This window comes from Candidatus Paceibacterota bacterium, from assembly GCA_035546035.1.
Lineage (GTDB): Bacteria > Patescibacteriota > Minisyncoccia > Phycocordibacterales > UBA6065 > UBA6065.
The window spans coordinates 1-56,327 of sequence record DASZXC010000014.1 but is presented as its reverse complement, the minus strand read 5'-3'; the positions used below and the strand labels follow the sequence as shown (position 1 = coordinate 56,327).

Genomic DNA, 56,327 nt, shown 5'->3' with positions numbered 1-56,327 from the left:
CGGTTATGTATTTTGTGACATTATCGTTGCCGAGCTTTTTGGCGACGAAGGCCATGCCGACGTTGAGCGATTCGTCGAGGATGCGCTGCATAGGGATGACGCCGCGCGCCCTGCCGTCGAAGTTCGAGACTTTTGCCCCGTTCACCAGGACGAAGCCGGTATCGTCATACGTCGTCTGCGGCGTTATGACGCCCGCATCGAGGCCGGCTGCCATGACGAGCGGCTTGACGATCGAGCCCATCTCATAGACGCCGTCTACGAGAGGGTTCTTGAAGACCGCTGGATTCTTTTCTTTGGCGAAATCGTTCGGATCGAAGGTCGGATTGACCGCCATGGCATATATCTCGCCTGTATAGGGATTCATGACGATGCCTCCGGTCAGGTCGGACTTCCACGTCGAGACGACGCCTGCGAGGCGTTTTTCCAGTTCCGCCTGGACGGTCGGCTCTATGGTCGTGACGATCGATCCTTCCCCTGCATCGTCCTGTATGAACGTATCGCGCACGTTCGAGAATATCTCCGCGAAGAAATTGACATGGCTATCGGACGTGCCGCGCGAAAGGATGTCATTATATGACTTTTCGAGGCCGTAGCGGCCCGAAAGCGTCATGCCGTCGTCGTTATAGCCGACGAATCCCAAGACGTTCGCCGCGCTCTTGCCTCCGGGATATACGCGCCACTGCTCCTTATAGTCTCCAAGGCCCGCGAGGCCGAGGCCCTCTATGCGCTCTGCCGTCTTTTCATCCACGCGATGGGCGATCTCGGCATATGGGCTGCCGCTCGCGGTCTTAGCGAGGAGCATGCTCTCGTCGAACGATATGATGCCGGAAAGGCCGTTCACGATGTCTTCGGGATGAAGGATCTTGCGCGGCTCGAGCGTGATGGCATAGCCGCTTCCCAGCGTCGCGGCGGAAAGAGGCGCGCCGGACTTCGGCGAGAAATAGATCGTGCCGCGGTCAAAGAGCGTCTGGCTCTTGGATGCGTACTGCTTTTCGGCCTGAGCCGCGTACGCGTCGTGCTTCATCACCTGGATGAAATACAGACGTCCCGCGATGACGAGCGCGGCGATGACGATCACTATCCCGATGAGCCGTATCCGGAACTGGTTCGGCAGTATGCTCATAAGGCGATTATACCTTTGCTTATCCCCCTAGCGATTAAACGAGAGCGAGCCGGCGTTAGCCTTGGATATATAGACCGGGTCGAATGAAGACGGTTTGAAACCCTGGGCGAGGGCATCGTCCATGGTGATCGCCGACTTTGCGGCGAGATAGGCCGATTCGAGCGAGCTGACCGAGGACGTGAGAGCGGTTATCTTCGTCTGGGTGGCTTTCGTGGCGACGATGTTGGCTATCGTCATGTTTATGAAGCACGCGTACGCGAGGACAAGGGCGACGATCACGCCCAAAAGAGCCCATGCGGTGAGGGGATGCTCCAATCGCTCTACTTTTTCCTGTACATACTGTGTCATTGTCTTCTGTTCTAATGCGTGTAATGTTTCCTGCTACTGCTTTATGAAAATCCTCAATTTGGCGCTTCGGGAGCGGGGATTTTTCGCCATCTCCGCGTCCGTCGGCGCGACGGGCTTTTTCGTCATCTGGCCGCCCTTGCCCTGCTTCGCCCATTCCTTCATCGCCGTCTTGACGATGCGGTCTTCGAGGCTGTGGAAGGATATGACGGCTATCCGGCCCTGCGGAGCCAGAATATCGAACGCCCTTTGAAGCCCTGCTTTGAGGCTCCCGAGCTCGTCATTCACGGCTATGCGGAGCGCCTGGAAGGTCCTCGTCGAAGGGTGTATCTTGCCCCTCTTATAGAGAGCGGGCACGGCGCCTTCTATGATGGCCGTGAGCTGATGCGTCGTCTCGATCGGTGACTTTTCGCGCGCCGCGACGATGGCCTTCGCGATGCGCCGAGCGTATCGCTCTTCGCCGTAAGCGTATATGACGTTGGCGACGTCTTCTTCCGCCCAGCCGTTCACGATATCCTGCGCGGTGAACGAATCCTTGCCCGGCCTCTTCTCCATGGTCATGAGGAGCGGCTCGTCATTCCTGAACGAGAATCCCCTGCCCGAGGAATCAAGGTGCGGCGACGACACGCCGAGATCGAGGACGATCTTGTCGGCATGGTCTTTGCCTGCCTCTCTGAGGAAGCGGTCCATGTCCTTGAAGTTGCCTTTGAAGAGCCTGAAACCGACGCCGGCCTTTTCGAGCCTCGCCGACGATTCGGCGAGAGCGTCTTCATCCCTATCTATGCCGATGACGAATACGCCATGGGACGCTTTCGACAGGGCGACGGCATGGCCCGCCCTTCCAAGCGTGCCGTCCACGACGACGTCGCCAGGCTTCACTTCCAGACCCTCTATCGTTTCTTTTAAAAGAACTGACTCGTGCATATTCGTATATGCCCGCTCCGCTTAGAACACGCCGACCGAGCCGAGCTTCTCGGCGAGGTCATTGCTCTTGCCTGCGACGCCCTTCTTGAGGGTCGCCCAGGTCTTCTCGTTCCAGATCTCGACGCGGCTGTGGACGCCGACGACGGAGACCTTGCCCTTGAGGTTCGCCCATTCTTGGAGATAGTCGGGAACGAGGATGCGGCCGATGGAGTCAATGTCGGCCTCGACCGCGCCGCCGAACATGAATCGGCTGAACGACCGGCTATCCGACTGGCCGAGGGACGCTTCCGCCAAGCGGCCCGATATCTTGTCCCATTCCTTGGGCGCGAATACGAAGAGACAATGGTCGAGACCGGGGGTCACCACCACCTTCTTCCCCATCTTCTCCCTGAACCTGACCGGGAGCGAGATGCGGTTCTTCTCGTCTATCGAGTGTGTATATTCGCCTATAAGCATTACTTCTTCCTCGGGACCTTCACCAATCTACGGAGCCGGAGGCCTTTGATGCGGAACTTGGTGATCACGAGCCCTTTCGCATCCTTCGATCCGACGACCGCATACGACGTTTGAATGATCTTCATCGTCTCGTGGGATTTTTATCGGAGGAGAATCGCCTTCTAAATCGATTTTCCACTTTTTCCCACTTGATAAATATTTTATAACACTTGCTCCCACAATGATACACGGTTATCCACATTCGCGCACGCCGTTTCGGCACGTTAAAAGCCGCTCTGTTAAGCGGCTTCGCGGGGAGTCCTCTTATTCCTTCTTTTTCGCTCTCTTCAGGGCCGATCTTATCTTTCCGATGACGCCGGCTTTCTTGGCGCCCGCCTTCCTTTCTCTCTTCTCTGCGCTCTCCGGATTTTCCGCCTTCGGCTTCACGAGCGGGAACGTCTGCGTCTCGCGAAGAGGTCTGTCGGCGAGGAATGCGAAGAGCCGCTCGCCGAATCCGAAGCCGCATACGGGCGGCATGGCATGCTCGAGCATCTCGACGAATTCATAGTCGGGCATCATCGCCTCTTCGTCGCCGCGGTCGATGAGCCGCTGCTGCTCGCCGAAGCGCGCGCCCTGGTCGATCGGGTCGTTGAGCTCGGAATATCCATTGCCGACCTCGCTTCCCGCGAGGAGCACCTGGAAGCGCTCGACGGTGCCCGGCTTCGCTCTCGATTCCTTGGCGAGAGCGGAGACGAGCTTGGGGTGATTGACGAGGAACGCGGGACCGGAGATCTTCTTGCGGCAATGCTTCCAGAGCGTGTCGGTGAGCCTCTCTCGCGTGGCGCCCTCGTACGGGACACCGAGCTCGCGGAGCTTCGCAGCCATCTCCTTCTCATCGGCCGTGAGGACGTCTATGCCGGTGACGCGCCTCACTTCGTCGGCATAGTCTATCTTCTTCCATTCGTCCGCGAGATCGAATTCCTGCCCGCGCGTGGCGAATCTCGTCGTGCCGAAGACGCTCTTCGCGATCGCCCGATAGAGGTCTTGGACGAGCCTCATGCCGTCTTCATAGTTCGCATATGCCCAATAGAACTCCATATTGGTGAATTCCTGAAGATGCTCCGGGCTCGATCCCTCGTTCCTGTATATGCGGCCGATCTCGAACGTCTTGTTGAAGCCGGCGGCCATGAGGCGCTTCTGCCAAAGCTCGCCGACGGATATTCGCATGAATACGTCTATACCGTAGTCGTTATGACGGGTCTTGAACGGGCGCGCTTCGGCGCCGCCAGTCGTGACTTCGATGGTCGGCGTCTCGACTTCGAGGAAGCCGTTGTCTTTGAGGAAATTCCTCGTAACGTCCCAGAATTTGGCCTTCTTTACGAAAAGGTCGCGGAGCTCCGGCCGCATAACCATATCGAGATAGCGCTTGCGAAGCCTCTCTTCTTCGTCCTCGAGGCCGTGCCATTTTTCAGGCAGAGGCAAAAGCGATTTGGACGCCATGGTCCACGATTTCGCCAGGACGCTCTGCTCTCCCCTCTGGGTCTTGAAGAGCGTGCCGGTGACACTTATGAAATCCCCGATATCGGCGGCTTCGCCGAAGAGCTTGAACAGGTCGGCGGAGAGCTCGTCTTTCTTGAATACGGCCTGAAGCCTATCTTTACCGTCGTCGAGGACGACGAACAGGATAGCGCCCTGGCCGCGGATGGCCATGATGCGACCGACGAGCGATAGAGCCCTTGCGCTCGCCTCGAACTCGGCGAAAGACGCCTTGGCGTCCTTGAGGCACATGTCGCGAGGAACCTTCGAAGGATACGGATCCATGCCCGCCTTCTTCAAAAGCTCGATCTTGCCGAGCCTCGCTTTCCTTATTTCATCTATAGATGCCATGCAAGACTATTCTACCGCGACGATCTTGTATGCGGAAACGCCTTTCGGGGTCTTGACCGAGACCGATTCGCCCTTTCGCTTGCCGATCAAGACGGAGCCGAGCGGCGACTGATTCGATATTTTGCCCGCGACGGTGTCTACCTCGTCGGAGCCGACGATGACGAATCTCTGCTTGCCGGAAGCGCCGGTTTTCTCGACAGTGACGACGGAACCCATGGAGACGCTGTCTCCGTGCATTTCATGCACGATCTCGGCGGTCTTGAGGGTGTTCTCGATATTGGCGATGCGGTCCTCGATCGTAGCCTGGAGCTCGCGTGCCTCCTGGTACTCGGCGTTCTCCGAAAGGTCGCCGAGGGAGCGGGCATATTCAAGGTTCGTAGCGACCTCCTTGCGCTTTACGGTCTTGAGGTCGACGAGCTCTTTCTCGAGCTCCTTGTACTTCTCTTTCGTAAGGTATTTGGTGCTGTCGGTCATGACGGCTTGTTATGCTTTATATAGCGCGGGCTAACTAATGGCGCGTATCATACCACATCATTCTATATACTGCGAGCCGGTCTGGTGCATCCAGTCGAGCAGGCCGCGCATGACGTATGTAGCGCCGTAGACGTTCGTCGTCGGACCGTGCTCCATCATGACGACAAAGGCGTACTTGGGATCCTTGTACGGGAAGAAGCCGGTGACCCACGAGTTGACGAATGCCTTGGATACGCCGAGCTGGGCGGTGCCCGTCTTGGCGGCGATTTCGAGATACGGGACATTGAGGCCGCTCGCCGTGCCGATGAGAGCGCCCTGTCGCATGCCTTCGCGGATGATCTCGAGATGATCCGGGTCTACGGGTATGGCTTTCCCTTCGACAGGCGTCGACGTAGCTTCCTTTATAAGGGTGGGATGGAGATATGTGCCGTTATTGGCGATCACCGTGAGCGCCTTGAGCATCTGTATCGGCGTCACCTGGAAGCCGTACTGGCCGATCGACGTGAAATACGTGTCGCCGATGCGCCACGGGTCGCCCGGAAATACCTTGTCTTTCCATGCGGGCGACGGGATCGTCCCCGCAGGCCCTTCGAAGAAGCCGGTCTCGTCATTGGAGCCGAGCCCGAACATCCTGAAGTATTTATTGAGCCTGTCTATGCCGAGTCCTGGCTGATTTTCGAAGCCGCCGCCGATCTCATAGAAGTAGACGTCCGACGAGACGGCGATGGCCTTCCTCATATCCACGAGGCCGTGCGCTTTCCAGTCCATGAACACGGATTTGATCGAAGGATAATAGGGATTCGGGATGCTTATCGAGCCGGTCGAAAGGATCTCTTTGTCCGGCGATACGACGTTCTCTTCGAGAGCGCCGATGGCGACGTACGGCTTGACGATAGATCCCGGCGCATAGAGGCCCGATATGATGCGGTCGAGGAACGGCTTCCGTTCATCGGTCAGATACCCGGCTATCGTCTTCGAATCAGAACCGTCGGACATGATCTGACTCGAATATTCAGGATAGCTCGTGAGGGCTATCACTTCGCCCGTATGCACGTCCATGATGACGCCCGCGCCGCCGGTGAAGCCCACTCTGTCGGCGAGCTCCTGTATGCCCCCGAACAGCTTTTCCTGAAGGACGGAATCGATCGAGAGCGTGATATTCTCGCCGTCTTTAGCCGGACGGACGACGGATTCGGACGCGACCTTTCCCACGGCGTCGGTCTGGACGATCTTGAGGCCGTGCTCGCCCTGGAGCTCGCCGTCGTATTCCTTCTCGACTCCGGCGATGCCTTGATAGTCCTTGCGATAATAGTTTCCCTGCTTGTCCTTGGTCGGATATTTTATATAGCCGAGGATATGGGAGAGGCCTGGCTGCTCTATGTACGAGCGGATGGCAAAATCGGTATTGGTGCCGTCGAAGGTATTCCAGGCGAGCTTTATGCCGTTCCTGTCGAATATCGCTCCGCGGGAGGAATACACGGTCGTCTCTTCGAGAGCGTTGTTCTCGCTCATCAGGCTATATTCGCCGCCGTCTTTGGCCTGAAGGACCCATGCCCGGCCGAGGAGCAGCGCGAGGAGCACGACGAACGCGACGGAGAGCGCCGCCATAGAGCCGCGCGGTACCGGGCGCTCGATGCGGCCCTCGAACTGGTGCACGTCGAAGCCAGGAAGGTTCTCGGAGTCGAGGAATATCTCGTCAGGGTCCAGCTCTCGCCTGACGAACGATTTCGGGCGGCGAAAATTCATTGCCGCTATATTACCATGCGAGCCTGTTTCGGACGATGGACGCGAACCCGAGAACCATGGCGGTATAGAGCGCGGCTATATGAGAGAACCCATGGAAACCGAACTCGGTCCCGTAAAAGGCGTCGGCAAGCATACCGAAGAGCACGGCTTCATAGAAATGATCGACGAGGAAGCACGCCGAGACGACGATCAAGGCGCCCGTCCACCATGGCAGATAGAAGAGCGATATGGCGAGAAGGACGTTAAAAGCGATGCGCGGCATTAGCGGAAGCTTTTATCTACTTCGACGAAGCGGAGCTCGCTGATATTGACCGGCGAGCGGAAAAGGATGGTCTGGACCGAGTCGGTGGAATCCACCATGATCCTGTCCACGATGCCGAATGTATGCGATTTGATCGAAGGGACAGAGATCGTAGAACGCTCGACCAGGGGCGTCTGGGCCGGAAGCGTGAATATGAAATTGCCGCCGCCGCGCCCGATCGCCTCGGCGGCGATGGTCGAAGTGCCCACGAGGATAGAGGTCTTCCTCCCCGGCATGGAATAAAGAGACACTTTGGATTCGCCGCCGTAGGCTTCGGCTATGTCGCCGATGAGGACGTCGCCTTCGGCATATACTTTGTCGCCCACCGTGACGCCGTCCTTGGTCCCGACGTCGAGGACGAGCGTATCGTAGGGAGAGACCGGCGGCCGGGTCAGGATGACAGCCAGGACATAGCTTCCCTTGCCCGTGCGGGCAAGGGCGTTCTTGAGACGCTCGTTCTCGCTCTGTATATCATCGAGCATAAGGACTGACCTATCGCGCGCGGCGATTTCTTCTGAGAGGCGCTTATTCTCTTCGACGAGGCTGTATTTCGATTGGACGATCTTGCCCATGGAGACGAAGAAGCCGACGCTCGAGCTCTCCGCTTTCCAGAAGAGCGAGCCTACGGGGAAAAAGACGCTCGGAAAGAACGCCGGAAAGAAATAGGTTATGGCAAAGACGAGAGCGAGCCCGCCGACGACGAGAGTCGCCGTCCTTCCCTGCCCAGGCCTTTTACTGCGCTTTAGGTAGGTCATCTTCGTTCGCGATCAATACGTCCTGATATTTCTCTATGTCCTCGAGAATGACTCCGGTGCCGCGCGCGACAGCCGTCAGAGGGTCGTCCGCGATGTGGACAGGGATCTTCACGAAGTCCTCGATCAATCTGTCGAGGCCGCGGATGAGCGCGCCGCCGCCGACCAGGTATATGCCGCGGTGCATGACGTCGGCGAGGATCTCCGGAGGAGTGGTTTCGAGCACTTCCTTCACCGAATCTACGAGATTGTCTATGGATTGAGAGATAGCGTCGCGGATGTCCGCGTCGGTGAGGACCACCTCGCGCGGCAGTCCGGTAACGAGGTCGCGGCCGCGGATAGGGGCCTCGTGAGGGCGATCTTCGGGAACCACGACGCCGATAGCTATTTTTATGTCCTCGGCGGTCTTCTCTCCGATAAGTATCTTGAACTCGTTCCTGATATACGAGATGATGTCGTTATTAAGCCTGTCTCCGGCGATCTTGAGCGATTTCGAGCGCACGACGCCGCCGAGAGATATCACGGCGATATCGGTCGTGCCGCCGCCGATGTCTATGACCATATTGCCTGCAGGGTCATGGATCGGGAGCCTGATGCCGATCGCCGCAGCCATAGGCTGTTCGACGATATGGACTTCGCGCGCGCCGGCGTTCTTCGTCGCGTCGCGGACGGCGCGCGCTTCCACGTTCGTTACGCCCGACGGGATGCCGACGATAACGCGCGGACCGAAGAACTTCTTGGTCTCCTTCTGCGCCTTGTTCATGAGATAGAGCATCATCTCCTCGGCGACCTCGAAATCGGAAATGACGCCGTCCACGAGCGGGCGCACCGCTACGATATGGGCCGGTGTCCTACCGAGCATGTCTTTCGCCTGCGCGCCGACGGCGACGACGCGGCCAGTCTTCTGGTTCACCGCCACGACCGAAGGCTCGTTGATGACGATACCCTGGCCTTTCACATAGACGAGCGTATTAGCCGTTCCAAGGTCTATGCCTATGTCGTGCGAAAGCGCCTTATAGAATCTGTCCATGAATGCGGGCATATGCATGTTCCGTTATTTCTGAAGTCTAGCCGTCAGCTCTTTTTCCGCAAGGCTTTCCGCCTTTCCCGTCGCGCGATGCTTCACTTCGTAGCCGCCGGCCGCGAGGGCCTTGTCGGATACGACGATGCGGTACGGCATGCCCATGAGGTCCGCGTCGGCGAATTTTTCGCCGGGTCGCGCGTCGCGGTCGTCATAGAGCACTTCTATTCCCTTGTCGGAGAGGGTTTTGTAGAGACGATCCGCTTCGGCGCGGGCCGCATTCTTACCGCCGACCGAATCCTTCGAATCCACGACGATGAGATGCGCCTTGAACGGAGCGACGGCTTCAGGCCATACGATGCCGTCCTTGTCGGAGAGCGTCTCGACGATAGTGCCCATGACGCGGCTCGGGCCGATGCCGTACGATCCCATGACGACAGCCTGCTTGCCGCCCTTATCGTCAACGTACGTCAGGTCGAATGCGTCCGAGAATCTCGTACCGAGGCTGAATATGTTCCCGACTTCGACGGCTTTCTTTTCGACGAGGTCGCCGCGCTTCACGCCGAGGTCTTTCAAGACGTCGTCGGTAAGCACTTCTTTGTTGATAGCGATCCTCTTTTTCTCGTCTACGTATATGGTATCCTCGCCCGCATCGGTGACCGTCTGGAATTCGTGGGAATATTTCGAGAACGATCCGCCCGACGCGAACGTGACATACGTCTTGTCGCCGAGGCCGAGGCGCTCGAACACCTTTACGTACGCTTTCTTCGCGCTTTCGTAGTACGCATCGTGCTCCTTCTGGTCGCGCGAGAACGAATAGAGGTCCTTCATCAAGAATTCGCGGCCGCGCATGATGCCCGATTTGGCGCGCTCTTCGTTCCTGAATTTGGTCTGGAACTGATATACGGCGCGAGGAAGGTCGCGATACGAATGGACGTAGTCTTTCATGAGCGCCGTGAGAGGCTCTTCATGGGTGAAGCCGAGGCCTGTCTCGGTTCCGTTCTTCAGTTTTGTCTTGAACCAATTGTCCACGACGTCGTCTGACCAACGGCCGGTCTTCTCCCAGGTCTTTTTGTCCTGAAGCGCGGTGAGCGAGACTTCCTGTCCGCCGATGGCGTTCATCTCCTCGCGAATGACCTGGACGATCTTTTCGAGAACGCGAAGGCCCAAAGGCATGAACGCGTAGACGCCGGCCATTTCCTTGTAGACATATCCGCCGCGGATGAGGAGTTCGGCATTCCTAGAGACTTCGTCTTTGGGGGCTTCTTTACGGGTTTTGGTGAAAAGGTGGCTCTGGCGCATACGATAGCGTTAATGCGCCCATAATAGCCTATTTTATAAGTTTTGTAACTTGACCTAGCCCCAGATCTTCATCACGTCTTTATACGTGATGAAGAGCATAAATACGATAAGGATGCCGAAGCCGATGGCGTTCACGGTATTGGCTATCTTCGGATGAATGGCTTTGCGGCGGACAGCCTCTATGGCGACGAATATGATCCTGCCGCCGTCGAGCGCCGGGAACGGCATGAGGTTGAGCGCCGCGAGATTGAGCGATATAAATGCGGTGAACGACATCAGGTATGCGAAGCCGAGCTTCGATGCGTCGCCGACGAGTCGCGCGATGCCGACCGGGCCAGAGAGCTGCGACACGTCCGCGCGGCCGAGCAATGCGTCATGGATCAGGTTGAAGAGCCCGACGAAAATATTGACGAAGAGCCTGCCGGTCAGTTTCGCTCCTTCCCAGAGAGCGATATGAAAAGGCAGGTTGGCCTTGCCGACGACATCCATAGATATGCCGATAGTATATACCCCGTCAGGAGATCTCTCCGGTGTGACGGTGACGAACTGCGGCTTGCCGAGGCGCTCGATCTGGAACGTCACGGGCCTTCCTCCCGATTGCCTGGTGACGGCTTGGATGGTCGCAGGGTCGCTGATGGTCGTCGTCGCTCCGCCCGCTCGATAAGCGAGGACGGCGTCGCCTTCCCTGAGCCCGTCGCGGACCGCAGGAGAGTCCGGCAACGTATCGAGGACGATGACGTGGCTATCGCTGATGTATTTCGCGTCGTGCTCTGAAATGCCCGTCGTCATCCCCGACATGTACGCGACAGAGAACAATATCCAGGCGAAAAGAATATTCATGACGATGCCCGCTGCAAGTATGACCGTCTGCACCCAGCGCGGCTTCGCGACGAAGCTCCGCGGATCGAGAGCGGCTGAAGCGGAGGGCTCGACGTCATAGTTTTCGCCGAAGATCTTGACGAAGCCGCCGAACGGGATGGCGTTTACGGAATAGAGCGTCTCGCCCTTTTTGAAGCCCCAGATGCGCGGCGGAAAGCCGAGGCCGAATTCGTCCACGCGCACGCCCGATCTTTTGGCGGCATAAAAATGCCCGAATTCATGCACGAGCACCAGCACGGCGAGGATTATGAAGAATGTGACTATGTACACGATTATTGAGGCTTAGCTCATGATCTCCTTCTCTTTCTTGTCCATGAGGTCGGAGAGCTTCTTCGAAGAGTCGTCTATGAATTTCTGGGCTTCGGCCTTGAAGCGGAACTTCTCGTCCTCGCCCATGCCGCCCTCTTTTTCCTTCTTGTCTATATCCGTCATGACCTCGTCGCGATGTTTCCTGATATTGATCCTGCCCTGCTCGAATTTCTCTTTGGCGGCTTTGACGATGTCCTTCCTGCGCTCGCTCGTCAATTCGGGAAACGATACGCGGATGCCTTTGTCGTCTACGGAGACCGAGACGCCGAGGCTGGCGACAACGATCGATTTCTCGATGGCTTTTACGAGGCCCTGGTCCCACGGAGTGATGCGGATAGTGCGGGGATCTTCATTCGAAAGGCTCGCGACGCCGGAGATCGCCATATCGGAGCCATAGGCTTCGACGCGGACAGAGTCGAGGATAGAAGGGTTTGCGCGGTTCGTCCTGATGGCGCCGAGCTCTTTTTGGAGCCAGGCTTCGGTATCAGCGAGACCTGCCTTAAGTTTGGAAAAGTTGTATTGCATATGACGAGATAATAGCACACTACGAAAGCTCGAGGAGCGCCGCGCGCTCGAGGATAAGCTTCAGCGACGACGACCGGTCTTTCAGATACGAGACGAGCGAGAGCAGCTCTTTCATGGGCGCCATATTTTTCTCGCGATGGAGCTCGGCGATGACGGCATGAAGGAACTCTTCGGCTTTTGCCCTGTCCTTTTCTTCGATTAGAGGCGCAACGAATGCCAGGCGCGATTTAGGGGACATAGGAATGAAGTTCTTCGCGTCCCTACGTGCATCGCTTTTCTTCGCCGATTCATGGACGACCACTATCATGCGCGAGCGGAGCGTCGGCAAGAGGATGCGCGCCGAAGACGATATGACGAAGAAATGGGTTCCGGGCGTCGGCTCCTCGAATACCTTGAGGAGCGAATTCTGCGCTTCGTTCGTCATAGAATCCGCGACGAGTATGAATATCTTGCGGTCGCCGCGGACAGGCTTCATCGCCTGCATCTCCCGGAGAGCTCGGCTCTCGCCTATGCCGAGCGATTCGTATTCGGCATAGTGGACGTCCGGATGGCCCTGCCGAACGATCCCCAGACCGTCCGATAAAAACGCCTCGACCGCGGCGAGGGCGGGCGCCTTATCCCCTTCTATGAAATAGGCGTGGTGGAGAGAGTCGCGGCTGAACATAAGTTCATCATAGCAAGAAAAAAGCCCCGCGTTGCCGCGGAGCTTTAAAGCCTCACATTCGCTCGGAGTCGAGCATCACTATGGTAAACCCGACCGACGATTTATTCCGGACCTTCGGCGGAAGGCAGCTGTTTTGATGCCGCCCAAGGCGGAGATTACCGGACCGGTTGTCGGCCCTTTTTGTGACATTTTGAAGCGCTATCCGAGGTGCAGCGAAACTGCGCTATACCCTACACCCCAGCAGGCGCTCCGTCAATGACGAGAAAGCGATAGGCTATCGCTTCGCGATGATGGTCCTCTTATAGACATCCAGATGGTCGAGGGCGATGCCCGTGCCCTTTGCGACGCAATAGAGAGCCTCTTCGGCGAGGATCGCCTTCACGCCCGTGCGGCGGAATACCAATTCGGGAAGGTTGCGGAGCATGGACGAACCGCCCGTCATGATGATGCCGTGGTCTATGATGTCCGCGGCGAGCTCCGGCGGCGTCTCCTGGAGCACGTCCTTGATGGCTTTTACCATGTCGCGGAGCTCGCGGCCGATCGCTTTGACGATCTCATTCGTTTTGATCTCGGTCGATCGCGGAAGGCCCGAAATGAAGTCGCGGCCCTTGATGATCATCGAAAGCTCTTCTTCGAGGGGCACGGCCGAGCCGATCTGGATCTTGATATCCTCCGCCGTCTTGTCGCCAATGGCGAGGTTGAACGTCTTCTTTATATAGTCGGCGATAGCCGCGTCTATGCGGTTGCCCGCGCATTTGACGGACGTCGAGGCGACGATGCCTCCAAGCGATATCACCGCCACATCGGTCGTGCCGCCGCCGATGTCGACGATCATATGGCCGCGCGCTTCCTGGATCGGAATGCCCGCGCCGATAGCGGCGAGAATCGGCTCTTTGACGACATAGGCGCTCTTTGCCCCTGCCCTGATAGCGGCTTCGACGACGGCGCGGCGTTCGGTAGACGTGATGCCCGCGGGGACGGAGACGAGCACTTCAGGCTTCCAGATGTTCCATTTGCCCAAGGCCTTGTCTATGAAGTAGCGGAGCATCGCTTCGGTCACGCGATAGTCGGCGATGACGCCGTCCTTCATCGGGCGGTACGCGATGATGGATTCAGGCGTACGGCCGATCATGGATTTCGCGTCGTTTCCGACGGCAAGAATCTTATTGTCTTGCTCCGAGACGGCGACGACCGAGGGCTCGTTGAGCACGATGCCCTTTCCGGGAAGGAATACGAGCGTATTCGCGGTGCCGAGATCGATGCCGAGCTTTTTAGCGAGAAGCGCCATATATGGCCCTTACTATACGCTTTCGAGCCATTCGGCGATACTTGACAGGACGCTTGTCATAATGCAATTTACAGACAAACCCTCGATCTTTAACCTTATGATAATACAATCCCACACGATACGGACGGTCTCGAAGGAGCGTCTTCTAAAGCTCATCAGTATGTTCTCGCAAGGCTTCCGCCAGACGGATATATCGGAGCGGACGCTTCCCATCGGTCCCGACGGATCGGAGGAGAGGTGCATAGCGCTCTCCACAACTGACTCGGAAGGCTTCATGGCCTTCAAACTGGTTCCCGGCAGCTACGACAGACCCTTCGGCTGCGAGCATTACATGCTCTATACCATCACGGAAATGGAAGAGTCGCCGGATCCCGTGCTTGCGTCGGCAGTGGTGCTCTACAAGCCCGACAAGCAGATGGAGAAAATGGATAGCCTCTTCACGTCATTCCTCCGCTTTACCCACAGCTCTGAAGGAAGGAGGATCGCAAATTAGCATATCCTCTTCCCTCTTCTGCAAGGCCGCGTCATCCTGACGCGGCCTTTTCTTATTCCCTTTTTATATCGACGCCGAGGGCTGTCAGACGCTCGGCGATATTTTCGTATCCCCTGTCGATCACGTATGCGTTGTCTACGATCGTTTCGCCCGAAGCGATGATGCCTGCGATGACGAAGGCCATGCCTGCTCGTAGGTCAGGGGCTTTTACCCGCTTTCCCGCGAGGGGCGTCGGGCCCTGTATAAGCACGCGGTGCGTATCCTGCGAAGCGATCTTGGCGCCCATTGCCACGAGGTCTTTCGTATACGCCAGGCGACCTTCGTATATGGTCTCGAAGAGGGCGCTCTCGCCTTCTGCCTGGGTCAGGAGCACGCCCATAGGAGCCTGAAGGTCCGTCGGAAGGCCCGGGAATTCATGCGTGCGCACATTGACGGCCGAGAGGCTCGCCCCCTTGACCGTTATCTCGCTCTCGCCGACGGAGACATCGACTCCCGCCGTTCGGAGGATCTCCGTGATTATCTCGACATGTCCGGGAATGCAGTCCCTTATCGTGATCGATCTTCCCGCAAGGGCGGCGAGGATCATAAAGCTACCCGTTTCGATCCTATCAGGCATCGTCTTATAGACGATGCCTTTCGACGTCAGATTTCTAACGCCGTCGATGATAATAGTCGAAGTGCCTGCCCCGGATATCTTTGCTCCGCATGCGTTCAAGAAATCGGCGAGAGACTTTACTTCCGGCTCAAGGGCGCAGTTCTTAAGCACCGTACGGCCCTTCGCGAGCGTCGCGGCCATCATCAGGGTCTCGGTACCGGTGTGGCTCTGCACCTTAAAGAAGAACTCCATGCCCTGAAGGCCGTCGGGAGCGAGAGCGACGTACATGTCGCCTTCGGTGCGGATCTCCGCGCCCATGCGGCGGAATCCGTCGAGAAAGAGATCGATCGGCCTGTTGCCCAGAGAGCAACCTCCCGGATTCGGGAATGATACGCGGCCCATGCGGGAGAGCATCGGACCCGTGAGCACGATGGAAGAGCGCATCGCAGTCGCGGGACCCATCGGGAGATCGGGGTCGAGCTTCGCGGGCAAGATGATCCTACGCTTCCCTGCCGACTTCTCTATCTTCATGCCGACGCCTTCGAGGAGCTCGGCCATGCGATTGACGTCTTCGATCTCCGGAACGTTCAAAAGTTCGACATGATCGTCGAAGAGTGCCGCCGAAGCCATGATCTTGAGCGCCGCATTCTTCGCGCCCGCTACGCGTATGTCACCCGAAAGGACCCTCTCGCCCCCCCGGCCAATGCCAAGGCCGCTTATCCTAAAGGAATTTTCTACCATGATCCCATTCTATTCTTAGAGAGGACGAAAAGCGAGAGCTGCGGCGATGGCGAGTATGCCGAGCGTGTTGAATATGTACGAGATGGCCGCGAATCTCGGTCGCGATATCTTCGAAAGCCCCATGAGCGTGAGGCCCAGCTCGTCCGGGAACGGCGACGCGATGACGAGGGCGCCGAGGAGCACCAGCGACCATCGCGCGAATCTGTATTTAAGGAGATGGCTCATCCGCCCCGACTTCGAATGAACGATGATGTCGGAGATATCATCGGCGACATGCTTTTTAAGGAAGCTGAAGATGACGAGGTCTCCTATGACCGCGCCCAAGCCCCCGACGAATGCTACGACATACGGCGAATGGATGGCCGTCAGCGAGCCCAGGACGACTATGGCAGGAACGGTCGTGAAGACCGACGTGAAGAAGAGTCCTCCGATGAACGCTTCGAGCACGTAATAGCCCCTACCGCTTTCGAGCGCCAGTCCGAGGAGCGGGCTTCGGGCCAAAAACACTGCAAGGATGATGCTCAGAGCCACGACAATGCCGTCTTTAATGAATTTCCGCCTACGAACCTCTTTCATATATAGTAAGTATATCCGATTCTCATACCCTGCTATACTTTCCCCGTGCGCATCATCAAAGCCATTCCCATAGCGCGCGGTATCGGCGCCGACATCCTTTCCTATTGGAGCCCTGCCGACGCGGCGCCCGGCACGATCATACGCGTTCCCCTCCGCAAGCGAACGGTGGGAGCGCTCGTCATGTCGTCCGAACCGGCCGCCGAATCTAAATCCGAGATAAAATCGGCTGATTTCGAGATCAAGAAGATATCGCGCGCCGACCCGCGCGCCGTGATGTCGCCTCAATTTTTCAAGGCAGTGGAGGAAACCGCGCGATACTACGCAGCTTCGGTCGGAAGCGCCCTCTTCGAATCGGTGCCGGCAGCGATCCTTTCCGATTACGAGAAGATACCCGAGGCAGGCGAATTCAAGAAGAGATCAAAGCCCCGCGAATCCTACGTTCTCCAGAAGAGCGAAGACGACCGCTACGGCCATTACAAGAGCCTCGTGCGCGAGCGCTTCGCCCACAAGGAATCCGTATTCATGATGCTCCCTTCGGTCGAGGATATAAAAAACGCCTGCTCGTATTTCGAAAAGGGCATCGAACGCTATACCTATACGTTCCATAGCGGTCTCTCCAAAGGCGAAACGCTCAAACGCTGGAAAGCCGCCGTCGAAGACGAACATCCTATCGTCATCGTTGCGACCGGAGCGTTCCTTTCTATCCCTCGCTCAGATATCGGGCTCATCATCGTCGAGCATGAAAGCTCGCGAAACTACAAAGCGCGATCGCGGCCGTTTCTCGACCACCGCTTCCTGGCCGAACGCTACGCGCGCGAGGCGGGCATGGATCTTATCTTCGGCGACTCGTTCCTCCGCGTCGAGACGCTCTGGCGCGAAGACGAGGGTGCGGGCATAGATCAGCTCGTGGACTATGCGCCTCTGGCGATGCGCTCTCTTTCGACGGCGCGAGATACGCTCGTGGACATGAAGAGATACAAGAATCCCGACCATGACGTGCGAGTCATATCGGATGAATTGCTCGATCTCATCAAAAAAGCGCGCGCGGAGAACAGCAGCATATTCATATTCGCCGGAAGAAAGGGCCTCGCCCCCCAGACCGTATGCTCCGATTGCGAGAACGTCCTAACATGCGGCCGCTGCAGCGCGCCGCTCGTCCTCCACGGAAGCGACGACCGGCGATTCTTCATGTGCAATAGGTGCGGCAAGAAAAGCGACGCCCACACCAAATGCCGGAACTGCGGCTCGTGGAGGCTCAAGACGCTCGGCATCGGCACGGAGCGCCTCGAAGAAGAGCTCTCCGCCGCCCTTCCTGATTCAAAGGTCATGCGCCTGGACAAAGCCTCGGCGCCGACCCCCAAGAAAGCCGCCGATATCGCCGAAAGATGGTATGCATCGCCCGGATCGATACTGATAGGCACGGAGCTCGCCCTCGGATACCTTGACCGCCCTATCGACTACTGCGCCGTGGGAACGCTCGACGCCCTATTCTCCATTCCCGACTTCCGCATCAATGAAAAGATATTCTCCATCATCCTGAAGCTGCGCGCGATAGCGAACAAGCACTTCCTCCTCCAGACCAGGAACCCCGAAGCGCCCGTGCTCTCGCAGGGAGCCAAGGGTAACATCATCGATTTCTATCGCGAAGAGATCGAATCGCGAAGGCAGTTCTCTTTTCCGCCCTTTTCGACCTTCATCAAAGTCTCACATTCGGGGAAAAAGGAAGACGTGCTCGAATCCATGGACAAACTAAAGGTCGCTCTCGCCGGATTCCAGGTAGACGTATTCCCTGCATTCATAGCTACGGTCAAAGAGGAATACGTGATGCATGCGCTCGTCAAATTGCCGCGCAAAGAGTGGCCTCAAAGCGAGCTTTTGGAGCGCCTCCGCGGCCTTCCGCCATCATACGCCGTGAACGTAGACCCCGAAAGCATCCTATAGTAGTGTGAATCCATGATAACCATCGTCCAGAAAGAAGATCCTATACTCCGAAAGACGGCCAGAGCCGTTCCGAAGGCGATGTTCGGCACGCCGGAGCTCAAAAAGATCATCGCCGACATGAAAGCGGCGATCGAAAGCCAGGACGATGCCGTCGCTATCGCCGCGCCGCAGATCGGCGCGTCTTTGCGCATATTCGTCGTGTCCGGACGCATTTTCGATATGCTCCGCGAAGAGGCCGTGACAGGAGAGGGGACGGCGCAGGCCACAAAGAAAGCAGACGACATGATCTTCATCAACCCGAAAGTCTTAAAGCTCTCGAAGGATCGGAAAGAGATGGAAGAGGGCTGCCTTTCCGTCAGGTATCTCTATGGCAAGGTCTCGCGGGCCAGAAAAGCCACGGTCCGGGCGATGAATGAAAGCGGCAAGGCATTCGAGATCGATGGGACGGGACTCTTGGCCCAGATATTCCAGCACGAGAACGACCACCTCGACGGCGTACTTTTCATAGACAGCGCGACCGACCTAGAAGACCTGCCTCCGGATGAGATAGAGCGAAAATAAATGGCAAGAAGCGCGAACATACAGCCGAGATTCGCTTTTTTCGGCACGCCAGACAGAGCCGTCATGGCCCTCAACGTCATGAAGCACGCGGGAATGACCCCGGCACTCATCATCACCCAGCCTGACCGGCCGCAAGGGCGAAGGCTCGCGCTCACACCACCTCCGGCAAAAATATGGGCCGAGGCAAACGGCATTCCCGTTCTCCAACCTGACGATCTATCAGACGCGGCGTTTAAAAAAGCTCTCGCTGACGGAAATTTCGATTTCTTCATCGTCGTCGCCTACGGCAAGATCATAAGACAGGAAATCCTCGAAATCCCGAGGTTTGGCTGCATCAATCTGCATGCGTCGCTCCTGCCCCGCCTTCGCGGAGCGAGCCCGATCGAGACAGCGATCCTCACCGACGAGCGGCCGGCAGGCGTTACGACTATCCTCATGGACAGATTCATGGATCACGGGCCGATTCTCATGCAGGCCGAGGTTCCGACGCCGCGATGGCCGTTGCCCGCAGACGAGCTCGCGAAGCTCCTCGTCGAAAAAGGCGGCGAGCTCCTCGTCAGATCGATAGAAGGATTGGCCTCAGGCACGCTGAAATCCGTTGAACAGGACCACGGGAGAGCCACTATCGCCAAAAAGATAACGAAGGAAGACGGCCTCATGGATCTTTCCGCCGATCCGTACAAGAATTTCCTCAAATGGAATGCGTATAAGACCTGGCCGAAGAGCTATATTTTCATCGGCCCTGAAAAGACCCGCGTCACTATCACCGATGCGGCCTTCGAGAACGGTTCGTTCGCCATAAAAAAAGTCATCCCCGAAGGAAGGAAGGAGATGACGTGGGAAGAGTTCTGGAGAGGAGCGAATAGCTAGATGCCGTTTATGTACGCGGCCGTTGCGTCCTCGCGCGCCTGCATCTCGCCGCGATTCTTCCACGCGACGGATACGAAATAGGACAAGCTTCCGAGAAAGAGGAGCGCCACGGCGGAAAACGTCACGAGCCGCTTGTTAAGCTGCGAGAGATTCATGCATATATTCTACTCTCTCCCTTTCTTCCAAGGCAAACCCTTGAGCATGTTCTTCACCGCAAGGCCCGATCGCTTTATAAAATCGGCCCTTTTGGCCTTTTTCGAGCGAAGCGATTCGACGAGCTCGTCTTTAGCCGCGGCGAGAGCGACATAGAGGTCTTCTTTCTCCGCCTCGGCCCGGATATCGCCGTGACGGGTATGGAAATTGACCTCTGCCCTGAAAACGTCGCCAGATCGGTGATGGCTAGTCGTCTTGCCGACCTCGATATCGGCGCGAGCGCTCGAATCATCGGCCTCGACATATTTTTCTAAAGACTGGACGACCTTATCGACCGCCGCCTCGATGGCAGGAGTGAGCCCGATCCCCATTCCTTTGAGCGTTCTTTGAATCATATCTTTTAATTATACGTCATCCTGACGAAAAATCGCGGCAGGAGGCAAAAGAAAGCCAGACAAGTAGTATCTGGCTTTCTTTTGCTCGCTTTCGCGAATCCTCTACATATCCCCTCCTTCCCTGCGATATGCCATATAGGCTGACACCGCATATCCTCCGAGTCCGGCCACCGCAAGGCCGAGAAGTATCGCCATGACTATACCCATAGTCCTGCCCGAATTCGCGGCGGCGGCGGTATTATCAGTTTGGCTGAGGGATGAGACCGCCTGTTGCGCGCTGTTGTACGCGATGGCGTCTGAAGCAGAGAGCGATGCGTCGTCCGGACCTGCATCAGGACTGGCGAGGTAGGTGTCGAGAGACGGGTCGTAGCCCCCGCCAGTGCCCGTGAATTCGGACACTGATGCGAGAGTGCCGTCGCTCTGTATGCCGGACGAGAGCGTCGAAGCGCTTCCTCCGGAAGACCTGCTATTGCCGCCCGATCGGGCCGCGACAACGCCGCCGGAAGATCCAGACGAGCTTCCGCCGCTCGAAGAAGGATTGACCCCTCCGATGACGGTACCGCCGATACTTCCGTCGCTATTCGTGCCGCCGGACTGGGTGCCGACGCCGAGAGAGAGCGTTCCGGTTATTTCAGTCGCGCCGGCTTGCCGTGCTCCGAGAATGGCGAGAACGAGCGCCAAGGCTGGCGGTAGGACCGCATTCGCGATATTGCGCAGTTTGATGTTCATAGGGCTCGTTAGTTAATCTCTGTAAGCTATTCCGTCTTGATGCCGTAGTTCGTGGTATACGAGCCGTTGACGGCATTCGATGGGACCTGCATCTCGACGTGGATGTCTACCTGCCTGCCCGGCGTATTGCTATCCGCATCACCCGTAAGGATGAGGGCGCCCGAATACGCGTCAGCCGCGGCGATGGCTACGGTCGAGGTAGACTGGGCCTGCAAAGACCAGAACCTTATGTTGTCAGCCGCTGCGATATGGTCCGTGCCGTTCGAGTGAACCCAATCGGCGAACTTCATCGAAAGGCTCGTCTCGTCCGAAGGGACCGTCACATGGAAGATCCACGCCCAGCCGCTCCCGTATCCGCCTCCCGCCGTCGCGGTATCCGACGCCTGTTCGACGGATGTGACCGCGAGATCGGCGTCGCCACCGCCGGTAACCGTGCCGCCCATCGATCCGCCCGTATTCGAGCCTCCGTTATCGCCGCCGCTCTGGGCGCTTGAATCGATAGCGAGGGTATTCGAATCGGTGAATGCGACGACCGTCGAGGTCGCGCCGGCCTGATTCTGGAACATGCAGCTTAATGGAATCTGGCCTGCGGCTCGATCGGCAGATGTCGAGCCTATGGTATAGACCACCTTGTAGAGGCCGCCGGTAAGATTCTGGAACGACGATGCCACATTCACGTCGTTGACATTGCATGCTCCGCCGAGCGTGAGATTAGCGTCGCTCGACGTTGCGCTGAAATAGATATCGGCCGATTGTCCGTCGCTAAGCGTACCCGAGCTTGGGATGATGCTGACCGCAGAGATCAGCTGAGCACTCGTAACAGGAGAAGTCGTGGTTCCGCTGTTACCGTCATTGTCTCCTCCATTGCCGCCGCCGCTTCCTCCGTTGTTGCCGCCATTATCGCCTCCAGCGCCGTTTATCATGACGGCAAGAGAGTTCTGATCAGTGAATCCAGAGACAGCCGTTGTAGAGCCGGCACCGTTCTGGAATAGACAGCTTACCGGGATCTGGCCCGCGGCTCGGTCCGTATCTGATGCGCCGACGGTATAGACCACCTTATAAAGGCCATCCGTAAGATTCTGGAACGACGATGCGACGTCGACATTGTTGACCGTACATGCGCCGTTCAAAGCGACCTTACTATCATGGCCTCCCGCGGTGAAGTACACGTCGGCAGACTGGCCTTCGGATATCGTCCCGGAGTCAGGTACCGCCGACACAGACGCTATAAACGAAGCCGGCGTCGTCGTTCCCGCGCCGCCGCTTCCCGTCACGATACCGTCATTATTGGTATCGACCTTGACGCTGTTCGAATCCGTGAATGTGACCGCTTGCGCCGTCGAGGACGAAGCGTTTGCGAACGAACAATTGACGGGGATCTGGCCGGAGGCGCGTTCGGTATCCGAAGGACCTACGGTATAGACCACCTTGTAGAGGCCGCCGGTGAGATTCTGGAACGAAGGCGATACATCGACGTCGTTCACCGTACACGCGCCGTTCAAGGAAGCGGTGGCATCATGATTCGATGCGGTGAAATACACGTCCGCGCTCTGGCCTGACGTGAGCGCGCCCGTCGAAGGCACGATGCTCACCTGTTCTATGATGAAGCCGTTGTCCGCATGAGCGATGGACGCCGAGAAGAGGCTTGCGAAGCCTCCTACGGAGAGAGCCATGATCGCCAATGCGGAAAAAGCCTTCTGGGCTGCCTTAGGCTTTCCAAGTGCGAAATGATTCATATGACTTGTAAATATTAAGTCGGTTAAGGTTCCGCAAACAAAAAAAGCTCTTGCGAGCCTTGCGTTGGTATGTCCCACCCTGCTGCGGAGGTAAGGAAGGACTCGATCTGTAAAAGGCAGTTTAAGAGGCCTTTCATCCGCTAATACGTCAGGCCTCGACGGGATTGATTCAACGGATTAATATGAGAGGCGATGAAGAAAACCACTTGGGCGGTCATCGGCCTTTCGGCCCTCTTTCTAGCCGCGGGGCTTTGGGCAGGATACGGATACGGCATGTCCGTTCCCCGCCCCATTCCGAGCCGCGTCATTCGCGAGAATTCCGCCGACTATAGATTCATAAATCCGATCCTCCTCATCGGCTTCGGCGACAAGAGCAGTTTCCCTCAATACAAGGCTCTGGAGAGCCAGATCAAGTCGTTCATAGACAAAAGCGTCGCGCAGAGAGACGCGACGGACGTCTCGGTCTACGTGAGAGACATGGTGGATGAATCCTGGATGGGCGTGAACGAGACTGAGAAATACACTCCGTCGAGCATGCTCAAGGTGTCGATCATGATGGCCTACCAGAAGATACAGGAAGTCGACCCGACCATCATGACAGAGAAGCAGCTCTACACGTTCAAAGACGATCCGGGACAGAATTTCAAGCCGACGCACCCGCTTGCGACCGGCCGGTACAGCAACGCCGATCTCATCAAGGCCATGATCGAGGATTCCGATAATACCGCCGAAGAGGTCTTAAGCTCATATATATTGAACAGCGAACGACATAATGCCTTCGCGCAGATATTCGTAGACCTCCGCATGCCCTTGCCGACGGCGACGTCGGGACCGGATTTCCTCTCGGCGCAGGAATATTCGAGACTCTTCCGCGCGCTCTACAACGGAGCGTACCTGCCGAACTCGTTCTCGGAATACGCCCTCGACATGCTTTCCCATACGACATTCGATGGCGGCCTCGTCGCAGGCGTCCCCGCCGGAACGACGGTCGCGCATAAGTTCGGCGAGCAGACGACGCTCGACGACCTCACAGGGGCCGTCATCGAGCGCCAGCTCCATGATTGCGGCATCGTCTACAAGCCGAACGATCCCTATGTCGTCTGCGTTATGACTCGCGGCACTGATTTTTCGAAATTAAAGGCAGTGATCAGCTTAATTTCAAGCATTGTCTACCAAAACATAGGAAAGCCTGCGCGATAAGGCAGCGCGCTGAAACCCTGGAATACGATCGGTTCGTAATATCGGTGGCCCTCATTCGTTGAGGATTACCAATAACAAGCTTACATTATGAACCACACCATGAATGTCCGCAGCGCGCGCATGTTCTGGGCTCCGCTCATCCTCGCGGCAATAGGAGTCGCCGTGCTTGCGGCGGCGGCGAACGCCCAGACATATACCGCGACGTCGGTGTCGGCTATGTCAGGAACGACGGCCGGCATGCCTTCTTTCGCCTCTTCTCCTGACCTCACGATAGGATCGACGGGCGCGTATGTATACGACCTTCAGAGCTTCCTTGCGGAGCAAGGCTATCTGAGCGTCTATCCGACAGGATACTTCGGCGCGATGACCCAGTCGGCGCTCGCCGCATATCAGAGCGCCCATGGGGTCCCAGCGACCGGCTACTTCGGCCCGTTGAGCAAGGCCTCGATCACGGCCTGGATCGCGACCAGAAGCTCGACCGTCGCGATGAATGTCGGCACGTCCATCAACCCGGTCTCGACGAACGGAACGTCGGTTAGCACCTCGATGCTCGCTCCGCTCTTCCCTACGGGATACTGGTACCAGGGTAACTGGTACGGAGTTATTCCGACGAGCACGAAAGACATCGCCGGCTACTGGAATAACGGAGTCTGGTATCCGATCAATAACGTTCCCGGCATGAGCACGTCGGTCGCGACGGCCAATTCGGGCACGGGATATTGGTACAATGGGATCTTCTATCCGACGAGTTCGTCTAACGTCGGAGGGAATGCTTCTATCGACCAAGCCCAAGGCATCAGCTCTTCGACCCAGGCCGATAGCAGCGCAGCGAATGCGAGCAGTAGCTTCGGCGTCTCGAAATCAAACTGGAACCCGTATCCGGGAACCGTCACCGGCACGAGCGTAAGCATGAGCTGCGGTTATGAGACATCGAGCTCGGGTACGACATTTATTTGCCGCTAGCCGCTTTCAGGAAACGCCTCGCAAAAACGCCGAAAGGCGTTTTTGCTATACTTCAGACATGGCGGAGCGCGATGCGATATACGAAAAAGCGGTGTTCGCGAACGGCTGCTTCTGGTGCACCGAAGCGGTTTTCTCTATGCTTAAGGGAGTCATATCGGTAAAGCCGGGATATACGGGAGGAACCAAGGTTGATCCAACGTACGACGAAGTCTCGACGGGCCGAACAGGCCATGCCGAAGCGATCGAAATAGAATATGATCCGTCGGCCGTATCATATGACGACCTTCTCGCCGTATTCTTCAACACCCATGATCCGACGACGCTGAACCGCCAAGGCGCGGACGTGGGAACCCAATATCGCTCGGCGATCTTTTACGCCGACGACAGACAAAGGCAGAAAGCGGCGGGTCTGATCAAAGAATTGAATGATGCGAGAGCATACGACAAGCCTGTCGTAACGGACATACGGCCTCTTGATACGTTCTATGAGGCCGAGGATTATCATCACGACTATTACAAGAATAATAAAAGCGCGCCGTACTGCCAGATCGTCATCGCACCGAAGCTTGAAAAGTTCCAGAAGCGATTCGAAAAGCTCTTAAAATAAAAAATATGGACGAAAAAGAATTGAAGCAGAGGCTCACTCGGGAGGAATATCACGTCCTCCGCGAAAAAGGCACCGAAGCGCCGTTCAGCGGGAAGCTTTTGCACGAGAAGCGATCGGGCACGTACACATGCAAGGTCTGCGGCACGCCGCTCTTCCCCTCGACGGCGAAATTCGAAAGCGGTACAGGATGGCCGTCATTCGATCAGGCATTGCCCGGCGCGGTAAAAGAGGTCCCCGACAATGAATACGGCATGAATCGCGTCGAAATCGTCTGCGCCACCTGCGGCTCGCACCTGGGCCATGTATTCGCCGACGGACCTACGGCCACCGGCAAACGCTACTGCATGAATTCGGTGTGCCTAGATATAAATCCCGATCAGAGCGCTCATTGAGCGGATGAAAACTCTATTATCCACTCTATGCCGTATCTATCTCTGAACATGCCGAAATAAGTGCTCCAAGCGCTCTCGCTCATCGGGACTTCGATTTGCCCTCCCGCCGAGAGATCCTTGAATATGGCATCCGCCCGTTCCTTGCTGTCCGTACTGACGGAAATCTTGCTTCGGTTCTCGTTCTCGTTCACCTTGCCCATAGATGCGGGCACGTCGTTAGCCATCAATAGGCTGCCTTTGCCGATAGGCAGCGCTATGAGCATGATCTTCTCCGCGTCGGCGTCCGATACCGGGGATTCCTGACTCGCGACGTCTTTTAAACGGATGACTTTCGTAAAGTCGCCTCCGAATACCGATCTATAGAACATGAACGCCTCTTCGGCATTGCCGTTGAAGTTGATCCAAGGATTTATCGTTGTCATAGGACAACTATACCATTAAAGGGTAACTTGCCTGGCTCCTCGGCCTGGACTCGAACCAGGGACCCTCCCGTTAACAGCGGGACGCTCTACCGACTGAGCTACCGAGGAATGCTCTGCATAATAGCAGATTTACGGCCTCCCGCAACGTGTTTATGAAGAAATCGCCCTCCTCGAACGTATAAACTATAATGGACATGCCATGGCCGATGAATTCATAACCGGGACGGAAAAAGGCTTGAGTGCCGCGCGGGAGGACGCGGCCCTTGTCCAGAGAGCGCTCGAATCGAGCGAAGAGTTCGGCCGCATCATCGAAAAGTATCAAGAGCCTTTGCGCCGCTATATCCGCCGCATCGCCCGCCCCACCCCGGACGAGCTCGACATGCTCCTTCAAGACATATTCATAAAGGCGTACGAGAACCTCAACGACTTCGACCAGGACCTCTCGTTCTCCTCGTGGGTATACCGAATCGCCCATAACGAATCGATAGATCACCTCCGCCGGAAGAAGCATGTCGGCGCATCTCTCGACGACCAGGCGTATGACGACGACACGATGACGCTCGCCGAGACGATGGCCGCCGACGACGACGTCCTCGCCGAAGTCGACCGCGACTACGTCAAGAAGAACATCACGTCGGTCCTCGACCGGCTCGAGCCGAAATATCGGTCGGTCCTCGTCCTTAAGTTCCTCGAAGACAAAGACTATAACGACATATCAGATATCCTGCGCAAGCCCCCCGGGACCGTGGCTACGCTTATCCACCGGGCCAAGAAGGAATTCAAGAGGCTCGCGGATGAAGGAGGAATGCACTTAGGAGGGCTATGAGAAAGACCATGACGCTACAAGAACAAATTTTGAAGAGAATAAAGGCGGACAAGGTCAGGCCAACGCCGAAGACGTACTTCCGCGTCCGCGACTATATCCTCTGGGTGCTTCTCGGCGTGTTCGCCGCGGCGCTCTCGCTCGGCTTCGGCATGATCATATTCATGGTCTTCGGCACCGACCGGACGATATTCGCCAAGCTCGGCCTCTCCTTCTCCGAGCGCCTCCTCTATTCGATCCCCGTCTTCTGGATCGCCGCAACGATCGCCGTCGCCGCGGCGGCGTATATCAATTTCAGGCGCACGAGGAAAGGCTATCGCGTGACGGCGCGGCAGTTCGCCCTTATCGCCGGGATCGTCGCCGTCGCGTTCGGATCGGTGCTCTATACCCTCAACGTGGCGAAATATGTGAACAAAGCAGCCGCAGAGAACATACCCATATATTCGACGGTGGTTCCTCTCAATACCGAGACGTGGTTCGATCCGGAGCACGGCCTTCTTTCAGGTTCGATCAAAGCGAAGGAATCGGATGACCAATTCACGCTCCGCGACCAGAATTTCGACCTCTGGGAAGTGACGGGAGACGGCGTCGCGCTTGTGCCGGCAGGATTCAAGTTTCAGACCGGCGACCGCGTCAAGATCATCGGCAAGAAGACAGGCGACCTCACGTTCCGGGCAGTCGAGATCAGGCCGTTCGAGACGGAGATACGGAAAGAGCAGGCCACGACCACGCGCTAGCCGGCCGATCAACGAACGGTGACGGTCACGCGCTAGCCGGCCGATCAACGAACGGTGACGGTCACGCGGATATCCTGGTTCAGGCGGTCGTAGAACGAGAGGGAGCCGCTCTGGCGGAAGACCAGGGCATAGCTCTCGCCCTTTCGTATCTCGCCCGATGCGAGGCGGGCTTCCCTCCTTTGCGATCGATCTTCCGCCATGTCGTGGCGGCTGTCGTCTTTGACGACGAAGACGACCTGCTCGCCCTGCCGCACTTCGATCGAAGAAGGCTCGGCCCTGTCGGCATAGAGAGCTATCTCCGCATTATGGCCGCCGGCAAGAAAAGCGGCTGCAGCGTTGAGCGCGTCAGATCCTATTCTATGCGAAAGCGCGTACGTTGCGAGAGAGACGAGAGCGAAAAGGATCCAAAGGAGGGCTAATTTGAATCCGCGGGAAGCGAAGGACGGCTGGCGAATGGAATGGCTCATAAATGCATACCGGGGAGCGCCCCTATATCGCGGCACGGTCGCCCGATTTAACCTCATTATAGATTTAAAGCATTATGGGGCCGCTGTGGATAAACAGCGGCGGCTTTTTCCAGTAGAGTAAGCGCATGGAAAACGAGAACCTCTCTATGAGCGCGAACCGGCTCGACGTCGAGATTCAAAGGCGGGGCCTGGCGCGCTCCCGGTCGGCCGCGAGCGACCTCATCAAGCGCGGAAAAGTGACCGTGAACGGCGCGGCCGCGGCCAAGGCGAGCATGGATATCTCGCCTGACGATGCGATAGCGGTCGCCGGAGACGCGGCATTCGTCAGTCGCGCGGGGGAAAAGCTCGCCCACGCGCTTTCGACATTCCGCATAGACGCGCGAGGACTGACCGCCATCGACGTCGGTTCGTCTACCGGGGGCTTCACCGATTGCCTTTTGAGAAACGGCGCTGAAAAGGTCATCGCCATAGACGTGGGGAAAGGACAGTTGGATCAGTCGCTCCGTTCCGACCCCCGCGTCGAAGCCCATGAAGAGACCGATATTCGCGATTTTTCGACGGATTCCCCCGCCGACATCGTCGTCGCGGACCTCTCGTTCATATCGGTCGGGCTCGCCCTGCCGAAAATATGCGAGCTCGTAAAGAAAGGAGGCCGAGCGATCATCCTCGTCAAGCCGCAATTCGAGGTCGGCAAAGAAATCGCCGACAAGTATAAAGGAGTGGTCACCGATGAGGCTGTCCGGAAAAGCGCCCTCGAGAAAGTCGTCGCCTCCGCAAAGGAAAGCGGCTTCTCGTTCATAGCCCAAACCGACTCTCCTATCGAGGGCGAGAAGGGTAATAAGGAATACCTCGTCCTCCTCAAGCGCTAACGTTGCCGAAGGAGGATTTGCGTGTTAGATTCTTTTTATCTTTGTTCTTTCACGTCAACAATAAACCCTAAAACCATAGGAGGTTAGTTTGCAATCTGAACAGATTACACATGCGCTGAAACACGTAACCCTTATCCTCCTTGCGGGCCGTCCCGGCGCCGGCAAGGAGTTTACGGGCGAACTGCTTACGCCGAGACTCGGCAAGACCGCCCTGGTCGTGACGAGCAAGGCCATCGACGACTTCATCAACGCGCCTCGGAACGGCGGCGACGAGGGAGAGAGCGCGATGGTCAAGACCGCCCGCTCGTTCAGGGAATCGGGCAACAACGTCCCGGATGAATACGTGATCCCCATCGTCCTTGCCCGGATCGCCGAGCTCGAGGCTGAAGGCTACACCCGTATCATCCTCGACGGCTTTCCTCGGAACGACGTCCAGAACGAGGAGATCGGCAAGGTAAGCAGCCGCTTCGTGATGTGCTATCTCGAGATCGAACGGCGAATCGCGATCGAGCGCATGCTCAAACGCGGCCGTCAGGGCGAAACCCTCGATATGTGCAATACGCGGCAGGACCTGTTCGAAAGGACTCTTCTTCCCGTGGTCCAGGCGTTCGCGGGAAGATATCCGAGCCGCTACCTCGAGATCAATTCCGGCATCCATGAGCCGGAAGCGCGGGTGGCGATCGCTCATCAGCGCATCCTCGAATTGGAAACGACGTTCGCGGACGCATGATCTGCAAGGCCCCTATCGACAAGATAGGGGCCTTTTCTATGCGGAATGGTATATTGACTCCGATACGACTTCATGAGATTATCTCGAACGGCAAGCTCTTTCCCAAAAGAGGCGTACCTAAACTCAAAACGCAGAAAACCGCAGTTACCTCAATATGCTCACACGTCCAGACAGGCAAGAACCGACCTCATCCTCCGTCTCCAGACCCGTCGCCAAGACCGCCGTTCTCATCGGCATAAGCCCCCTCTGCCAGGACCGCTCCCATGGGCGGAATCTGGCCGCAGATCTGACGGGACCCGAACAGCGGCCCATCGTCTATATCGGACCGGGCAGCCTTCCGACGACGGCCGGCGGCGACAGGCTGCACGCGGTAAAGGTCGCGATTCTGAAAAACAGAGCGCTCCCCTTCCTCGTGATCGATAGCGATGTCCTCTCGGCCGGGGAATTGGACAGCGTTCTCGCCTTTCTTTCGGACCGCTGCTTCCAGATCCAGTCTGTCGTCATCATGACGTCGGCCGGGATCAAGGAAGAGGCGCGAACGAACGAGGTGGCCCGATTCGAGATCGAGAACGTGACGATCCACGAGAAGCTCAAGGAGCGCGGCGATCCCGCCTTCGAGATCGACCTCGCGCAGGCTCGGCACGCGCCTTTCGTCCGCAGCCTCGTCGAAAGGTTCGCCCGCACCGGCGACATTCCGGCCATCTCGCAGCAGGCGGCAGAGCCCCTTCCGGCGGTCACGCGCCGGAAATCGTCCTCTCCGCCGGCGCTCCCCGCGATAGGAATGGTTCCCGCGGCATAGGACGCGCCCGCACAGGCAAGCTTTCAAAGCCCTTTTGACAAAAAAGGGCTTTTTTGTTTAAATAGAGCTCCATAAAGAGCTGCGGCTCATTTTTTATTTTCCCTAGAAACCCATGCAGATCAGGAACATAGCCATCATCGCCCACGTGGACCACGGCAAGACCACGCTCATGGACGGCATCATGAAGCAGTCCGGCGTCGCCAAGGAAGGCTTTTCCATGGACTCGAACGCTCTCGAGCAGGAGCGCGGCATCACCATCTATGCCAAGAACGCTTCGATAAATTATAAAGGCACCAAGATCAATATCATCGACACTCCCGGACACGCCGATTTCGGCTCCGAAGTCGAGCGCGTGCTCCGCTCCATCGATACCGTCCTCCTTCTCGTAGACGCCCAGGAAGGCCCTATGCCCCAGACCCGTTTCGTGCTCAAAAAGTCCCTCGAATTGGGAATGAGGCCGATCGTCCTCATAAACAAGATCGATAAACCTGCGGCGCGCCCAAAAGAAGTCCTCGACGAGATCCTGGAACTCTTCATCGAGCTCGAAGCGACCGACGCTCAGCTCGATTTCACCACGATCTATTCGATCGGCCGTCAGGGCATAGCCAAGCGGAACCTCACTGACGAATCGAAGGATCTCACTCCCCTTCTCGACGCAATCCTCGAGCTCGTCCCTCCGGCTCCTTCCAATACCGAAGCGCCCCTCCGTATGCAGCCATTCAACCTCGCATACGATTCCTATACCGGGCGACTCGGCCTTGGCCGCGTCTATGAGGGCAAGATCAAGGTCGGCCAGAACGTCTTTATCAAGAAGCCAACCGGCGAGGCGCGCCAGGGCAAGGTGACCAAGCTCTATTCGTTCGAAGGCCTCGACCGCAAAGAGGTCAACGAAGCAGGGGCGGGCGACATCGTCATGGTGGCCGGCCTCCCTGATATCTTCATCGGCGAGACGATCTGCGAGAGCGCGGGCCAAGAGCCCCTTCATGCCATCAACGTGGACGAGCCGACCATCGCCCTTAACTTCCTCGTCAATAACTCGCCTTTCGCGGGACGCGAAGGCAAATTCGTCACCACCCGCCAAATCCGCGAGCGCCTTGAGAAGGAGCTCGAGGTCAATGTGGGCCTTAAGATCGATTTCTCCCCTGCTCCGGGCGAGACGATCCCCGGCGTCGATACGTTCAAGGTCTACGGCCGCGGCGAGCTCCATATCTCCATCCTGCTCGAGACCATGCGTCGCGAGGGCTTCGAATTGCAGGTCTCCCAGCCGCAGGTAATCGTCAAAGAGATCGACGGCGTCAAATCGGAGCCGTTCGAAGAGGTGACCGCCGACGTCCGAAACGACGTATCGGGCGAAGTCATCCGCAAGCTCTCCCAGAGGAAGGGCATCATGACCAATATGCGAGAGCATGAAGGCATCACCCGCCTCACCTTCGAGATCCCGACGCGCGGCCTCCTCGGCTATCGCGGCGAATTCGTCGTGGATACGCGCGGGGAAGGTATCCTCTCCGCCCGCTTCATCGGTTTCAGGCCTCACGTCGGCGTCATCGAGAAGCACGAATTCGGATCGATGATCTCCATGGAGAACGGCGACGCCGTCGGCTTCGCCCTCTGGAACCTCCAGGAGCGCGGCACTCTCTATATCGGCGCGGGCGTTCCCGTGTACGAAGGCATGCTCATCGGCAACACGTCGAAAGGCGACGATCTCGAAGTCAATCCATGCAAAGGCAAGGTCATGTCGAACTACCGATCTGCAGGCAAGGACGAAGCCATAGACCTCATCCCTCCGTTCACTCTCACCATCGAGCGAGGCCTCGAGATCATGCACGAAAGCGACTTCCTCGAGATCACCCCTGAATCGGTCCGCCTCCGCAAGCAGTATCTGAAAAAGGCCGACCGCGAGAAAGCGAAGAAGAAGGTATAAAAAGAACCCGCATTATGCGGGTTCTTGCGTGATGTGCGCGGAGACGGGCTTCGAGAGCACGCCCCGGAGCTCGTCGAGCCGGTCGATCGCCTCGAAGAGCGGCCGATCCAGACGCTCGACATACAGGCGCTCTCGCTCTCTCCACTGACCGTATTCGCGGGCCTCCTTGCTGAACGGCTTGAGAGGCTTATCTCTAAGGCCTTCTTTCTGCAGGTCTTCCATCCATTTCATATGCTTCTGGAGCCCGTCGCCCCAAGCGATAAGCCTCTCCGATTCGAGGCGGATATCGCGGGCGAATGCCCGCCCTTCGCCGCCGCCTTCGTCATAGAGCCTCCGCAGATCCGCCAAGAACGGCTCGACGGCAGAGAGGAATGCCCTGGCGTCGCCGGAATGCTGATTCATAATAAAAGATCCTTTCGTTGAAGTGGTCCTCCCACATGATAGCAAAAGCCGCCCTCTATTTTCACAGGGGCGGCTTTTGTCTTGCAGGAATTAGAAGCTCCTGCGGTTGCTGTCGAACGACCTTCGAGGGCGCTCCTCCATAGGCTTCGCCTCGTTGACCTTGATAGGTCGGCCTTCGAAATCCTTGCCGTCGAAAGCCGCGATCGCCTTGTCGGCATCAGCGTCTTCCATCGTCACGAAGCCGAAGCCTCGCGAACGGCCGGTCATCTTGTCGGTGAGAACGATCGCCTCGATGACGGAACCCGCCTTCTCGAAGCCTGCCTTGAGGCTCTCCGAAGTCGTGCCGTACGAGAGGTTGCCCACGTAAAGTTTCTTTGCCATGTATGACTTGTATTTCTTATAACTCCCGTCCGACCTGCCTTTGGCTTAAACTTTCGCTCTCACCACTGACACTGACGATTAGCCACGAGTATAGACGATTATAGCCGCCAGGTCAAACGTTGTTTGACAAATATTTAAAATGTGTGAATGTATAGTCCTATGGCAGACAAACCGGCGGCAAAAAGATCATATATAAAGGAAGTCGCCGACTTCTACTTCGCGCCCGACATCCGATCGATCGGCACGCTCGCATACCTTGGCGTTTTCGGCTATTTCACGCTCTATCACGTTGATAATCTCTTCCTTGCGGTACGCTTCCTCCTGTACGTTATCCTCGGGCATACCGCGCTCACGGGCGTCGCGTTTCTTTTCACCGGCATGGCGTTCGTCGTCGCGCTCGTGCTCCCCTTCTTCATATCGTTCTACTCGATCTTCGTCCTCCACCGCGTCTGGGACAAGCCGACCTGGGCCGCATACGTGAAATGGCTCATGACGATCCTTATCGCCCTCGGCAGCACGTTCGTCATCATCGTTTCCGACAGCGCCGCGCGGATCTCCGCACGACAGCCTTCTATGCAGAGCTTCGTCGAGGACGCGAATATAGCGAACCGCATCTAAAAACCGGCCGAAGCCGTTTTTATTTTATAGAGTCCGCTATGTTGTAGCTCCCTACTCTCGTGCGGAGTATGGAGACCGTGACGGCGCCTATGCCGAGGTCTCGACCGACGTCAGAGACGAGCTGGCGGACATAGAATCCGCTTCCGCACGAGACGCGGGCCTTGTATATCATGAACGCGTCAGGCGCCCCATCGGCGAAATAGAGGTCCCATGCTTTCAAAATCTCGTCCTGCCTAAAATCGCCCTGAACGGCGCTTATGTCTTTGTATATCATCTCCACGAACCGGTCTTTCGGTATGCTTCGCGAAGAGACGAGCTCGATGTCTTTTGCCTCAACGACATGGATCGGAATATCCTTTTCCGCGAGCTTGCCTTTGCGGGCCAATTCGAATAACGGCACGCCATCGAGGACCTTCGATGAATACGGCGGATATTTCTGCTCGATCTTGCCGGTATATTTTTTGAGAGCGCCCGCGACGATAGCCTCTGAAACGCCGCTCACGGCTTTCGCCAAAGGTCCAGAGGCGATCTTGCCCAATACATCGAACGTATCGGTCTCGACGCCCAGTATGAATTCGAATTCGTAGTCTTTGTCCAAGCCCGTATAGGCTTCCCTCTCCTTGTTCTTTTCGCCCGAAAGCACGACTAGAACGCCTTCGGCCATAGGGTCGAGCCTACCGGCATAGGTCATACGCGTCTTGGCGTATTCCGGATAGGCTTTGACGTACCTTTCCACGGTCTGGAGAGGCGTCTCGCTCTTCTTCTTATAGAGATTCAGTACCGGGTCCATAAGCATATGCTACAATGCCTCCCATGCGAAAGATAGTATTCGATATCGAAACCCGCAATATCTTCCAGGATGTGGGCTCGAACGATCCGCGCGACCTGGATATCTCCGTCGTCTGCCTGTACGACTACTCGACCGATCAGTATCACAGCTTTTTGCAGGAAGATTTCGGCAAGCTCTGGCCGATCCTCGAATCAGCCGATATGCTCATCACGTTCAACGGCGACCATTTCGACATTCCCCTCCTGGATAAATACTATCCGGGCGATCTGACCAAGATCAAAAGCCTCGACCTCCTCAAAGAGGTCAAAAAATCTCTCGGCTTCCGGATCAAGCTGGATTCCATCGCGCAGGCGACGCTCGGCGCGGGCAAATCAGGCCACGGATTGGAAGCGGTCACCTGGTGGAAGCAGGGCGAAATCGAAAAGATCATAAAGTACTGCAAAGACGATGTGAAAGTGACAAAGGACATCTACGACTACGCCCTTAAGAACGGGTCGCTCAAATTCAAAGACGGCCTCGCAGTGAAGGAGATGAAGCTCGACACCCGCGACTGGGAGAAGAAAGTCGAGAGCGCCATGACGTTCACGCTGGGGTTCTAGCGCGCCGCTTTTCGGCTATTTCTGTAGCTTCTCGAGATCCGCAATGACGGCCTCGGCGTGGCCGAGAGGCCTCACCTTTGAATATATCTTGGCAACCTTGCCGGCAGGATCTATCAGGAACGTCGTACGCTCGACGCCCCAGTACTTGTTTCCGTACATAGATTTCTCTTTCCAAACGTCGTATGCCTCGGCAGCCTCCTTTTCCGTATCCGAGAGGAGCGTGAAGTTCAGGCTCTGTTCCTGGCAGAATTTGGTATGCGATTTCTGGTCATCAGGGCTTACTCCGATGATGACCGCGTTCATATCTCCGATCTCGTATTCATGGTCGCGGAATTCCTGGGCTTCGAGCGTGCATCCCGACGTCATGTCCTTGGGATAGAAATAGAGAATGACCCACTGGCCTTGCCAGTCGGAAAGCGACCGGAGCTTGCCATCCTGGTCCTTAAGGGTGAAATCCGGCGCGGGATTCCCAATGAGAGCGATTTGATCGAGCGATTTCATGGATAGGTATGTGTTATAATTTCCTTCATTATACAGCTATATACGTTATGAACGAGCAAAAACAATCCCTTTCGATCCCTCTCGCCATCATCATCGCGGGCGCCCTTATCGGTTTCGGACTCTATTGGAGCGGCCGCGGCTCTGCGCCGGCCCCCGCCGTCGCTGATACCGCGCCGAAAACGACGACCGACGGCATCAAAGCGGTCACGTCTTCGGATTACGTCCTCGGCAATAGAAACGCCCAGATCATGATCGTCGAATATTCCGACCTCGAATGCCCGTTCTGCAAGCAATACCAATCGGTGCTCCACCAGATCGTGAACGCGTATCCGGGCAAAGTCGCATGGGCGTTCCGGCATTTTCCTGTCCACACGAATTCGATCCCCGAAGCCGAAGCGCTCGAATGCGCCGGCGAGATCGGCGGAAACGACGCGTTCTGGAAATACGCTGACCGCGTATTCCAAGAGACGACGTCGAATAACGGCCTCGACCTTTCGAAATTGCCTCAATTCGCCGCCGACCTCGGCATAGACAAATCGCAGTTCGCCGCATGCGCCGCTTCGAATAAATATGAGTCCAAGATCACCGCAGACCGGCAGGAAGCATTGAGCACGGGCACGCGCGGCACGCCGTACAGCGTCATATTCGCGGGCGGAGACAAGATATCGCTCGACCAGGGCGCCCTTCCGTTCGAGGCGATGAAGAACATTATCGACACGGTCCTCAAAAACTCTTAGCGAGAGCGCACCATTCGCAGTCGGGCTTTTCGCAGCCCTGAAAATCGAAGGCGAGTATTTTCCCTGCCGCGTCAGCTATAGTCGTTTCAAGCTCGCGGACCTCTTCGTCCGTTATGACGAATGCCTCGCGGCGCAATCTGCCGCCGTCATCGGGCTTTATGAAATCAAGCGTGCCTGTTTTCATATTCCACTCGCCTGATTTATAGCGGTCGAGGATCAATTTATAGAATACGAGCTGACGCTTGTAATCGCCGTCGGCATCCTTGGTCTTGCCTTCGAGCTTGTTCCGCGACTGCGGCTTGCCGGTCTTGTAATCCACGACGTTTACCGAATCGCTTTCGACCAATTCGACCTTATCCAAGTTTCCGTTCAGGAGTATCTCCGCATCGCCGACCTTGAACGGCACGCCGGAGACTTTATATTCGTTCCAGATGGTGCGCGGGAATTGATAGGCGGCGAGGTACGCTTTGAGCTCTTCTTTTCCCGACGCGACATAATCGGCGAGGTCGCGCTCGGTCATGTGCGTGCGGCGAAGATATTTTTCAAAGAGGCTGACCGCTTCGTCCACAGGCATATCTTCCTCTCGCTTATAAGCCTCGAAATAGTCATGAAGAGCGCCGTGGATAGCTGATCCGTAGAGCTGCGGATTTTCCTGGGCCTTCGGCAGAAGAATGAGGTTAAGGAAAAAGTACCTCCACGGGCAGACGAGGAAATTATTGAGATGCGTCACCGAAAACCCCCGCTCCAAGAAAAGCGAGCGGATATATGCAGGGTCTTTAAAAAGAGATTTTCTGCCGGCCTGTTTTATGGCGATGGAACGGGAGCCGGCCTCTACGGATCGGCGGACATGGGCTTCGGGGATCTCCAGGATGAATCGCGACAGCGAAAGCTCCTTGCCGTCAGAGTCGCGCTCGGAAGAGGTTATGAATACATGCTTTCGCGCGCGCGTGAGAGCGACATAGAAGAGCCTGCGCTCGTCTTCGGCGCCGTCGCCCGCATCGGGAGCGCGCTCCGCGCCCGTTTCCCCACCGATATTCGGCAAAGCGAATGCTTTTCGCGCCTTTTTTCCTCCCCACACATTGTCGTTCGCGTGGACGATGAATACGTATTCGAATTCAAGACCCTTTGAACCGTGGGCGGTCATGAGCTGGACGCCCTGCGGAGGGATAGACGACGCCGCAATACTGTAGCCATGCTCGCGGGCATGGTCGAGGCGCGCCACAAGGTCGCGGAGTGTCGCCGACCGTTCGCGTTCGGCGAATCGCACGACGGTCGAAAGGAGCGCCGAATACAGCGGCACGAGCTCGCGCGATCTCTCGTGCTTCACCACGAACTCGACGAAACCGGATTCATTGGCGATCGTTTCGAATGCATCCACGACGGGATCTCCCGACGCTAACCGGCCGAAGCGCGCCAGCAAGAGCGCGAAAGGCTTCGTAGCTTCGTTGGCGCGGAGAGAATCGATCAAAAGCCCCTTTTCCCTGCGCCATGTTTCGAGCGCGTGGGAAACCGCCGCGATATCGAGACCGAGAAACGGCGCTAAAAGCGCCCGCGCGACGAATTCGTTCTGCGCAGGATCGAGCGACGCGCGGATGACTGAAATCAGAGCCGCGACATACGGATGATCGAGCACATCGGCATCGGCGAGGCGCGCTACGGGGATATGCGCAGCGGAAAAAGCTCTTTCGACGGCTTCGGCGTGGCGGTTATTGCGAATGAGCACGGCGATCTCTTGCGGGGCAACGCCGCTTTCGATCAGTTTTTTCGCTTCGCGCGAGACAAAATCTAATTCGCTCGGAATATCAGGCAGCGTCACGCAATCGATGGCCTTCGGGATCGAGCCGGGTGCTTTCGCCGCGAGCTCAACGCGTAGGCCCTCATCCGGAACGGGATTATTGCCGATGAGCGCATGCGCCGCATCGAGAATGATCTGGTGCGAGCGATAGTTATCGGAAAGCCGTATCAGCTTTGCGCCCGGAAATTTGCGCTTGAAATGCAGGAAATTTTCCAGAGAAGCGCCCTGAAACCTGAATATGGCCTGCTTCTCGTCGCCGACGATAAAGAGATTCGGGTCCTCATGGAATGAAGAGACGAGCTCGAGGAGCTCGTTCTGGGCGGTATTCGCGTCCTGATGCTCGTCAGCCAGTATGTACTGGCTCTCTTCCTGGATACGGAGGCACAGGTCCCGATCGGCAGACAATCCTTTTACCACTTCGATGATCATATCCTCGAAGTCATAGAGGCGGTTCTGCTCGAGCGCTTTTTCATATGCTGCATACGCTCGGACGAGCTCACGGCTCTTCGCCGTGCCGTCGAGCCTATCTTGATATTCGCCTTTTACGCGGCCGGCGTATTTCCCTTTCTCATGGCGAAGGTCCGGCATACTCAAAACGATTTTTTCCTCGGCATCGATGAGCTCGGCAAGCTTGGCGGACGAGATATGATCGCGCTTCAGGTCTTTTACGGCGCTTATGACTTTAGATACATAGTACGTCGGGTCGCCTTTGGGACGGAGGATACCGAAATCGCCCCCGTCGTCGCCCGTTTCGAGGAGCTTCTCGACGAGGGCGATCTGCTCGAGCCCTTCGACGTGCTCGGCGCCGATGATGCGCGGGAATCGGTCAGGATACGTCTTGATGATGTCGTTCGCGAAGCTATGGAACGTATGGAGGCGGACGCGGTACGCTGCGGGGCCGATGATGTCAGCGAGCTTCTTGCGCATGGCGCGCACGCCCGATTCGGTGAACGTAAGCGCCAAGATCGCGTCAGGAGGCGTATCTGTCCTTTTGAGGATATTCGCTATGCGGAGCGTGAGGATGGTCGTCTTGCCCGTTCCGGGTCCGGCAATGACCATTACCGGGCCGTCGATCGTGTCTACGGCCTCTTTTTGACCTTTGTTCAGATTCCTATAGCGCTCGTCAAAAGACACATCTTGTCTCGATTAGCCGCGCTTCAAAGCGAATGTGAGCGTGTATTTGCCCGGACCGGCGAGAGATATCGCGATGGCCGAGAGGAAGAGCGTGAGATCGAATTCGTATCCGCCGATGAATCCGTGAGAGATCTTCACGAGAAAGGTCGAGCCGAGCATGACGATGGCCAAAAGTATGCCTGACCAGCCTGTCGCGACGCCAAGGAGCATCGAGAGGCCGCCGACGGCTTCGACCGTCGCTACGATATACGCCCAAAACGGCGAAAGGTGCATCGCCGAGAAGAATTCGAGCGTTCCCGGCATATCCATGAATTTCGTCGCTCCGTGGGCGAGGAATACGAGACCGAGGGCGATGCGCACGAGAAGGAGCGCTACGTCAGTATTGTTGGATTTCATAAGGGAAGGTCTAATTTCTAATATCTGTATTGTATCATGCGAAAAAACCGGGCCTGTCCGCCGATCATATGACCGTCGTGCGCTTGCCTTCGTCGTCCAAAATGACGAGTTTGTATATTTCAAGCAGCGCCGAAAGGAGCGCGATCACGAGCGGGCCGAGGAAAAGCCCGATCGGCCCAAAGAATATGATGCCGCCCACGACCGAGAGCAGGACGAACAGCGGGTGGACGGTGAATCCCCTGCCCACGACGAACGGCATCACGAAATTATCCACGAGCCCTACGACGATCGTGCCCCAGACAAGGACGCCGACCGCAGGGACGAGCCTGTCGAGAGCCAAAAGATAGAGGCTCGCAGGGATTATGGTCAGGCCCGCGCCGATGCCCGGGAGAAGCGACACGATGGCCGTGAGCATGCCCCAGAGGATCGCGTGCGGCACGCCGAATATGGCGAAGCCGATAGTCGCAAGGATGCCTTTGATCAAAGAAGTGAAGAGCGAGCCGCGGACAACGGAGTTAACGGCGCGCTCGATCTTTTCGATGATCTGATTGTCGTATCTGTCGGCGAGCGGCGAAAGGTCTATGACCGTCTTCTTGAACGCATGTCCGTCGCGGAGCATGTAGAAGAGGCCGACGATGGCGATGAAGGTGCTCAGCGCGACCGACGACGCCGACGAGAATATGCCGCCGGCATTCCGGACGAGGCTGTCGGCGACGCCTTTCACATAACCCTTGACGTCTATGTTCCATGCGGGAAAAAGCGAATGGAGAGGGCCGATGACGCTGTCAGAGATCATATCAAGCGCTCCCCTGTTCCCGTCGCGGACGTCGGTGTAAAAATTAATCGACTCGATCGTCGCCTGATGGATGAGGATGCCGAGCGGGACGAGAGCGACGACGAGGACGAAGAATACCGTCGCGAGCGTCGCGAGCGTACGGCGATTGCCCCATTCGCGCAGGAGGAACTGGTGGATCGGACGCGCTACGATCGCGGCCATGAACGCCAGAGCGAGCGGCGCTATGAAGGACCAGAACAGGCAGACCGTGAGGATGGCGACGAGGAGAAGGATCCCGATAAAGAAATGAAGCTGGAGTTTCTTGGTGTCCATGGCTTCATTATAGCCTAGAGCTCCGTCTTCGCTATCGAGCGCGAGCGGGCGCGAGGGTTCTTCTCTATAATGAGACGGCACTTATCCGAACAATACGCTTTATCCGCCTTTATGCATGCTTTGCAGCAGAGCATCTGGTTCCTACAGTCCTGGTTGGTGCAATCCGCGAAGGTTTCGGTCTTCGCGCCGCATTTCTCGCAGACGCCGATGACGTCGCGTGCCTTTCCTTTTCCGCCGCCGAAATCCATGGTCACGCGCCCGTCGAACACATAGAGCGATCCCTTGAAATGGACGCCCGGATACTTTTCCATGAACGATACGATGCCTCCGTCGAGCTGGTACACGTCCTTGAATCCTTTTTTGATAAGGTACCCTGACGCTTTTTCGCATCGGACGCCGCCCGTGCAGACGGTGAGCACTTTATCCTGTGCGAATCTCTTCAATTTCGGCATGACCTTCGGCAAGTCGCGGAAGTTTTTAAGAGGCGGCAAGATCGAGCCTTCGAATGCGCCGACCTTGTGTTCGTAGTCGTTCCGCATATCTATGATCGTGAATTTTTCGCCCTTATCGAACCATTTTTTAAGGTCGGCCGGCTTCAGATGGACGCCCGTTGTCTTCCGAGGATCGACATCCGCGTCCTTATTTTTTTCCAAAGAGAGCGACACGATCTCCGGTCGGACTTTGACCGAAAGGCGAGGAAACGCGACGCCTGTGCCCTGGCTTATCTTCCAATGTACGCTCTTGAACCCCGTCTTAGAGTTCAAAAAACGCCTATACGCGCGGGTATCCTTTATAAGGCCCTCCAGAGTCCCGTTTATGCCCTCCTTAGCCACGATGATGCGGCCCTTGAGGTTATGGCGGTCGCAAAAATCCCGCTGCTCCCTGGCGAATTTTTCGGGATCCCGCACGGATGTGTATTTGTAATAAAGGAGTATCTCGTGGCTCATATGGCTGGCTTATGCGAGCCATTCTATACGAAATCGCCCGAAAATAAAGCTTGCGCTGCGGTCGGCCTTAGCCCCAGATGCCGATGACGAGCGTCATCGCGAGGACGACGAGAAGCTCGTGGCCGATGGACACGAGGAAGAACGTCCAGTTGTCGCCGCCAAAGATGACGTCGAAGAGCTTGATCGGGAGAACGAACGCGACCCAGACGGAAAGCGCGAGGACGATCATGCCTGCGATAGACGTCACGACGAGAGAATTAAACAGAGCGGCGATGACGATAGCAGTCACCAGGGTCGAAGCCGCGGTCACGGCCCATACCGGGAGCATGGACTTCCCCGCTTTTTTAGCTATGAGCTTGTCCTCGCCCCAGGACTGGGACTTTTTCCAGATATTGCCGAAAGCCCACGGCGAATGCCAGATAAAGCCGATCATGATACCGACGGCGGTCGCGGCGATAACGACGATATAGTTGATGTTCTCGAAAAACATGGAAATAAATGGTTATGAATGTACGATTATTATACGGACTAAAATAGAGATTAAGAAAAGCTTAATTTGTGTATAACTCCTGATTGTGGCAGTCTGCGGCCTATATACAATAGACAGCAACCTGAAAACCCATGAGAATACTCGTTATCGACGACGATCCTGATATCCGCGGCTTCCTTAAAGAAAAGCTCTCGTCCGAAGGCTTTACGGTGGACACGGCAGGCGACGGCGCCGAAGGCTCATACATGGCCCGCGTTAATGAATACGACGCCCTCATCCTCGATAACGTCATGCCGCGAAAGAACGGCAAAGAGGTGCTGAAAGAGGTTCGCGCGAGCGGCAAGAACATGCCCGTGCTCGCCCTCTCCGTTATGTGCGACATAGACGACAAGATCGAGCTCCTCGATCTCGGCGCGGATGATTACATCACCAAGCCTTTTTCGGCCAAAGAGCTCGTATCGCGCCTCCGCGCCTTGGTCCGCAGGCCGGCACAGATAATCTTACCTGTCCTCACCGCAGGCGACTTGGTCCTCGATACCGCCCGCCAGAGGGCGATCGTCGGAGAGCGCGAAGTGTACCTTACCCGGAAAGAATTCGCTCTGGCCGAATGCCTCCTCCGAAGTGCGGGCGCCATCGTATCGCGCGGGACACTCCTTGAAAGCGTCTGGGAAAGCGACGCCGATCACCTATCGAATACCATCGAAGTCCATATGCGGAACCTCCGCAGGAAAATAGACGGCGATTCAAGGCGCAAGATCATACACACCGCCCCAGGGCGCGGCTATTGGATCGGGGTCCAGGATAAAGTTATGCGTTAGCGTCGACCGATTAGAGGCTGTACGTCCACGGAGTCGGAATGGCCATAGCCATGAGGAGAAAGCCGATGATGGCCATATTCTTCTGGAATGCGATGCGCGCATTCATCTTTGCCATAGGATCGGTCTCTTTCCAGTAATCGTGCATCTTGAGCGTGACCGGAATCATGAATACGAGGAGAGCGATAAGGCCCCAGAACACCGCGACGCCCGACAGGATCGAGAGAGCACCCGCGAGGAGGAGTAGGCCGCTGCCTGTTATGGCGAGCTTTGGAGCCGGAACGCCTTTCGAAGCGGCGTAGCCGACCATGTGCGAACCTTTGATGACGTGGTTATAGGCGTTGATGAGGAAATAGAGACCGACGATGATTCGTCCGAGAGTGAATGCGACAGTCATGTGTGTCAAAAGAATGCTAAAGGGATAACAGTTCCAGTATACACCGCCGCTCCTATTACTGCTTCCTGCGATGGATCATGATCTGGTTCCCGTCAGGGTCTTCGATCAGGACCATATTGCACGACGGCCATTCTGCGGGTTCCATAAGGAATTTGACGTTCGCGGCTTTCAGCCTGTCCACGAATGCCTGGAAATCGTCTACTTCGAGAGCGGCCGTGGCGCCCGTCTTGCCGGGCTTGAAATTGGGCGCGCCTGCACCGATGACGAGGCAATGCTCGTCATGCTCCCCTATCCAGTATTCGATAAAAGCGAAGTCGTTGCCCTGCTCCATGACGGAATCAGGCTTCAGTCCGAGCGTCCCTTCATAGAATGCGCGGGCTCGTCTGACGTCGGTAACGGCATACGCCACGAAAGCGATTTCTTTGATTTTCATATGATTATTGTATGAGCTATATACCTACTACGTCTAGCGCTCTATCTCCCGCTCCATATCCTCGACCTGCTTGTGGATGACCTTCGAGGCTTCGGTGAGGTTCTTGCGAAGGCGCGTGACGATAGCGTCCTCTTCGTCGGTGAGCTTGCGCTTGCTCTTGGTGTGTTCGAGCAAGTGTATGCTGTCCTCGACGTCTTCCTTGAGGAGAGCGAACGCCTTATCTACCATGCGTTCGACGTCGTGGAGCTCTTTGCGAAGCTTCTTCTTCATGATACGGATCTTGTGGAAGCCGAACATGAATATGAAGACGATGGCGAATGCGAGCGCGGCGATAGGGACGGTGATAGCGAGAGCGCTCATGACCGAATAGCCCAGAGATATGAGCCATGACGTGCGGACGAGCACCACTTTTTCAGGCGAAGGCTCGCTCTGGGCGCCGCGCTTGTCCATGGCGACTGCGGTCAGCTTATAGGCGCCGCTCGGAAGCTCGGAATCGAATACGACGGCCCAATTGCCCTGATTATCCGACGTGACGGTCTGGGTGAACGGATCGTCGTCGCTCTTGGCGAGGACCGCTTTCACCATAGCATTCGGCGAAGACACGCCCTTGACCACAAGAGGTGACGAATCGCTTATCTTTTCAGGGTACGACGTGATCTTCGGCGCCGTTATGCCCGCGACACTGAAGTCTATGGACGTCGACGTGAAGTTATTGGCCTCATCGAATGCCTTGGCGATGATCGTATGCGGACCCGGAGAAAGTGTCGGAGCCGTGAATACGCTCGTACCGTCGTCGCGCCAGGTGATCGGATCCTTGAGGTCTATCTGAACTGTGTAATGGTCTATGCCTGAACCGCTATCCGTCGCATTGAATGAGAACTGCGGCGTAGGATCGGTATCGTCGGACGTCGAAAGAGGCTTTATGACGAAGCTTTCAGGCTTGGTGCCGTCTACCTTGAAGAGATAGTGATTGATCGCTCCCCAGCCGTGGTCGTTTTTGAACTGGACGTGGAGGTACCAGACGCCGTCTTCGATGTCGGGTATGGTCTTGCTCTCTATCGCAGGGGTATAGACGACCGTTGGCGTCGAGCCCGGCAGCCTGCCGAGGAGTATGCGCGCGGACGACACATCGCCTGGAACGTCCCACGAGAACGCGCCTTCATGGACCGCATACCAATGCGTCGAATCGGGATACGTAGACGATCGGACAATCGGCTTTTTCGGAGCCAGAGGATCAACGGCCGGTTCGGAATCGGTAGCCGGCGCAGAGACCGTCGGCGCAGGCGATGCCGGCTCCGTCGAGCCGCTTAACATATACGTGGCGTTGTAGAGATTTTTGAGGATATTCGTGCCGCTGCCGTCATTGGCGAGCACTGATCCAGACGAGAATTTGATCTGGGCCGTTCCCTGCCCGACGACACGGAACGTTATGGTAACGAGAGAGCCGCCGGAGCCGCTGAAACCAGGGTTAGGGACGACGCCTTCGAACGAGACCGTGCCCTGGCTATTTGAGAACGACGGATCCTGTACCCACAGAGTCAGAATCGAACCCGTCTTGGATACGGAGACGACCTGGAGCTTTTCTACGGGAAAGGTCACCGTCCCCGAAACGGCATTGATCGCTTGCGCGAGAGACGATACGTAGACGCGCGCGGAAAACGTCTGTCCCGGCGTGTATGAGCCGGAAGACGGAGAGACATAGAGCGTGTCGGCAGAGGCAAAGAATGGAACGGCGAGAACTATCGCCGCACAGAGGAAGATCGCCGCCTTATATACGTAAGAGCGCATAGTGCCAGTATGAGGATAAGTATACCCCAAAGAGAGAGGCTCTCCCAGTAGCGCGGGCCGAAGGTTGAGGATATCCGGACGTTACCCGCCTTATCCACGGCTTTTATGAAAATCCGCTTGGAATATGAGGCCTGATCGAGTTCCAAAGGACTGGTGACGACCATGTAGGCCGATGGTTTCGGAGCGAAGAAGCGAGAGACGGCATATTCATAATGATCTATGCCCGTATTCTTGTCCGTAGCCGAGAACGATACGAAGGCCTTGCCGTCAAAGAGGTCTTTCGAAGAGGCCACAACAGGCGCAAAGCCTTCCGGCGAGACCGCATCGGCGATCAACACGGTCGCCGTGCTCGAACCGGCCTGAATGGTGACGGATGCGGGAGTCGAACGGGTCGCGACCGCTGTCCCTTCCCCGTTGTTCTTAAGGACGATGAAGTCTGATGGCCGGAGCATTGCTATGCCCGCCTTCGAAGATCTCGCGATGAATGAGAAGAGCTCGAATCTGCCTTGGAAACCGCCTGGAGTGATGCCGGAGAATTCTATGAAAGTCGGTCTGGCCGGCGTCGCAGGGACGATCGTCGGCTTCTCTATCCAGACGGTTATAGCCGACTGTGCTTCGTATGTGCGGAGCACGGAAAGCGCGCCTTGATCAAGGCTGATCGATCCGGAGACGGCATTCGCTTTGTCTTTCTCGGTATCGAGAAGGACTCGGACGAGGATCTCTTCGCCCACGGTCGCGGTTTTAGGCGCGTCGAGTGATACGACCGCGGCGGCCGCAAGCGCGGGCGCTGCGAATATCAAGACCATCGCGGTGAAAAATATCTTTTTCATATTATCCGGTCCAGTTATACGCCAATATCGAGAAGTCTATGAGATCCACCTTGCCGTCGCCGTTCAAATCCACGTTCTTCGGAGGGTTCGGCCTCTTGAACCAATATGCGAGGATCGAATAGTCGACGAGGTTGACCTTGCAGTCGGCGTTGAGGTTACCGCGCACGTTGCAGGCCTTGGTAGGCGCAGCCGCCAGGACATTCTGAGTGCCTACGATGAACCCGACGGCCGCGCTGTAGGCCGTGATCTCATTCCCTACCGATGTCTTAGATTTAGCGCTGTGATCGCCCAATTCCAGGGGCGTCGTATCGAAGTTATACAGATACACGCCGCCTGCGTCCGAATCCGTCGTCACGAACATCGTCTGGTCCGAATTGACCTGTATGGTGACATTACCCTTCTGCGCCGTCTGACCAAATATAGCGATGTCGTCGCCGCGCTTGACCTCCGACTTATCGAGGGCAATCGTCGGCGTTATGAATATGCCTCCAATATTGGTCGTCACGCCCGACGTGACGCTCGCGGGGAATGTGAGAAGGCTCGATCTGCGGCCCTGATCGTCTTCGCTATAGACGGAGAAAAAGTAATTCCCCGGACCCAGGTTCGAGACCGACACCTTGAAATTAGCCGTCGCGTCGGCGACCGTCGTCGTGATAACCGTTGCGTCCTTGAGGATCGTGACGGTGCTTTTCGGATATGCCCGGCCCGAAAAATTGACGCCTGACCCGCTTCCCGAAGGGCTTGTATATCCTGTTCCGCCGCCCCCGCCACCACCTCCACTGCCGCCTCCGCTCGACCCTCCGCCCGTCGTCGAAGGAGCGGTAGGAATGGCAGAGACCTCGGTAGACGTCGCTATCTGGTTGCCGAGGGCGTCGAAAACTTTGATGATGAAGTAGTAGCGAATGCCCGGAGCGAGCCCCGACTGGGAGGAAGAGAGCGCGTTGCCCAGGCTAAACATCGTATATGGACCGCCCGGAGAGACCGATTGCCCGACCGAATAGCTCGTCACATTCAATCCGTTCGATGCTTCAGACGCCGTCCAGGACAGGTTCACCGCCGCCGTGTCAGGCGTCGCGGCCACGATCGGCGTGGATACGAGAGGAAAATATTCGAAACCGCTGAACAGTCCGTATGAAGCACTATCCGAAGGCCCGATCGCCGCCTGCGACACGACGCCCGACAGGCCGAACGACGGCGACGTGCCGTAGCCTGCCGGAAATATGACAGGATTCGACGAACGATAGCTCACCGACGAATATTCCTGAGCCGAGACGGCGGAAAAGGCGCCCGTGAGCATAAGGAGACTGAGAGCCGCGATGCTTCGAGAAGCGCGCATGGCCTTTATCCTATTTCGATCCCGAGGAAGCCGGCGGAGGTACGTTCAAGGGAGAGACCTCTATGATCTTGTCGAGAGACGGCCTCCAGAGAATGGCCTTCCTGGAATTGGTATATATGAGGACCTTGTCGCCTACGACGGCATTGGCGAAGAAAGGCTGATCCTTGAGCCTCGCCGGATCGGATACCGTCGCGAGGGTCGGCGTCTCGTCGGCGGGAAGCACGATGTATCGGCCGATCTTCGACACGAGCCCTTTGATCTCGGCATCGGCGACGAGATTCGGATTTTCAAGAGCGGCGACCCTGTGCTGAAGGCGCGCGGCGTAAGAGAGAGAGGCGACGATAATGACAATGAGGCAAATAAGGGCTATCTGGACAGGTTTAGGCGTCTGCTTAAGGGTGTTCATAATGAGAAGTATATCAAAACGACCGGTTGTTTTTAAGAAGGGTGCCATACACGATCGAAGATATGCCGGAGATGGTATCAGAGAGGCCCGCAAAGCTCTTTCCGCGACTCATTATGCAGAGAACGTAGGGCTGGCCGGGCTTATACACGACGCCGCAATCATGGAGCTCGCGCATACCGTCATCGGTAGTCCTTTCACCGAACTTATGCGACACGACGACGCCTTTCGGGACGCCTTTCGCGAGTCCGTCGGTAAAGAACGTCTCTGAAAGGAGCGAAAGGACGCGCTCGGAGTCATCTTGGCTCAAATACGACGCGTTATAGAGCACGCGGAAGAACGACCCGAAATCCCGGACATTGATCGAATAGCCCTCGGGAGACGGCGCTTCTATGCCCAGATCGCTGTATGACGCGAGGAGCGCCGGTGTATTCACCGAATTGATGATGAGATATGCGGCATTGTTCTCCGAATAGACAAGCATATAGCGGGCAAGCTCTTCGAGGGTATACGCCTTCCCTCTTTCTATATGCTCCGGCGGAACGAAATTCTGCATGCCATCGAAATTATCGTCACCCTCTTTCAGAGTCGCGGGTCTCAGAAGGATCGAAGGGTCATTCTCCGCCTGCTTATAGAGGGCGATCGCCGTCGGCACCTTGAGAAGGCTTCCGGGGGCGAATCTATAAGAGCTGTTTATGTTCACGTAAGGGCCATTGTTGAGGTCACGGAAATAGACTGCGACATCTTCGGCGGCGTCTTTGGCTTTTTGCCTCTCTATGAATGCATTGAGCTCCTCGGTGATCTCCGCCGCATCGCCGTTCATGAGATTGCTCGCCTGGTAGTCTCCGCATTCGAGGAGAGGGCTGATGAACCTGTACCTGGTATTGCGCTCGATGACGTCGGTATCAGGAGATGCCACGTCGGAAGCGATCGAATACCTGCCGGCCGCGAAGCCGAGAGCGAGCGCGGCGAGGCATATGACGACGGCTGCTGGTTTCTTAAGGAGAGTCATGGCTGCGGAAAGGATGAGGCGCTCTCGCCGGGATCGGTCGGCGGCGGCCCACCGCTCGGCTGAAGCGTAACAGGAATATCGTCGGTCGTCGAAGCAGTCGTCGTTCCGGCACTCTCACCGAGTCCCGCCCCTTCCGCCGCCGGAGTCGTCGTAGGCGTCGTGAGGTCTATCGGCGGAGGCGCTTCGGTAATAGTCGAACCGCTTATGCCGGTCTGCCCGTCGTCCGACACTCCCGCCTGTAGCGGCTCCGGAACCCGCTCTTGTACCGGCGCGCTCTCGTCGCGGGATGTAAAGAGCTTGGCGTTCTTTACCGCAAGGGCTATCCAGCTGAATCCTATGTCGCCCGGAGCCGGCTTATTGAGGCGTATCGTGAAGCCCGTGGCGCTCTTGCGCGCAACGATATAGCGGATGTCCTGGTCAAAGATCGCGTCTCCGAGGTCCTGACTCGACGATGCGGCCTCAAGGGCGATCGTGGCGCTCACGATCGGCATCTCGATGTATTCGCGGTCGAAGACGACGGCAACTTCCCGGGCGCCTGACTTGATGACGGCGCTGCCGCCGGTATCGGTCGTGAAATACGGCCTGCCGAAGAACGTCGCGTCAGAGAGTATGTCCACCGTAGTCGAAGCGGACCCGATCGTCGCTACAGAGAGGCCTTCTGCCGTGAGGCTCTGCGCGCTGACGCCTCCCGCGAAGAAGCCGTTGCCGAGCTCGTCGAGCATGACGGAAAGGGTCGTCGTGGACGCGTATCCAAGCGTCGTCGAGGCGTCAGTAGACGAAGCGTCTATGCCTGCGACCGCGGCAATAAGAGAGGTCTTGAATATATTAAGCCCGCGGGCAGTGAATGCGTCCGCCTCTATATCGCGCGCCTTGACGGTATCTGCTTTTATAGAATCGACCGCGAGTGTGGCCAATCCCTCGATCGAATCAGCGTGCATGAGATGGGTCGTGATGGTCGGAGATATGATCTCGGAGACCGCGCTTATCTTATCGGCGAACAATTCCGAACGAGCCGCGGCCTGGTCTGCGCGCGACATCTTGAGGCCGTCGAGGTACGCGAGTATCTGCTGGCTGCGCGAGGCGCTCGATCGCGCCGAGGTAGTCGTCGCATCGGCGGCCATGTCTTCCGTATCGGTAGCTTCCCCGTCAGCGATCGCGATAGAGTTTCCAGGGACGACGCCGTTCAGGGCGATGGCATCGTCTATGGATGCGCCGAGATAGTCGACGAGATTCACGAACATCATGATCGTGCCGCACTGACGATTCGCCGCCGTACCACCCGCAGGACAATCCTGGGCCTTTGACGGATCGAAGGATTCGAGCGCGTGACCGATGACATGGCCGGCAAGAGTCGCCTTCATGGCATATCCGGGAACGCTCGAAGGCGTAAGCTTGTCACCCGTACGAATGATGCCGTTCTCGGTCGACACTTTGACCGGCACGCGGCCTATGAGAGCGATCGGATACGAGTCTTTGGTATACGCGCCGGCAACAAAGCCCGGATCGGTGGACACGACGCCGAGAGCGTCAGGCTGATACTGGTACGTCGTCGGCATAACGCCGTGATTGTTCTGCGGATCGATAGCCACAACGGTGCCGTTCTCCAGAGGGACCTGCGACGTATATCGCTCGGCGAGGTCGGCGCCCGAGGTATTTATAGTCGCCCCGTCGGCGCTGTATATGTTGCCATTCGACGTGATGCGGAGCATCGTAGCGCCGTCGGCCTGGAGGTTAAGGAAATCTATATCCTTGGTGACTGCGATCTCGCTCAAGACGGGTTGGGTGACCGTTCGCTGGGTGGATACAGGGGTCGAGCCGTTATACCAGACATCCTGATAGACGCCTGTATATGAAGGGAAATCGCGCTTGAAATTAAACGTTACCTGTATCCACTTCTCGCCTATGCCCGGATTGATCTTTTCGCCCGGCTTGTCTATCGACCTTGTCGGCGCGTCCTGAAGATCGGTCTGGGTGGCTGCGGTCTTTACTTCCGCCGAGACTCCGGCATAGCTCGGGCTTATCTTCCAACTGAGGACGGAACTCGAATCGAGGTCCGAAATGAGCATCTGTTCGGTCTTATAGAGACCGCTCGATACCCATCCCGTATCGACTTCGTGCGTGACCGTAGATGAGGCGGTCGTGGATGCCGAACCGTCTATAAGAAGGAACTTGCCGTCGGGACGCTGGAATGCGATGGCGCCCGGTCCTACGCCGAGATACTGGCCGAAGCCTCCCGGCGTAGTAAGCAAAGTGGAGGTCGCGATCGCGCTCGGGCCATTTCCCGTCGTCGGATAGAAGATACCCTGCGCTCCACCCGTAGGCAGATCTTCGGTCACTCCCTGCTCGACGCCGGCCTTTTCGACATATATCTGCGACTTGGTCGTAGAGGCCGAGCCGATCATGACGAGCCATGATCCGTCCTGGGTCATCGGAATAGCGAACGTTCCTTCGGGCTTCAATCCTCCTGTTGGCAGGGTCGCGGCGAGCGTCGGCCCGACGATCATGCGGTTCGTGATCGGATTATATATGTTAGTGGTCGATATGAACGCGCACGTAGAGGCCGTGGCGCCGCCCTTTATGATGAGCCACATGCCATCGCCCCTCTGAATGGCCGTCGCGCCCGGACCCGTACCGGTCACTACAGTGATGTTAGGGTTCGCGCGGAACTGCATCTGATTAGGGTCGAAGAGGTTCGTCGCCGTAGTCGGGGTACAGGTCTCGTTCGTCGTACCTGGAATGAGGAGATAGGTCCCGTCAGGGCGCGAAAGTGCCATAGATCCTCCGCCGACGACGTTCTGGGTCACGGGACCTTGGATAGTGCTGTTCTGAAGCGGGTCATAGATCGAGGTGCCCGTGGTAAAGCTTCCGTGAACGATAAGATATTTGCCCGTCGGCAAAGGTATGACGAGCGCGCCGCGGCCAGCATTGCCAGTAAGAGGCGGGCCATACGTGAACGTATTCGTCACGGGATCATATATGTTCGTCGTCGTGGTTCCTGTCCCGGCCGTGCTGTTACCAGTCGAGTTGCCTATGACAATGAGGAACTTGCCGTCAGGGCGCTTTACTGCAAGAGCACCGAGACCTATGTTTGTAGTCGGACCGGTTCCCAAGCTGGTTATAGCCTTGGTCGCAGGATTATAGAGCTGGGCCGGCACTATGGAAGACGGTGTCGAAGAGCCCGCGATGATCACAAATGTGCCGTCAGGGCGCTTCATAACGAGGGTAGAAGACGAGATTCCGTAGAGGAGAGGTGTCGAAGTCGCGAACGCCGCATTGAAATTCGCCGCATCTGTTGCGTTCACGGTTCCGTTATATTCAGGATTCGAGACTTGAGAATAGGCTAGCCCGATGCCATCCGTCTTTACCTGTAGATTGACCGTTATCGGTATCGTCGAGGTAGCAGAGCTCGTCGAGAACGAATTGCTTGCGAAATCGATGAAGCTCTTCTTATAGAGCGCTCCGTTATTGATAGTGAAATCGTAGATCGTAGGATCTATGGTGTTCCTGCTATATCGCGTCTGGCCCGTCTTTCGGATATTCCACTCCTGGTCGTTGAATTTCGGCAGGTCGCGCTGCAGATACACCTTGACCTGAACGCGATTGTCAGTGGTGTTATCAGGACGCACGGGGTCACCGCTAGACTCGACCGTATGGTACGTGCCGGAGCACGATCCCGTGCCCGTTTTGACCATGAACGTATAGGTTCCTTCGTTCGCCGTATGCCACGTCAGGGTAGATTGGGTGTTAAGGCCCGGCGCCGACATACATTCGGTTTCATAGCTCGCCGAAAGTTCCGGCGACGAGCCGGTTCCGCCGATGACATAGCCGAAGTCATAGTCCGTGACGGCCGATGCTGACGCGCCGGCGCCTACGATCGCATAGTGGCCGTTAGGCCTTATGAACGCCGTGGCGCCTACGTTCAAGGTTCCGCCCGCTGGAAGACTCTGTCCTGCCGTGAACATGCTTCCGATCGAGGCGGTAGGATCGATGATGTTCGTCACGCCGGAGGTGGATCCGATCAGGAGAAGGTATGTTCCGCCCGTCCTCCATATAGCCTGCGCGCCGTCCTTGAGCGCGACGGTCGGTCCGGTGCCGAGGGACGATATGGTTCCTGCAGCGGCATTGGTCGTCGATGCGGTCTCTGCAGGATCATAGATATATGCGGTGCTTATAGCGCCCGGCAACAGGATAAACCGTCCGTCGCCCTTTCGTATCGAGAACGCGCCCGCAGCGACCGCCGGGAAACCGGATATAGGGTTCTTAACCGTGAATGCTCCCGTAGTTCCCAAGTTCGGATTATAGAGATAGTTCGCCGTTCCGCCTCCCACGATGACGAGGAACGTGCCGTTATCGCGCTGGATGGAGTGCGCGCCCGCGCCGAACGTATCGGTCGTGAGCACGGGACCAGAAGTAAAAGTATTCGCCGTCGGGTCGTATACGGAGGTGTTCACCGAGCCTCCGCACATGACGAAATATTTGCCGTCAGGGCGCTGGAAAGCGTTCGTGCCCGTGTTCGGAGCGGAGCATCCGGTGACGGTCGGTCCGGGCATCGCCTGGATGCGGCCGTACGGATCGATGAGCGTAGTCGTGTTAACGCCGCCGGCATGGATAACAAGGTAGCGGCCGTCAGGGCGATGGAGCGCGATCGATCCGGCTCCGGCATTGGCGGTAAGCGTGGTGCCGAGCGGAGTCATCGTGCTCGAATAGCCGTCCCAGACTGATACCGCGGTTCCGCCGCCGTGGATAACGACGTACTGGCCATCGTCACGGAGTATGACTTCGCCGCCCGCTCCCATAGCCGTCGGGGTCGTCGTCGCCGATGCGGTGAACATACCCGAACCGACGCCGCTCGTAACGGCATTCGTCGAGGTGCTGTCATTAAGGTCGATAGTATCGTTCTTGGACGTAACGTTGTTAAGGATAGCCGTCGGATCGAAGGTGAAATCCGACGCCGTCCCCTTGGATGTAGACGTCTTTACGATATCGTTCGTCGTTGCCGATATGGTGACCCCGCCATTGTTGCCGACGACGAATTTGTCGACGCCTGAAGCGCGGAGCGCAAGGAGCGATCCATTGCTGGTCTGGTCTATGACGGCAGCGGCAAGGGCGTTAGAGCTCGACACCGAGAGGGTCGCGACAGGGCTCGTCGAACCGATGCCGACATTGCCCGCATTGTCTATGGTCAAGCGGGGCGTGAGCGTCGTAAGGCTATCGTTCGCCTCTCCTATGGTGAAAGCTCCCTGAGAAGAGGACGCGTAGAAATGCTTCTGATCGACGCCCGCAGTCGGGTCAGAGATGACGATCTGCGGCCTCGTCGAAGTCGCGACCTGGAGGGCGCCGAACGGCGTCGAAGTGCCTACTCCGAACTGACCGGTCGCTTTTACATAGATCAGGCCTCCCGCGCCGCCGAGGGAGAGGCCGTCATTGAACTGGATCTGGCCGTTCGTGCCACCCGCGCTCGCCGCACCAGCGTTTATCGTACAATCCGTCCTCGCCGATCCGTTGTTATCGGCGCAGGAAACGCCTGAACCGGTGAAGTTGAGCACCGTCCTTTGGGTAAGGCCGCTGCCTTCGTCCTGGATAGTCGCGTACCCTCCGCCCGCTCCGGCGGCGGTTATCTGGGTCGAGCCGTCAGGGAATTTGAAGCCTCCGGTTCCCGAATAGATGAGGCCGTTGACTTCGAGCTTTGCTGTAGGCGTCGAAGTGCCGATGCCTATGTTGCCCGAGCCGTTCACTATGAAATGAGTTACCGTCGAAGAACCGACGATGAATTCCGGCGCGCCGACGCCGTTCCCATTCGGATTGACGGAGAGAAGGCCCCACGGAGTGGTCGAGCCTATGCCGACGAGGCCGCCCGAGGTTATGGACATCCTCTGATTCGCGCTCAGCTGTCCACCGCTATAGAAGCTCAACGCGCCGGCGGCGTTCAGTGCGCCGATGCTCAAGCCGCCCGTATCGTTGCCGGCGAGGATGGTCGTCCTCGGATTATATATCGTTCCCGAGCCGGTGTAGCCTCGGCCGACGTAATCGAATTCGCCGTATTCGACGCCGGATGTATTCTGGCTGCCGCCCACGGCAACCGATGCGAAGGCCGCATTGCCCGCATTCGGATTGACGAACTGCATGTAAGCGCCGCCGTTCGCATTCTTCTCGACATAGAGGGCGCTGCCCGTATTCGGCGTCGTCGTACCGACGCCCACTTCCCCGTTCGCATTCACGACGAGGCCCGATCCGCGGACCGCGAGGAGCGACGCAAAGAGATTCGTCGACGATGCCGTGGTCGAGAACAAGCTCGTCGTGGTGGCATTCGTGGTGGTCGATGTTTGGGAAGTGAGGGCGAATACGGTCGACGATGCAGCTACGATCACGCCTCGCGTAGTCGTAGGAGCCAGATAGAGACCGCTTCCCTGAACCGACCAGTCGCGGAACTGCGACGAATAATAATCTGATGAAGATGTCGCCCACAATTGCGCCACGGTCGCATAGTCTGTTCCCGCTACTGCGGCCAATATGGAACCGGAGCCATTCGTCTTCAAGAGCGAATTAGCGATCGAGGAGACCGCGAGATTGGTCGTGGTCGCTTGGGTCGCCGTCGCATTACCCGTGATATTGAGATTGCCCGTGATCGTAGACGACGCCTGCGACACGAAGCCGCCGTTCGCGAGTATCGTTCGCGTCGTCGTCGGAGCGAGGTATCCGCCGGAGAGAGCGAAGTCCCTG

59 protein-coding genes and 1 tRNA gene (1 of these 60 running past the window's edge) are annotated in these 56,327 nt (G+C 57.0%); 18 read left to right on the top strand and 42 right to left on the bottom strand.

What is annotated here, in order from left to right; genetic code table 11:
- The 16 genes from VHE10_03850 to VHE10_03775 form a co-directional block, all read right to left on the bottom strand.
- Positions 1-1,123 carry the 5' portion of a penicillin-binding protein 2 gene (locus tag VHE10_03850; protein HVU06890.1) on the bottom strand. The gene continues 593 nt to the left of window position 1, outside the view, so the window shows 1,123 of its 1,716 coding nt (coding positions 1-1,123); the start codon lies at positions 1,121-1,123; its stop codon lies off the left edge, out of view.
- A gap of 27 nt (positions 1,124-1,150) precedes the next feature.
- Positions 1,151-1,471: a hypothetical protein gene (locus VHE10_03845; protein ID HVU06889.1), complete on the bottom strand. Its 321-nt coding sequence runs from the start codon at positions 1,469-1,471 to the stop codon at positions 1,151-1,153.
- A 33-nt stretch (positions 1,472-1,504) separates the two neighbouring features.
- Complete coding sequence (gene rsmH, locus VHE10_03840) at positions 1,505-2,392, bottom strand: 16S rRNA (cytosine(1402)-N(4))-methyltransferase RsmH (protein HVU06888.1); 888 nt, start codon at positions 2,390-2,392, stop codon at positions 1,505-1,507.
- Between the two features lie 21 nt (positions 2,393-2,413).
- Positions 2,414-2,848 carry a division/cell wall cluster transcriptional repressor MraZ gene (mraZ, locus tag VHE10_03835; GenBank protein ID HVU06887.1) on the bottom strand — a complete coding sequence of 145 codons (435 nt, stop codon included), beginning with the start codon at positions 2,846-2,848 and terminating at the stop codon, positions 2,414-2,416.
- The gene (locus tag VHE10_03830; protein ID HVU06886.1) at positions 2,848-2,973 is read right to left on the bottom strand and encodes a hypothetical protein; all 126 of its coding nucleotides are present in this window, start codon (positions 2,971-2,973) and stop codon (positions 2,848-2,850) included. Before VHE10_03830 ends, mraZ begins: the two co-directional genes overlap by 1 nt.
- A 178-nt stretch (positions 2,974-3,151) precedes the next feature.
- On the bottom strand, positions 3,152-4,714 hold the full coding sequence (locus VHE10_03825) for a lysine--tRNA ligase (GenBank protein ID HVU06885.1): 1,563 nt from the start codon (positions 4,712-4,714) through the stop codon (positions 3,152-3,154).
- Positions 4,715-4,720: 6 nt separating this feature from the next.
- The gene (gene greA, locus VHE10_03820; protein ID HVU06884.1) at positions 4,721-5,188 is read right to left on the bottom strand and encodes a transcription elongation factor GreA; all 468 of its coding nucleotides are present in this window, start codon (positions 5,186-5,188) and stop codon (positions 4,721-4,723) included.
- A 57-nt stretch (positions 5,189-5,245) separates the two neighbouring features.
- The gene (locus tag VHE10_03815; GenBank protein ID HVU06883.1) at positions 5,246-6,934 is read right to left on the bottom strand and encodes a penicillin-binding transpeptidase domain-containing protein; all 1,689 of its coding nucleotides are present in this window, start codon (positions 6,932-6,934) and stop codon (positions 5,246-5,248) included.
- Between the two features lie 10 nt (positions 6,935-6,944).
- Positions 6,945-7,196 (bottom strand): hypothetical protein, encoded by a 252-nt coding sequence (locus VHE10_03810; protein ID HVU06882.1) that lies wholly within the window; start codon positions 7,194-7,196, stop codon positions 6,945-6,947.
- Entirely contained in the window at positions 7,196-7,990 is a 795-nt protein-coding gene (locus tag VHE10_03805) for a rod shape-determining protein MreC (protein ID HVU06881.1), read from the bottom strand. The genes VHE10_03810 and VHE10_03805 overlap by 1 nt, the downstream gene beginning before the upstream one ends.
- On the bottom strand, positions 7,968-9,029 hold the full coding sequence (locus VHE10_03800; GenBank protein HVU06880.1) for a rod shape-determining protein: 1,062 nt from the start codon (positions 9,027-9,029) through the stop codon (positions 7,968-7,970). The genes VHE10_03805 and VHE10_03800 overlap by 23 nt, the downstream gene beginning before the upstream one ends.
- Before the next feature lie 12 nt (positions 9,030-9,041).
- A complete protein-coding gene (locus tag VHE10_03795; GenBank protein ID HVU06879.1) occupies positions 9,042-10,310 on the bottom strand; it encodes an aminoacyl--tRNA ligase-related protein in 1,269 nt (422 codons plus the stop codon).
- A gap of 54 nt (positions 10,311-10,364) precedes the next feature.
- The gene (locus VHE10_03790; protein ID HVU06878.1) at positions 10,365-11,459 is read right to left on the bottom strand and encodes a M50 family metallopeptidase; all 1,095 of its coding nucleotides are present in this window, start codon (positions 11,457-11,459) and stop codon (positions 10,365-10,367) included.
- Positions 11,460-11,471: 12 nt separating this feature from the next.
- Complete coding sequence (gene frr / locus VHE10_03785) at positions 11,472-12,023, bottom strand: ribosome recycling factor (protein ID HVU06877.1); 552 nt, start codon at positions 12,021-12,023, stop codon at positions 11,472-11,474.
- A gap of 19 nt (positions 12,024-12,042) precedes the next feature.
- Positions 12,043-12,687: a hypothetical protein gene (locus tag VHE10_03780; GenBank protein ID HVU06876.1), complete on the bottom strand. Its 645-nt coding sequence runs from the start codon at positions 12,685-12,687 to the stop codon at positions 12,043-12,045.
- A 274-nt stretch (positions 12,688-12,961) separates the two neighbouring features.
- Entirely contained in the window at positions 12,962-13,975 is a 1,014-nt protein-coding gene (locus VHE10_03775; GenBank protein HVU06875.1) for a rod shape-determining protein, read from the bottom strand.
- A gap of 97 nt (positions 13,976-14,072) precedes the next feature.
- On the opposite strand from VHE10_03775, the gene VHE10_03770 reads away from it, so the two are divergent.
- On the top strand, positions 14,073-14,468 hold the full coding sequence (locus VHE10_03770; protein ID HVU06874.1) for a hypothetical protein: 396 nt from the start codon (positions 14,073-14,075) through the stop codon (positions 14,466-14,468).
- 52 nt (positions 14,469-14,520) lie between these two features.
- On the opposite strand, the gene murA is transcribed toward VHE10_03770, so the two are convergent.
- Both murA and VHE10_03760 read right to left on the bottom strand, forming a co-directional pair.
- Positions 14,521-15,804 carry a UDP-N-acetylglucosamine 1-carboxyvinyltransferase gene (gene murA / locus VHE10_03765; GenBank protein ID HVU06873.1) on the bottom strand — a complete coding sequence of 428 codons (1,284 nt, stop codon included), beginning with the start codon at positions 15,802-15,804 and terminating at the stop codon, positions 14,521-14,523.
- A 15-nt stretch (positions 15,805-15,819) separates the two neighbouring features.
- A complete protein-coding gene (locus tag VHE10_03760; GenBank protein HVU06872.1) occupies positions 15,820-16,380 on the bottom strand; it encodes a hypothetical protein in 561 nt (186 codons plus the stop codon).
- Positions 16,381-16,425: 45 nt separating this feature from the next.
- Here VHE10_03760 and VHE10_03755 point away from each other — a divergent pair, with 45 nt between their 5' ends.
- The 3 genes from VHE10_03755 to VHE10_03745 are packed head-to-tail and all read left to right on the top strand — an operon-like array spanning position 16,426 to position 19,752.
- Entirely contained in the window at positions 16,426-18,321 is a 1,896-nt protein-coding gene (locus VHE10_03755; GenBank protein HVU06871.1) for a hypothetical protein, read from the top strand.
- 12 nt (positions 18,322-18,333) lie between these two features.
- Positions 18,334-18,882, top strand: coding sequence for a peptide deformylase (def, locus tag VHE10_03750; protein ID HVU06870.1), 549 nt, complete (start codon positions 18,334-18,336; stop codon positions 18,880-18,882).
- A complete protein-coding gene (locus VHE10_03745) occupies positions 18,883-19,752 on the top strand; it encodes a methionyl-tRNA formyltransferase (GenBank protein ID HVU06869.1) in 870 nt (289 codons plus the stop codon). It begins immediately after the preceding gene.
- Here VHE10_03745 and VHE10_03740 read toward each other — a convergent pair.
- From VHE10_03740 to VHE10_03725, 4 genes are all read right to left on the bottom strand, one after another.
- On the bottom strand, positions 19,749-19,907 hold the full coding sequence (locus VHE10_03740) for a hypothetical protein (GenBank protein HVU06868.1): 159 nt from the start codon (positions 19,905-19,907) through the stop codon (positions 19,749-19,751). The genes VHE10_03745 and VHE10_03740 overlap by 4 nt on opposite strands.
- Before the next feature lie 9 nt (positions 19,908-19,916).
- The gene (gene raiA, locus VHE10_03735) at positions 19,917-20,300 is read right to left on the bottom strand and encodes a ribosome-associated translation inhibitor RaiA (protein HVU06867.1); all 384 of its coding nucleotides are present in this window, start codon (positions 20,298-20,300) and stop codon (positions 19,917-19,919) included.
- 102 nt (positions 20,301-20,402) lie between these two features.
- The gene (locus VHE10_03730) at positions 20,403-21,029 is read right to left on the bottom strand and encodes a hypothetical protein (GenBank protein ID HVU06866.1); all 627 of its coding nucleotides are present in this window, start codon (positions 21,027-21,029) and stop codon (positions 20,403-20,405) included.
- A 26-nt stretch (positions 21,030-21,055) separates the two neighbouring features.
- Complete coding sequence (locus tag VHE10_03725; GenBank protein ID HVU06865.1) at positions 21,056-22,765, bottom strand: hypothetical protein; 1,710 nt, start codon at positions 22,763-22,765, stop codon at positions 21,056-21,058.
- Between the two features lie 192 nt (positions 22,766-22,957).
- On the opposite strand from VHE10_03725, the gene VHE10_03720 reads away from it, so the two are divergent.
- From VHE10_03720 to msrB, 4 genes are all read left to right on the top strand, one after another.
- The gene (locus VHE10_03720; protein ID HVU06864.1) at positions 22,958-23,965 is read left to right on the top strand and encodes a serine hydrolase; all 1,008 of its coding nucleotides are present in this window, start codon (positions 22,958-22,960) and stop codon (positions 23,963-23,965) included.
- Between the two features lie 87 nt (positions 23,966-24,052).
- A complete protein-coding gene (locus VHE10_03715) occupies positions 24,053-24,928 on the top strand; it encodes a peptidoglycan-binding domain-containing protein (GenBank protein HVU06863.1) in 876 nt (291 codons plus the stop codon).
- 58 nt (positions 24,929-24,986) lie between these two features.
- On the top strand, positions 24,987-25,535 hold the full coding sequence (gene msrA / locus VHE10_03710) for a peptide-methionine (S)-S-oxide reductase MsrA (protein ID HVU06862.1): 549 nt from the start codon (positions 24,987-24,989) through the stop codon (positions 25,533-25,535).
- A 5-nt stretch (positions 25,536-25,540) separates the two neighbouring features.
- Positions 25,541-25,927: a peptide-methionine (R)-S-oxide reductase MsrB gene (gene msrB / locus VHE10_03705; protein HVU06861.1), complete on the top strand. Its 387-nt coding sequence runs from the start codon at positions 25,541-25,543 to the stop codon at positions 25,925-25,927.
- Here the strand turns inward: msrB and VHE10_03700 are convergent.
- On the bottom strand, positions 25,921-26,349 hold the full coding sequence (locus VHE10_03700) for a VOC family protein (protein ID HVU06860.1): 429 nt from the start codon (positions 26,347-26,349) through the stop codon (positions 25,921-25,923). The two genes, msrB and VHE10_03700, sit on opposite strands and share 7 nt — an antisense overlap.
- A gap of 32 nt (positions 26,350-26,381) precedes the next feature.
- Positions 26,382-26,457 (bottom strand) — tRNA-Asn (locus VHE10_03695).
- 91 nt (positions 26,458-26,548) lie between these two features.
- Here VHE10_03695 and VHE10_03690 point away from each other — a divergent pair.
- Together VHE10_03690 and VHE10_03685 are read left to right on the top strand one after the other, a co-directional pair.
- Positions 26,549-27,175, top strand: a complete 627-nt coding sequence (locus VHE10_03690) for a sigma-70 family RNA polymerase sigma factor (GenBank protein ID HVU06859.1) — start codon at positions 26,549-26,551, stop codon at positions 27,173-27,175.
- An 8-nt stretch (positions 27,176-27,183) separates the two neighbouring features.
- Positions 27,184-27,909 carry a hypothetical protein gene (locus VHE10_03685; GenBank protein ID HVU06858.1) on the top strand — a complete coding sequence of 242 codons (726 nt, stop codon included), beginning with the start codon at positions 27,184-27,186 and terminating at the stop codon, positions 27,907-27,909.
- Positions 27,910-27,953: 44 nt separating this feature from the next.
- On the opposite strand, the gene VHE10_03680 is transcribed toward VHE10_03685, so the two are convergent.
- Positions 27,954-28,376 (bottom strand): hypothetical protein, encoded by a 423-nt coding sequence (locus VHE10_03680; GenBank protein HVU06857.1) that lies wholly within the window; start codon positions 28,374-28,376, stop codon positions 27,954-27,956.
- 125 nt (positions 28,377-28,501) lie between these two features.
- Between VHE10_03680 and VHE10_03675 the strand changes: the two genes are divergently transcribed.
- The 4 genes from VHE10_03675 to typA all read left to right on the top strand — a co-directional run bounded on the left by VHE10_03675 (position 28,502) and on the right by typA (position 32,695).
- Positions 28,502-29,245: a TlyA family RNA methyltransferase gene (locus tag VHE10_03675; GenBank protein ID HVU06856.1), complete on the top strand. Its 744-nt coding sequence runs from the start codon at positions 28,502-28,504 to the stop codon at positions 29,243-29,245.
- Between the two features lie 88 nt (positions 29,246-29,333).
- The gene (locus VHE10_03670) at positions 29,334-29,975 is read left to right on the top strand and encodes a nucleoside monophosphate kinase (GenBank protein ID HVU06855.1); all 642 of its coding nucleotides are present in this window, start codon (positions 29,334-29,336) and stop codon (positions 29,973-29,975) included.
- Positions 29,976-30,129: 154 nt separating this feature from the next.
- Positions 30,130-30,774 carry a hypothetical protein gene (locus VHE10_03665; GenBank protein ID HVU06854.1) on the top strand — a complete coding sequence of 215 codons (645 nt, stop codon included), beginning with the start codon at positions 30,130-30,132 and terminating at the stop codon, positions 30,772-30,774.
- A gap of 112 nt (positions 30,775-30,886) precedes the next feature.
- Positions 30,887-32,695, top strand: coding sequence for a translational GTPase TypA (gene typA / locus VHE10_03660; GenBank protein HVU06853.1), 1,809 nt, complete (start codon positions 30,887-30,889; stop codon positions 32,693-32,695).
- A 12-nt stretch (positions 32,696-32,707) separates the two neighbouring features.
- Here typA and VHE10_03655 read toward each other — a convergent pair whose 3' ends face one another.
- Both VHE10_03655 and VHE10_03650 read right to left on the bottom strand, forming a co-directional pair.
- Positions 32,708-33,097, bottom strand: coding sequence for a hypothetical protein (locus VHE10_03655; GenBank protein ID HVU06852.1), 390 nt, complete (start codon positions 33,095-33,097; stop codon positions 32,708-32,710).
- 90 nt (positions 33,098-33,187) lie between these two features.
- Positions 33,188-33,478, bottom strand: a complete 291-nt coding sequence (locus VHE10_03650; GenBank protein ID HVU06851.1) for an RNA-binding protein — start codon at positions 33,476-33,478, stop codon at positions 33,188-33,190.
- Between the two features lie 159 nt (positions 33,479-33,637).
- On the opposite strand from VHE10_03650, the gene VHE10_03645 reads away from it, so the two are divergent.
- Positions 33,638-34,096 carry a hypothetical protein gene (locus VHE10_03645; protein ID HVU06850.1) on the top strand — a complete coding sequence of 153 codons (459 nt, stop codon included), beginning with the start codon at positions 33,638-33,640 and terminating at the stop codon, positions 34,094-34,096.
- A gap of 19 nt (positions 34,097-34,115) precedes the next feature.
- Here VHE10_03645 and VHE10_03640 read toward each other — a convergent pair whose 3' ends face one another.
- Positions 34,116-34,886 carry a hypothetical protein gene (locus tag VHE10_03640; GenBank protein ID HVU06849.1) on the bottom strand — a complete coding sequence of 257 codons (771 nt, stop codon included), beginning with the start codon at positions 34,884-34,886 and terminating at the stop codon, positions 34,116-34,118.
- Between the two features lie 23 nt (positions 34,887-34,909).
- On the opposite strand from VHE10_03640, the gene VHE10_03635 reads away from it, so the two are divergent.
- Positions 34,910-35,485, top strand: coding sequence for a ribonuclease H-like domain-containing protein (locus VHE10_03635; protein ID HVU06848.1), 576 nt, complete (start codon positions 34,910-34,912; stop codon positions 35,483-35,485).
- A 15-nt stretch (positions 35,486-35,500) separates the two neighbouring features.
- Here the strand turns inward: VHE10_03635 and bcp are convergent, their stop codons facing one another.
- The gene (bcp, locus tag VHE10_03630; protein HVU06847.1) at positions 35,501-35,986 is read right to left on the bottom strand and encodes a thioredoxin-dependent thiol peroxidase; all 486 of its coding nucleotides are present in this window, start codon (positions 35,984-35,986) and stop codon (positions 35,501-35,503) included.
- 47 nt (positions 35,987-36,033) lie between these two features.
- Here bcp and VHE10_03625 point away from each other — a divergent pair, with 47 nt between their 5' ends.
- Complete coding sequence (locus VHE10_03625) at positions 36,034-36,723, top strand: DsbA family protein (GenBank protein ID HVU06846.1); 690 nt, start codon at positions 36,034-36,036, stop codon at positions 36,721-36,723.
- Here VHE10_03625 and VHE10_03620 read toward each other — a convergent pair.
- From VHE10_03620 to VHE10_03600, 5 genes are all read right to left on the bottom strand, one after another.
- Complete coding sequence (locus VHE10_03620) at positions 36,710-39,652, bottom strand: ATP-dependent DNA helicase (GenBank protein ID HVU06845.1); 2,943 nt, start codon at positions 39,650-39,652, stop codon at positions 36,710-36,712. The two genes, VHE10_03625 and VHE10_03620, sit on opposite strands and share 14 nt — an antisense overlap.
- 12 nt (positions 39,653-39,664) lie before the next feature.
- Positions 39,665-40,048: a DoxX family protein gene (locus tag VHE10_03615; GenBank protein HVU06844.1), complete on the bottom strand. Its 384-nt coding sequence runs from the start codon at positions 40,046-40,048 to the stop codon at positions 39,665-39,667.
- 64 nt (positions 40,049-40,112) lie between these two features.
- On the bottom strand, positions 40,113-41,156 hold the full coding sequence (locus VHE10_03610; GenBank protein ID HVU06843.1) for an AI-2E family transporter: 1,044 nt from the start codon (positions 41,154-41,156) through the stop codon (positions 40,113-40,115).
- A gap of 14 nt (positions 41,157-41,170) precedes the next feature.
- The gene (locus VHE10_03605; GenBank protein HVU06842.1) at positions 41,171-42,103 is read right to left on the bottom strand and encodes a rhodanese-related sulfurtransferase; all 933 of its coding nucleotides are present in this window, start codon (positions 42,101-42,103) and stop codon (positions 41,171-41,173) included.
- A gap of 67 nt (positions 42,104-42,170) precedes the next feature.
- Complete coding sequence (locus tag VHE10_03600; protein ID HVU06841.1) at positions 42,171-42,593, bottom strand: DUF1761 domain-containing protein; 423 nt, start codon at positions 42,591-42,593, stop codon at positions 42,171-42,173.
- Between the two features lie 131 nt (positions 42,594-42,724).
- On the opposite strand from VHE10_03600, the gene VHE10_03595 reads away from it, so the two are divergent.
- Positions 42,725-43,411 (top strand): response regulator transcription factor, encoded by a 687-nt coding sequence (locus VHE10_03595; protein ID HVU06840.1) that lies wholly within the window; start codon positions 42,725-42,727, stop codon positions 43,409-43,411.
- Positions 43,412-43,421: 10 nt separating this feature from the next.
- Here the strand turns inward: VHE10_03595 and VHE10_03590 are convergent, their stop codons facing one another.
- The 8 genes from VHE10_03590 to VHE10_03555 all read right to left on the bottom strand — a co-directional run.
- Positions 43,422-43,805, bottom strand: a complete 384-nt coding sequence (locus VHE10_03590; GenBank protein ID HVU06839.1) for a DoxX family membrane protein — start codon at positions 43,803-43,805, stop codon at positions 43,422-43,424.
- Between the two features lie 55 nt (positions 43,806-43,860).
- Positions 43,861-44,238 (bottom strand): VOC family protein, encoded by a 378-nt coding sequence (locus tag VHE10_03585; GenBank protein ID HVU06838.1) that lies wholly within the window; start codon positions 44,236-44,238, stop codon positions 43,861-43,863.
- Positions 44,239-44,271: 33 nt separating this feature from the next.
- Positions 44,272-46,026, bottom strand: coding sequence for a hypothetical protein (locus VHE10_03580; protein HVU06837.1), 1,755 nt, complete (start codon positions 46,024-46,026; stop codon positions 44,272-44,274).
- A complete protein-coding gene (locus VHE10_03575) occupies positions 45,978-46,856 on the bottom strand; it encodes a hypothetical protein (GenBank protein HVU06836.1) in 879 nt (292 codons plus the stop codon). The genes VHE10_03580 and VHE10_03575 overlap by 49 nt, the downstream gene beginning before the upstream one ends.
- A gap of 1 nt (position 46,857) precedes the next feature.
- Positions 46,858-48,192, bottom strand: coding sequence for a dockerin type I repeat-containing protein (locus VHE10_03570; protein ID HVU06835.1), 1,335 nt, complete (start codon positions 48,190-48,192; stop codon positions 46,858-46,860).
- A 10-nt stretch (positions 48,193-48,202) separates the two neighbouring features.
- Positions 48,203-48,598, bottom strand: a complete 396-nt coding sequence (locus VHE10_03565) for a hypothetical protein (protein ID HVU06834.1) — start codon at positions 48,596-48,598, stop codon at positions 48,203-48,205.
- Positions 48,599-48,611: 13 nt separating this feature from the next.
- Positions 48,612-49,607, bottom strand: coding sequence for a serine hydrolase (locus VHE10_03560; protein HVU06833.1), 996 nt, complete (start codon positions 49,605-49,607; stop codon positions 48,612-48,614).
- On the bottom strand, positions 49,604-56,327 hold a 6,724-nt coding region (locus VHE10_03555; protein HVU06832.1), incomplete at its 5' end, for a hypothetical protein. The genes VHE10_03560 and VHE10_03555, both read right to left, overlap by 4 nt.

What these genes read in the sequence shown, in the direction of transcription:
- VHE10_03580 (HVU06837.1), bottom strand. Translation starts at nt 46,026, where the DNA reads ATGCGCTCTTACGTATATAAGGCGGCGATCTTCCTCTGTGCGGCGATA.
- rsmH (HVU06888.1), bottom strand. Translation starts at nt 2,392, where the DNA reads ATGCACGAGTCAGTTCTTTTAAAAGAAACGATAGAGGGTCTGGAAGTG.
- msrA (HVU06862.1), top strand. Translation starts at nt 24,987, where the DNA reads ATGGCGGAGCGCGATGCGATATACGAAAAAGCGGTGTTCGCGAACGGC.
- VHE10_03700 (HVU06860.1), bottom strand. Translation starts at nt 26,349, where the DNA reads ATGACAACGATAAATCCTTGGATCAACTTCAACGGCAATGCCGAAGAG.
- VHE10_03600 (HVU06841.1), bottom strand. Translation starts at nt 42,593, where the DNA reads ATGTTTTTCGAGAACATCAACTATATCGTCGTTATCGCCGCGACCGCC.
- murA (HVU06873.1), bottom strand. Translation starts at nt 15,804, where the DNA reads ATGGTAGAAAATTCCTTTAGGATAAGCGGCCTTGGCATTGGCCGGGGG.
- VHE10_03730 (HVU06866.1), bottom strand. Translation starts at nt 21,029, where the DNA reads ATGAACATCAAACTGCGCAATATCGCGAATGCGGTCCTACCGCCAGCC.
- VHE10_03725 (HVU06865.1), bottom strand. Translation starts at nt 22,765, where the DNA reads ATGAATCATTTCGCACTTGGAAAGCCTAAGGCAGCCCAGAAGGCTTTT.
- VHE10_03690 (HVU06859.1), top strand. Translation starts at nt 26,549, where the DNA reads ATGGCCGATGAATTCATAACCGGGACGGAAAAAGGCTTGAGTGCCGCG.
- VHE10_03640 (HVU06849.1), bottom strand. Translation starts at nt 34,886, where the DNA reads ATGGACCCGGTACTGAATCTCTATAAGAAGAAGAGCGAGACGCCTCTC.
- VHE10_03685 (HVU06858.1), top strand. Translation starts at nt 27,184, where the DNA reads ATGACGCTACAAGAACAAATTTTGAAGAGAATAAAGGCGGACAAGGTC.
- VHE10_03680 (HVU06857.1), bottom strand. Translation starts at nt 28,376, where the DNA reads ATGAGCCATTCCATTCGCCAGCCGTCCTTCGCTTCCCGCGGATTCAAA.
- VHE10_03830 (HVU06886.1), bottom strand. Translation starts at nt 2,973, where the DNA reads ATGAAGATCATTCAAACGTCGTATGCGGTCGTCGGATCGAAGGATGCG.
- VHE10_03795 (HVU06879.1), bottom strand. Translation starts at nt 10,310, where the DNA reads ATGCGCCAGAGCCACCTTTTCACCAAAACCCGTAAAGAAGCCCCCAAA.
- VHE10_03720 (HVU06864.1), top strand. Translation starts at nt 22,958, where the DNA reads ATGAAGAAAACCACTTGGGCGGTCATCGGCCTTTCGGCCCTCTTTCTA.
- VHE10_03565 (HVU06834.1), bottom strand. Translation starts at nt 48,598, where the DNA reads ATGAACACCCTTAAGCAGACGCCTAAACCTGTCCAGATAGCCCTTATT.
- VHE10_03655 (HVU06852.1), bottom strand. Translation starts at nt 33,097, where the DNA reads ATGAATCAGCATTCCGGCGACGCCAGGGCATTCCTCTCTGCCGTCGAG.
- msrB (HVU06861.1), top strand. Translation starts at nt 25,541, where the DNA reads ATGGACGAAAAAGAATTGAAGCAGAGGCTCACTCGGGAGGAATATCAC.
- VHE10_03810 (HVU06882.1), bottom strand. Translation starts at nt 7,196, where the DNA reads ATGCCGCGCATCGCTTTTAACGTCCTTCTCGCCATATCGCTCTTCTAT.
- VHE10_03805 (HVU06881.1), bottom strand. Translation starts at nt 7,990, where the DNA reads ATGACCTACCTAAAGCGCAGTAAAAGGCCTGGGCAGGGAAGGACGGCG.
- VHE10_03625 (HVU06846.1), top strand. Translation starts at nt 36,034, where the DNA reads ATGAACGAGCAAAAACAATCCCTTTCGATCCCTCTCGCCATCATCATC.
- VHE10_03825 (HVU06885.1), bottom strand. Translation starts at nt 4,714, where the DNA reads ATGGCATCTATAGATGAAATAAGGAAAGCGAGGCTCGGCAAGATCGAG.
- VHE10_03615 (HVU06844.1), bottom strand. Translation starts at nt 40,048, where the DNA reads ATGAAATCCAACAATACTGACGTAGCGCTCCTTCTCGTGCGCATCGCC.
- greA (HVU06884.1), bottom strand. Translation starts at nt 5,188, where the DNA reads ATGACCGACAGCACCAAATACCTTACGAAAGAGAAGTACAAGGAGCTC.
- VHE10_03815 (HVU06883.1), bottom strand. Translation starts at nt 6,934, where the DNA reads ATGAATTTTCGCCGCCCGAAATCGTTCGTCAGGCGAGAGCTGGACCCT.
- VHE10_03760 (HVU06872.1), bottom strand. Translation starts at nt 16,380, where the DNA reads ATGAAAGAGGTTCGTAGGCGGAAATTCATTAAAGACGGCATTGTCGTG.
- def (HVU06870.1), top strand. Translation starts at nt 18,334, where the DNA reads ATGATAACCATCGTCCAGAAAGAAGATCCTATACTCCGAAAGACGGCC.
- VHE10_03575 (HVU06836.1), bottom strand. Translation starts at nt 46,856, where the DNA reads ATGAAAAAGATATTTTTCACCGCGATGGTCTTGATATTCGCAGCGCCC.
- VHE10_03635 (HVU06848.1), top strand. Translation starts at nt 34,910, where the DNA reads ATGCGAAAGATAGTATTCGATATCGAAACCCGCAATATCTTCCAGGAT.
- mraZ (HVU06887.1), bottom strand. Translation starts at nt 2,848, where the DNA reads ATGCTTATAGGCGAATATACACACTCGATAGACGAGAAGAACCGCATC.
- VHE10_03845 (HVU06889.1), bottom strand. Translation starts at nt 1,471, where the DNA reads ATGACACAGTATGTACAGGAAAAAGTAGAGCGATTGGAGCATCCCCTC.
- VHE10_03665 (HVU06854.1), top strand. Translation starts at nt 30,130, where the DNA reads ATGCTCACACGTCCAGACAGGCAAGAACCGACCTCATCCTCCGTCTCC.
- VHE10_03585 (HVU06838.1), bottom strand. Translation starts at nt 44,238, where the DNA reads ATGAAAATCAAAGAAATCGCTTTCGTGGCGTATGCCGTTACCGACGTC.
- VHE10_03770 (HVU06874.1), top strand. Translation starts at nt 14,073, where the DNA reads ATGATAATACAATCCCACACGATACGGACGGTCTCGAAGGAGCGTCTT.
- VHE10_03675 (HVU06856.1), top strand. Translation starts at nt 28,502, where the DNA reads ATGGAAAACGAGAACCTCTCTATGAGCGCGAACCGGCTCGACGTCGAG.
- raiA (HVU06867.1), bottom strand. Translation starts at nt 20,300, where the DNA reads ATGATTCAAAGAACGCTCAAAGGAATGGGGATCGGGCTCACTCCTGCC.
- VHE10_03560 (HVU06833.1), bottom strand. Translation starts at nt 49,607, where the DNA reads ATGACTCTCCTTAAGAAACCAGCAGCCGTCGTCATATGCCTCGCCGCG.
- typA (HVU06853.1), top strand. Translation starts at nt 30,887, where the DNA reads ATGCAGATCAGGAACATAGCCATCATCGCCCACGTGGACCACGGCAAG.
- VHE10_03570 (HVU06835.1), bottom strand. Translation starts at nt 48,192, where the DNA reads ATGCGCGCTTCTCGAAGCATCGCGGCTCTCAGTCTCCTTATGCTCACG.
- VHE10_03780 (HVU06876.1), bottom strand. Translation starts at nt 12,687, where the DNA reads ATGTTCAGCCGCGACTCTCTCCACCACGCCTATTTCATAGAAGGGGAT.
- frr (HVU06877.1), bottom strand. Translation starts at nt 12,023, where the DNA reads ATGCAATACAACTTTTCCAAACTTAAGGCAGGTCTCGCTGATACCGAA.
- VHE10_03645 (HVU06850.1), top strand. Translation starts at nt 33,638, where the DNA reads ATGGCAGACAAACCGGCGGCAAAAAGATCATATATAAAGGAAGTCGCC.
- VHE10_03775 (HVU06875.1), bottom strand. Translation starts at nt 13,975, where the DNA reads ATGGCGCTTCTCGCTAAAAAGCTCGGCATCGATCTCGGCACCGCGAAT.
- VHE10_03610 (HVU06843.1), bottom strand. Translation starts at nt 41,156, where the DNA reads ATGGACACCAAGAAACTCCAGCTTCATTTCTTTATCGGGATCCTTCTC.
- VHE10_03740 (HVU06868.1), bottom strand. Translation starts at nt 19,907, where the DNA reads ATGAATCTCTCGCAGCTTAACAAGCGGCTCGTGACGTTTTCCGCCGTG.
- bcp (HVU06847.1), bottom strand. Translation starts at nt 35,986, where the DNA reads ATGAAATCGCTCGATCAAATCGCTCTCATTGGGAATCCCGCGCCGGAT.
- VHE10_03590 (HVU06839.1), bottom strand. Translation starts at nt 43,805, where the DNA reads ATGACTGTCGCATTCACTCTCGGACGAATCATCGTCGGTCTCTATTTC.
- VHE10_03605 (HVU06842.1), bottom strand. Translation starts at nt 42,103, where the DNA reads ATGAGCCACGAGATACTCCTTTATTACAAATACACATCCGTGCGGGAT.
- VHE10_03715 (HVU06863.1), top strand. Translation starts at nt 24,053, where the DNA reads ATGAACCACACCATGAATGTCCGCAGCGCGCGCATGTTCTGGGCTCCG.
- VHE10_03650 (HVU06851.1), bottom strand. Translation starts at nt 33,478, where the DNA reads ATGGCAAAGAAACTTTACGTGGGCAACCTCTCGTACGGCACGACTTCG.
- VHE10_03800 (HVU06880.1), bottom strand. Translation starts at nt 9,029, where the DNA reads ATGCCCGCATTCATGGACAGATTCTATAAGGCGCTTTCGCACGACATA.
- VHE10_03745 (HVU06869.1), top strand. Translation starts at nt 18,883, where the DNA reads ATGGCAAGAAGCGCGAACATACAGCCGAGATTCGCTTTTTTCGGCACG.
- VHE10_03595 (HVU06840.1), top strand. Translation starts at nt 42,725, where the DNA reads ATGAGAATACTCGTTATCGACGACGATCCTGATATCCGCGGCTTCCTT.